Source organism: Delftia sp. WSY_16, from assembly GCF_043104415.1.
Classification (GTDB): Bacteria; Pseudomonadota; Gammaproteobacteria; order Burkholderiales; family Burkholderiaceae_C; genus Comamonas; species Comamonas tsuruhatensis.
In genome coordinates this window covers 112359-157449 of the sequence record NZ_JBICKS010000023.1, presented here as the reverse complement: position 1 = coordinate 157449, position 45091 = coordinate 112359, and the positions used below count along the sequence as shown (strand labels likewise).

Annotated in this window: 49 protein-coding genes (1 of these 49 running past the window's edge); 21 read left to right on the top strand and 28 right to left on the bottom strand. The window is 68.5% G+C overall.

From position 1 onward, the window contains the following. The first annotated feature begins 345 nt into the window (after positions 1 to 345). From ACF8O7_RS14400 to ACF8O7_RS14390, 3 genes are all read left to right on the top strand, one after another. Complete coding sequence (locus ACF8O7_RS14400; protein ID WP_074931722.1) at positions 346 to 621, top strand: hypothetical protein; 276 nt, start codon at positions 346 to 348, stop codon at positions 619 to 621. Positions 622 to 884: 263 nt separating this feature from the next. Further along, entirely contained in the window at positions 885 to 1232 is a 348-nt protein-coding gene (locus tag ACF8O7_RS14395; protein ID WP_013804511.1) for a type II toxin-antitoxin system RelE/ParE family toxin, read from the top strand. After that, positions 1229 to 1537 carry an XRE family transcriptional regulator gene (locus ACF8O7_RS14390; RefSeq protein ID WP_016449816.1) on the top strand — a complete coding sequence of 103 codons (309 nt, stop codon included), beginning with the start codon at positions 1229 to 1231 and terminating at the stop codon, positions 1535 to 1537. The genes ACF8O7_RS14395 and ACF8O7_RS14390 overlap by 4 nt, the downstream gene beginning before the upstream one ends. Before the next feature lie 12 nt (positions 1538 to 1549). Here ACF8O7_RS14390 and ACF8O7_RS14385 read toward each other — a convergent pair whose 3' ends face one another. The 9 genes from ACF8O7_RS14385 to ACF8O7_RS14345 form a co-directional block, all read right to left on the bottom strand. Next, positions 1550 to 2311, bottom strand: coding sequence for a 5'-methylthioadenosine/adenosylhomocysteine nucleosidase (locus tag ACF8O7_RS14385; RefSeq protein ID WP_392443587.1), 762 nt, complete (start codon positions 2309 to 2311; stop codon positions 1550 to 1552). A 103-nt stretch (positions 2312 to 2414) separates the two neighbouring features. Beyond that, entirely contained in the window at positions 2415 to 3212 is a 798-nt protein-coding gene (locus tag ACF8O7_RS14380) for an aspartate dehydrogenase (RefSeq protein WP_126311146.1), read from the bottom strand. 54 nt (positions 3213 to 3266) lie between these two features. After that, positions 3267 to 4073, bottom strand: coding sequence for an IclR family transcriptional regulator (locus ACF8O7_RS14375; RefSeq protein ID WP_126311145.1), 807 nt, complete (start codon positions 4071 to 4073; stop codon positions 3267 to 3269). Between the two features lie 22 nt (positions 4074 to 4095). Next, complete coding sequence (locus ACF8O7_RS14370) at positions 4096 to 4950, bottom strand: alpha/beta fold hydrolase (protein WP_126311144.1); 855 nt, start codon at positions 4948 to 4950, stop codon at positions 4096 to 4098. Between the two features lie 14 nt (positions 4951 to 4964). Continuing rightward, positions 4965 to 5495: a cupin domain-containing protein gene (locus ACF8O7_RS14365; RefSeq protein ID WP_016449821.1), complete on the bottom strand. Its 531-nt coding sequence runs from the start codon at positions 5493 to 5495 to the stop codon at positions 4965 to 4967. A 200-nt stretch (positions 5496 to 5695) separates the two neighbouring features. After that, positions 5696 to 6892 (bottom strand): MFS transporter, encoded by a 1197-nt coding sequence (locus ACF8O7_RS14360; RefSeq protein WP_126311143.1) that lies wholly within the window; start codon positions 6890 to 6892, stop codon positions 5696 to 5698. A gap of 22 nt (positions 6893 to 6914) precedes the next feature. Next, on the bottom strand, positions 6915 to 7799 hold the full coding sequence (locus ACF8O7_RS14355) for an NAD(P)-dependent oxidoreductase (RefSeq protein ID WP_016449823.1): 885 nt from the start codon (positions 7797 to 7799) through the stop codon (positions 6915 to 6917). A gap of 136 nt (positions 7800 to 7935) precedes the next feature. Continuing rightward, positions 7936 to 8526 carry a TetR/AcrR family transcriptional regulator gene (locus tag ACF8O7_RS14350; RefSeq protein ID WP_013804518.1) on the bottom strand — a complete coding sequence of 197 codons (591 nt, stop codon included), beginning with the start codon at positions 8524 to 8526 and terminating at the stop codon, positions 7936 to 7938. A gap of 81 nt (positions 8527 to 8607) precedes the next feature. After that, complete coding sequence (locus ACF8O7_RS14345; protein ID WP_016449824.1) at positions 8608 to 9099, bottom strand: Lrp/AsnC family transcriptional regulator; 492 nt, start codon at positions 9097 to 9099, stop codon at positions 8608 to 8610. 143 nt (positions 9100 to 9242) lie between these two features. On the opposite strand from ACF8O7_RS14345, the gene ACF8O7_RS14340 reads away from it, so the two are divergent. Beyond that, on the top strand, positions 9243 to 10688 hold the full coding sequence (locus ACF8O7_RS14340; RefSeq protein WP_392443583.1) for a transporter: 1446 nt from the start codon (positions 9243 to 9245) through the stop codon (positions 10686 to 10688). A gap of 68 nt (positions 10689 to 10756) precedes the next feature. On the opposite strand, the gene ACF8O7_RS14335 is transcribed toward ACF8O7_RS14340, so the two are convergent. Further along, positions 10757 to 12436, bottom strand: coding sequence for a long-chain-fatty-acid--CoA ligase (locus ACF8O7_RS14335; protein WP_277849291.1), 1680 nt, complete (start codon positions 12434 to 12436; stop codon positions 10757 to 10759). 158 nt (positions 12437 to 12594) lie between these two features. Then, on the bottom strand, positions 12595 to 13416 hold the full coding sequence (gene dkgB, locus ACF8O7_RS14330) for a 2,5-didehydrogluconate reductase DkgB (protein WP_203400097.1): 822 nt from the start codon (positions 13414 to 13416) through the stop codon (positions 12595 to 12597). On the opposite strand from dkgB, the gene ACF8O7_RS14325 reads away from it, so the two are divergent. The 4 genes from ACF8O7_RS14325 to ACF8O7_RS14310 all read left to right on the top strand — a co-directional run bounded on the left by ACF8O7_RS14325 (position 13415) and on the right by ACF8O7_RS14310 (position 16818). Next, entirely contained in the window at positions 13415 to 13561 is a 147-nt protein-coding gene (locus tag ACF8O7_RS14325) for a hypothetical protein (protein WP_156136162.1), read from the top strand. The two genes, dkgB and ACF8O7_RS14325, sit on opposite strands and share 2 nt — an antisense overlap. Continuing rightward, complete coding sequence (locus ACF8O7_RS14320; protein ID WP_016449828.1) at positions 13558 to 14451, top strand: LysR family transcriptional regulator; 894 nt, start codon at positions 13558 to 13560, stop codon at positions 14449 to 14451. Before ACF8O7_RS14325 ends, ACF8O7_RS14320 begins: the two co-directional genes overlap by 4 nt. 142 nt (positions 14452 to 14593) lie before the next feature. Further along, the gene (locus ACF8O7_RS14315; protein ID WP_280047577.1) at positions 14594 to 15847 is read left to right on the top strand and encodes a M20 family metallopeptidase; all 1254 of its coding nucleotides are present in this window, start codon (positions 14594 to 14596) and stop codon (positions 15845 to 15847) included. Continuing rightward, positions 15844 to 16818 (top strand): tripartite tricarboxylate transporter substrate binding protein, encoded by a 975-nt coding sequence (locus tag ACF8O7_RS14310; RefSeq protein WP_016449830.1) that lies wholly within the window; start codon positions 15844 to 15846, stop codon positions 16816 to 16818. Before ACF8O7_RS14315 ends, ACF8O7_RS14310 begins: the two co-directional genes overlap by 4 nt. Positions 16819 to 16846: 28 nt before the next feature. On the opposite strand, the gene ACF8O7_RS14305 is transcribed toward ACF8O7_RS14310, so the two are convergent. From ACF8O7_RS14305 to tkt, 4 genes are all read right to left on the bottom strand, one after another. After that, positions 16847 to 17206: a tRNA-binding protein gene (locus ACF8O7_RS14305; RefSeq protein ID WP_016449831.1), complete on the bottom strand. Its 360-nt coding sequence runs from the start codon at positions 17204 to 17206 to the stop codon at positions 16847 to 16849. 54 nt (positions 17207 to 17260) lie between these two features. Next, positions 17261 to 17797: a hypothetical protein gene (locus ACF8O7_RS14300; RefSeq protein ID WP_016449832.1), complete on the bottom strand. Its 537-nt coding sequence runs from the start codon at positions 17795 to 17797 to the stop codon at positions 17261 to 17263. 124 nt (positions 17798 to 17921) lie between these two features. Then, on the bottom strand, positions 17922 to 18923 hold the full coding sequence (gap, locus tag ACF8O7_RS14295; protein WP_012202871.1) for a type I glyceraldehyde-3-phosphate dehydrogenase: 1002 nt from the start codon (positions 18921 to 18923) through the stop codon (positions 17922 to 17924). Positions 18924 to 19032: 109 nt separating this feature from the next. Further along, entirely contained in the window at positions 19033 to 21078 is a 2046-nt protein-coding gene (gene tkt / locus ACF8O7_RS14290) for a transketolase (protein ID WP_047475237.1), read from the bottom strand. Positions 21079 to 21195: 117 nt separating this feature from the next. Between tkt and ACF8O7_RS14285 the strand changes: the two genes are divergently transcribed. Together ACF8O7_RS14285 and ACF8O7_RS14280 are read left to right on the top strand one after the other, a co-directional pair. After that, positions 21196 to 21984 (top strand): nucleotidyltransferase family protein, encoded by a 789-nt coding sequence (locus ACF8O7_RS14285; RefSeq protein ID WP_126311135.1) that lies wholly within the window; start codon positions 21196 to 21198, stop codon positions 21982 to 21984. 132 nt (positions 21985 to 22116) lie between these two features. Continuing rightward, a complete protein-coding gene (locus tag ACF8O7_RS14280; RefSeq protein WP_034363409.1) occupies positions 22117 to 22953 on the top strand; it encodes a sulfite exporter TauE/SafE family protein in 837 nt (278 codons plus the stop codon). Between the two features lie 55 nt (positions 22954 to 23008). Here the strand turns inward: ACF8O7_RS14280 and fba are convergent, their stop codons facing one another. From fba to ACF8O7_RS14265, 3 genes are all read right to left on the bottom strand, one after another. Further along, on the bottom strand, positions 23009 to 24073 hold the full coding sequence (fba, locus tag ACF8O7_RS14275) for a class II fructose-bisphosphate aldolase (protein ID WP_013804528.1): 1065 nt from the start codon (positions 24071 to 24073) through the stop codon (positions 23009 to 23011). Positions 24074 to 24202: 129 nt separating this feature from the next. After that, positions 24203 to 25573, bottom strand: a complete 1371-nt coding sequence (locus ACF8O7_RS14270) for a two-component sensor histidine kinase (protein ID WP_043791552.1) — start codon at positions 25571 to 25573, stop codon at positions 24203 to 24205. Then, a complete protein-coding gene (locus tag ACF8O7_RS14265) occupies positions 25570 to 26268 on the bottom strand; it encodes a response regulator transcription factor (RefSeq protein ID WP_026062623.1) in 699 nt (232 codons plus the stop codon). Before ACF8O7_RS14265 ends, ACF8O7_RS14270 begins: the two co-directional genes overlap by 4 nt. A gap of 93 nt (positions 26269 to 26361) precedes the next feature. Here ACF8O7_RS14265 and ACF8O7_RS14260 point away from each other — a divergent pair, with 93 nt between their 5' ends. Both ACF8O7_RS14260 and ACF8O7_RS14255 read left to right on the top strand, forming a co-directional pair. Further along, the gene (locus ACF8O7_RS14260; RefSeq protein WP_074920863.1) at positions 26362 to 27138 is read left to right on the top strand and encodes a phosphatase PAP2 family protein; all 777 of its coding nucleotides are present in this window, start codon (positions 26362 to 26364) and stop codon (positions 27136 to 27138) included. A 12-nt stretch (positions 27139 to 27150) separates the two neighbouring features. Next, positions 27151 to 27735 carry a phosphatase PAP2 family protein gene (locus ACF8O7_RS14255; protein ID WP_126311134.1) on the top strand — a complete coding sequence of 195 codons (585 nt, stop codon included), beginning with the start codon at positions 27151 to 27153 and terminating at the stop codon, positions 27733 to 27735. Between the two features lie 139 nt (positions 27736 to 27874). Here ACF8O7_RS14255 and pyk read toward each other — a convergent pair whose 3' ends face one another. Further along, positions 27875 to 29311 (bottom strand): pyruvate kinase, encoded by a 1437-nt coding sequence (pyk, locus tag ACF8O7_RS14250; protein ID WP_016449840.1) that lies wholly within the window; start codon positions 29309 to 29311, stop codon positions 27875 to 27877. A gap of 486 nt (positions 29312 to 29797) precedes the next feature. On the opposite strand from pyk, the gene ACF8O7_RS14245 reads away from it, so the two are divergent. Further along, complete coding sequence (locus ACF8O7_RS14245) at positions 29798 to 31069, top strand: TIGR03118 family protein (protein WP_074920865.1); 1272 nt, start codon at positions 29798 to 29800, stop codon at positions 31067 to 31069. 39 nt (positions 31070 to 31108) lie between these two features. Here ACF8O7_RS14245 and ACF8O7_RS14240 read toward each other — a convergent pair whose 3' ends face one another. The 4 genes from ACF8O7_RS14240 to ACF8O7_RS14225 form a co-directional block, all read right to left on the bottom strand. Continuing rightward, positions 31109 to 31927 carry a hypothetical protein gene (locus ACF8O7_RS14240; RefSeq protein ID WP_016449842.1) on the bottom strand — a complete coding sequence of 273 codons (819 nt, stop codon included), beginning with the start codon at positions 31925 to 31927 and terminating at the stop codon, positions 31109 to 31111. Further along, positions 31920 to 33302 (bottom strand): aminopeptidase P N-terminal domain-containing protein, encoded by a 1383-nt coding sequence (locus tag ACF8O7_RS14235; RefSeq protein WP_016452064.1) that lies wholly within the window; start codon positions 33300 to 33302, stop codon positions 31920 to 31922. Before ACF8O7_RS14235 ends, ACF8O7_RS14240 begins: the two co-directional genes overlap by 8 nt. A gap of 100 nt (positions 33303 to 33402) precedes the next feature. Further along, positions 33403 to 33933 carry a rhodanese family protein gene (locus ACF8O7_RS14230; protein ID WP_016449844.1) on the bottom strand — a complete coding sequence of 177 codons (531 nt, stop codon included), beginning with the start codon at positions 33931 to 33933 and terminating at the stop codon, positions 33403 to 33405. A gap of 25 nt (positions 33934 to 33958) precedes the next feature. Then, positions 33959 to 34276 carry a helix-turn-helix transcriptional regulator gene (locus tag ACF8O7_RS14225; RefSeq protein ID WP_016449845.1) on the bottom strand — a complete coding sequence of 106 codons (318 nt, stop codon included), beginning with the start codon at positions 34274 to 34276 and terminating at the stop codon, positions 33959 to 33961. 81 nt (positions 34277 to 34357) lie between these two features. On the opposite strand from ACF8O7_RS14225, the gene ACF8O7_RS14220 reads away from it, so the two are divergent. Both ACF8O7_RS14220 and ACF8O7_RS14215 read left to right on the top strand, forming a co-directional pair. Continuing rightward, complete coding sequence (locus ACF8O7_RS14220; protein WP_126311133.1) at positions 34358 to 35254, top strand: MBL fold metallo-hydrolase; 897 nt, start codon at positions 34358 to 34360, stop codon at positions 35252 to 35254. 57 nt (positions 35255 to 35311) lie between these two features. After that, complete coding sequence (locus ACF8O7_RS14215; RefSeq protein ID WP_126311132.1) at positions 35312 to 35722, top strand: OsmC family protein; 411 nt, start codon at positions 35312 to 35314, stop codon at positions 35720 to 35722. Between the two features lie 81 nt (positions 35723 to 35803). On the opposite strand, the gene ACF8O7_RS14210 is transcribed toward ACF8O7_RS14215, so the two are convergent. Further along, on the bottom strand, positions 35804 to 36100 hold the full coding sequence (locus tag ACF8O7_RS14210) for a hypothetical protein (RefSeq protein ID WP_016449848.1): 297 nt from the start codon (positions 36098 to 36100) through the stop codon (positions 35804 to 35806). Between the two features lie 191 nt (positions 36101 to 36291). On the opposite strand from ACF8O7_RS14210, the gene ACF8O7_RS14205 reads away from it, so the two are divergent. Next, positions 36292 to 37230 carry a pirin family protein gene (locus tag ACF8O7_RS14205; protein WP_016452068.1) on the top strand — a complete coding sequence of 313 codons (939 nt, stop codon included), beginning with the start codon at positions 36292 to 36294 and terminating at the stop codon, positions 37228 to 37230. Between the two features lie 97 nt (positions 37231 to 37327). Here the strand turns inward: ACF8O7_RS14205 and ACF8O7_RS14200 are convergent, their stop codons facing one another. Further along, positions 37328 to 37708: an HPF/RaiA family ribosome-associated protein gene (locus ACF8O7_RS14200; RefSeq protein ID WP_016449850.1), complete on the bottom strand. Its 381-nt coding sequence runs from the start codon at positions 37706 to 37708 to the stop codon at positions 37328 to 37330. 371 nt (positions 37709 to 38079) lie between these two features. Between ACF8O7_RS14200 and ACF8O7_RS14195 the strand changes: the two genes are divergently transcribed. Further along, positions 38080 to 38961: a gamma-glutamyl-gamma-aminobutyrate hydrolase family protein gene (locus ACF8O7_RS14195; protein WP_012202849.1), complete on the top strand. Its 882-nt coding sequence runs from the start codon at positions 38080 to 38082 to the stop codon at positions 38959 to 38961. On the opposite strand, the gene ACF8O7_RS14190 is transcribed toward ACF8O7_RS14195, so the two are convergent. Beyond that, positions 38863 to 39882, bottom strand: coding sequence for a LysR family transcriptional regulator (locus ACF8O7_RS14190; RefSeq protein WP_312840819.1), 1020 nt, complete (start codon positions 39880 to 39882; stop codon positions 38863 to 38865). The two genes, ACF8O7_RS14195 and ACF8O7_RS14190, sit on opposite strands and share 99 nt — an antisense overlap. 76 nt (positions 39883 to 39958) lie before the next feature. On the opposite strand from ACF8O7_RS14190, the gene ACF8O7_RS14185 reads away from it, so the two are divergent. Both ACF8O7_RS14185 and ACF8O7_RS14180 read left to right on the top strand, forming a co-directional pair. Beyond that, the gene (locus ACF8O7_RS14185; RefSeq protein WP_016449852.1) at positions 39959 to 40300 is read left to right on the top strand and encodes a protocatechuate 4,5-dioxygenase subunit alpha; all 342 of its coding nucleotides are present in this window, start codon (positions 39959 to 39961) and stop codon (positions 40298 to 40300) included. 47 nt (positions 40301 to 40347) lie between these two features. Beyond that, positions 40348 to 41193, top strand: a complete 846-nt coding sequence (locus ACF8O7_RS14180) for a class III extradiol dioxygenase family protein (RefSeq protein WP_016449853.1) — start codon at positions 40348 to 40350, stop codon at positions 41191 to 41193. An 85-nt stretch (positions 41194 to 41278) separates the two neighbouring features. On the opposite strand, the gene ACF8O7_RS14175 is transcribed toward ACF8O7_RS14180, so the two are convergent. Together ACF8O7_RS14175 and ACF8O7_RS14170 are read right to left on the bottom strand one after the other, a co-directional pair. Next, complete coding sequence (locus tag ACF8O7_RS14175) at positions 41279 to 41749, bottom strand: peptidylprolyl isomerase (RefSeq protein ID WP_026062580.1); 471 nt, start codon at positions 41747 to 41749, stop codon at positions 41279 to 41281. A 111-nt stretch (positions 41750 to 41860) separates the two neighbouring features. After that, a complete protein-coding gene (locus ACF8O7_RS14170) occupies positions 41861 to 42754 on the bottom strand; it encodes a LysR family transcriptional regulator (RefSeq protein ID WP_126311129.1) in 894 nt (297 codons plus the stop codon). A 101-nt stretch (positions 42755 to 42855) separates the two neighbouring features. On the opposite strand from ACF8O7_RS14170, the gene ACF8O7_RS14165 reads away from it, so the two are divergent. Together ACF8O7_RS14165 and ACF8O7_RS14160 are read left to right on the top strand one after the other, a co-directional pair. Beyond that, complete coding sequence (locus ACF8O7_RS14165; RefSeq protein ID WP_126311128.1) at positions 42856 to 43872, top strand: tripartite tricarboxylate transporter substrate binding protein; 1017 nt, start codon at positions 42856 to 42858, stop codon at positions 43870 to 43872. Positions 43873 to 43888: 16 nt separating this feature from the next. Further along, positions 43889 to 45091: the 5' portion of a lyase family protein gene (locus tag ACF8O7_RS14160; RefSeq protein WP_126311127.1), read on the top strand. Its footprint extends 174 nt past the window's final position; the window shows 1203 of its 1377 coding nt (coding positions 1-1203); its start codon is at positions 43889 to 43891; its stop codon lies off the right edge, out of view.

The following is a 45091-nucleotide window of genomic DNA, read 5'->3' as shown; positions in this document are numbered from 1 at the left end:
CGCGCTCATACGGGGAATGGGTGCGCGCCGTCGCTTCGCTCGGCCTGGGGTTTGAGGCGGGGTTGTGGAATGCCTCTATGATTTCGGTGGCCCCCTGTTCCGGGGCTGGTGCTTGAAAACACCATCAACACACAGCGGCAGAGCCTCCCCGAAAGTGAGGCCTCGTCACGTCTGAACACTTGGACAGTGGGCATCGCACCCGCACGTCCACACGGTTTTGGATGGGATGGGGCTACCCGCAAGGCTGCCCGCACGTCTGTGTGCGTGTTTTCAACATCCCATCCACCCTTTCTGCGCTTGAAAACGCAGGTCGGGTGTTTCCGTCTCGCACAGGAGTACGAAAACATGAACGATCAGCGCACCGCTCTTCCCACGCGCGCCAGCTTCGAGCAACTGGCTCGCACCATCACCGACACCAATGGATGGGTACAGGAAGGCTGCAACGAAATACGGGCCCTGGCCCAACTTGCATTGGCCAGCCTCCATGCCCCAGAAGACTTGCGACGTCCGCAAGCCATGGCTCACGCACTGCGCGCCATCCGCGATGGCGCTGAGTCACTGGCCGACTATGTGCAAGGCGAAGCCAGAAGCGTAGGTTGCGACCCCACTCAAAGCCCATAGCCGCGAGGGCGGCCACATCCGGCCGAGCACAGCGAAGGGGTCGCGGGCATTCGGGTTGCCGTCTTTGACCTGACCTTTATTGGCGCATCAAGATGGGCCATCGGCTGCCAGGCCAGGAACCAGGCATCGAAACCAAGCAATCGCAGTGGCAGGAATTCCCCTCGCGTCCAGCGTCAAGGCTTTGGCCTCCGATGACACACGGGCTACACGGTCATCAGTAACGACACGCAGCAAAATAGTACTTTTTTAGATACACTTTTCCGATGGAAGAGCCCATTCTTTCCGTTGTCTTCTACCGATCCGATGCCGGCAAGGAGCCTGTGCGTGACTGGCTTCGTGAACTTACGGTGGAAGACCGCAAAGCCATCGGCGCCGATATCAAGACCGTCCAATACAACTGGCCTCTGGGCATGCCGGTAGTACGCAAGATGGAGCCAGGACTGTGGGAGGTGCGGTGCAGCATTGCCGATGGCATCGCACGTGTCCTATTCACGGCCCAGAATGGAAAAATGGTTCTGCTGCATGGCTTCATCAAGAAGTCGGCCAAGACCCCCGCGCCGGATCTGACAACTGCCAGAAACCGGCTCAAGAAGCTGAGGAATACCCCATGAACAAACATCTAGGCAGCAATTTCGATGACTTCCTCGAAGAAGAAGGCCTGCTTGAGGAGGCCACAGCTATCGCAGTGAAGCGGGTGATTTCCTCGCAATTCGCACAGGCGATGAAAGCCCAGAAAGTCAGCAAGACCGAGATGGCGACACGCATGCGCACCAGCCGCATGGTGGTGAACCGCCTGCTGGACGAAAACGACACCGGCGTCACCCTGGCCACGTTGGCCCGCGCCAGCGTGGCGCTTGGCACGGCTTTGCACTTTGAACTGGACGATGCGACGGTTCTCCAGGCATCAGCGGCATAAAAGCACGACCGCTCAGCGCTGCGCTGACAGCCGCCGCAAAAACCCATCCACCACCCGCAACGCATACCGACTCGCCACCACCCTCACAAACTCCGCAAAGTCCACATGCGCACTGTCATCCGCCCGATCGGAAACAGTCCGCATGGCCGCAAACGGCACGCCATAGTCCAGGCAGGCCTGCGCCACGGCGGCGCCTTCCATCTCCACCGCCAGCACCTCATGCCCTGCAGCACGCAGGCCCTGCGCCAGGGCGCAAGAAGCGCCCGCCGTGGCCACGAACTGGTCACCGCTGGCAATCAGCCCCTGGTGCGCGCGCGGCGCCGTGGTGGCGTGGGCAGCGCGCAGGTCTTCGCCCGCCTCGGCCACGCAGGCCTGGGCGGCCGCCAGCAGCGCGGCGGTCATTTCAGGGTCGCAGGGCAGGCGCGTGCGTCCGTAGCCGGGCATTTCCCAGCGCGGGAAGATGGGCGAGGCGTCCAGGTCGTGCTGCAGGTATTCGTCGGCCACGACCACATCGCCCACGCGCACGCCTTCGCCCAGGCCGCCGGCGACGCCGGTGAAGGCGATGCGGCGCGCGCCGAAGCGCTCGATCAGCGCCGTGGCCGTGGTGGCCGCCGCCACCTTGCCTATGCCCGACAGCGCGCAGACCACGTCATGCCCATGCAGGCGCCCGCGCCAGAACATGCGGCCGGCGTGGGCCGTGCCCTGGGCGTCGGACAGGGCATGGACCAGGCCTTCCTGTTCCTGCGGCAGGGCACTGAGGATGGCGATGGTCATGGTGGCTTCTCTTTCAACGGCACAGGCAAAAAGCAAAGGCGGCCCGGGGGCCGCCTGCGGGGCGAAAGCGCCCATTGTGCCGCGAGCCTGTGCCCGGTGCGGCTCAGATGGCGATGGCCGTGGCCTGGTTGAGCACGGCGCGCACCACGCTGTAGACGGTGAGGGCCGAGGTCTTGGGGTTGGCCGCCAGCGGCTTGCCGCGCATGGTCAATTCCATGGATCCGAAGGCGCCGCGCGCGGCCACATGGTGCACGTTCTCGTCCACGCCCGGGTCGGCGTACAGGCGCACCGTGGTGCGGTCCAGGCCCATGCCGGCCAGCGACAGGGTGGCGGCCACGTTGGCGTTCTTGGGGTAGAGCTGGGCGGCCTCGCGTGCGCTGCCTTCAAAGATGCAGAAGGCTTCCTGGAGGCTGGCGAGGTCGCAGCGCTGTTCTGCGGGCGTGCCGGTCCAGGCCAGGGGCGGCTTGCGGCCGGTGTAGACCACTTCGTCCAGGCCGCCGATGCGGGCTGCGGCCAGCGCATCCACGCCGCCGATGGCGCCCGACAGCAATTGCACCTGGGTGCCTCCGGCCTCGGCCGCCGCCTGCACGGCCTCGGCCATGCCCGGGGCGCTGAGTGCGCCGATGGAGGCCACGACGGCAGGAATGCCGCGCCGCAGGGCGGGCAGCACATGCTCCTCGATGGCGGCATGGCCCGCGCACTCCACGATGAGGTCGGGCCGGTCTTCGGCCGCCAGCGCAGGCACGGCACGCGCCTGGGGCGCATGCAGGGCCAGGGTGGCGCGCACGGCGTCGGTCACTTCCGGCACAAGCACCCAGCCCACCTGCACGGCGGCATGTCCCTTGAGCAGTTCGAGCACGCTGGCGCCAATCGCACCGCAGCCAATCACAGCAATCTTCATCGTCATATCTTTCTGGGAAGGAATGCGCTGGCGGCCGGTGTGCCCACCATCCGTTCAGCGCAGAAAACCGGGATGCTGGGTGCGCAGGTGGCCGGCCAGCTCATCGGCGGCGGCACGTACCTGCTCCACCCAGTCGGCCATGCGGCCGGGAGCGATTTCGGTGAAGGCCACGGCCATGCCCAGGCCCGCCACGATGCGCCCCTGCGCATCGCGCACGGGCGCGGCGATACTGGAGACGCCGGGCTCGTAGAAGCCCTCGCCCATGGCGTAGCCGCGTTCATGGTCCTGCTGCAGCAACTGCAGCAACTGCTCCACGCTGCGCGGCGTGCTTTCCGAGAACTGGGGCAGTTCGCTGCCACCGAACAGGGCGCGCAGCTGGTCCGCGTCCATGTCCTGCAGCAGTGCCCGGCCCAGCACGGTGGCATGGGCCGGCAGCCGCGAGCCCACGCGCACGGCGCCCTGGAAGGCGCCGGCCGGCGCGATGCGCGCCACGTAGACCACGGAGGTGCCGTCCAGCAGCGCCAGGTTGGTGGTGAAGCCCAGCCGGTCGCACAGCGACTGCAGCACGGGCTCGGCCAGCTGGGCCAGCGGCTGGGTGGACAGGTAGTCGTAGCCCAGGCGCAGCACGGCCAGGCCCAGCCGGTATTCGGTGCCCGAGCGTTGCAGATACCCCATGCCCTCCAGCGTCGTCAGCATCCGGAACACCGTGGACCGGGGCAGCGCCAGGGTGCGCGCCAGGTCGGGCGCGCTCCACACGGGCTGCGAAGGCGTGAAGCAGGCCAGCAGGCGCAGGCCGCGCTCCAGCGCGGGAACGGTGTAGCGGTCGTTGTCGGTGGAGAGGGTTTCGGAGGTATCGCTCATCGCAATTCGGGCCGGTAGGCCATCAGGTCAGCAGGGTGGCCAGCCTCTGTGCGACATCCGCAGGTTGTTCGACGACAGAGGCATGGCCGGCTGCCGCAAGCGTAACGTACCGCGCCCCCAGTCTTGCGGCCCAGGCCGCGCAGGCAGCCGGCGGCGTGACCACGTCGTGCTCTCCCACCCAGACCTCGACCGGCATGGCCAGTTGCCCTGCCGCCTGCCCCAGGTCGCTGCCGCACAGCAGCTCCACGGCCTGGGCGTAGCCTGCGGCATGCAGGCGCGCCGTGTTCCAGCGCACCCATTGGCGCACGGGCTCGGGCGCGGCGGGCGAGACCAGGCGCTGGTCGATGGCGGCGGCCAGGCCTTCGATGCCTTTTTCCTGCAGGGCCGCAAGACGGCCCTGGCGTACCTTGGCCTGCTGCTCGCCCATGCCGGGTGCGCCATAGCCGCCAGCGGGGCTGATCAGCACCAGTTGCTGCACGCGCGCGGCACCGGCCTGCACCGCCCAGGGCGTGCCCATGAGCGCACCCAGCGAGTGGCCCACCAGCAGGCAGCGGCGCACGCCCAGCGCCTGCAGCGACTGCTCCAGCACGCGGGCGTAGTCGGCGCCCGTGGGCGCGGCGGGTGTCAGCGGCGTGGAGCGGCCATAGCCGGGCGCGTCCCAGGCCAGCACACGCGTGCGCGGCGCCAGCGCCAGGGCCACGTCCATCCAGGACGCGGCGCCCGAGCTGATGCCGTGCAGCATCACCACGGCAAAGTCCGAGGCCGTGTCGCCGGCCTCGCGCCAGGCGGCCTGAGCGCCACCGGGCAGGGCGATGAGATGTTCGGGGAACTGCGCCTGAAGGCGCTGCTCCATGCGCTGCAGCGTCTGCGCGGTCATGGCAGGTCCGCTACTCAACGTTTGATTTTTGCCAGGGGGTGTTCTGGCGGATAGGTGGGCGTGATGGGCTTCTTGGCACCCAGCATCACGCACATCAGCGCGTCTTCGTCGCCGATGTTGATTTCCTCGCGGTACACGCCGGGCGGCACGGAGACCACGTCGCGGTCGGTCAGGATGGTCTCGAAGCGCTGGCCGTCCTTCTCCAGCACGAGCTTGAGCTTGCCGCGGATCAGGAAGAAGACTTCCTCCACATCGGTATGCAGGTGCGATGGGCCTTCATTGCCGGCCGGGATGACCATGGTGGAGAAGGTGAAGTGCTCGGCCGGAATGGTGTTGCTGTCCGCAGCCACGCCCGTGCCGCCCGTGCCGATGTAGCGCATCTGGCCACGGCGGTACTTGGGATCGAAGTCGGCCTGGAACTTCAGCGCGTCGAAGTCGTACTTGCGCGTGGAAAACCGCGCCACGCGCGATTCCATCCATTGTTCGAAGCTGGAGCCTTCGGGCTGGTCCCAGGTGCGGGGCGTGTTCTGAGCGGATTCGGACATGTGTCTCTCCATCAACGTCGGTGGATCATGGCGGGGAAGGCGCCATTTGTTTTATCCATGAATCACAGTTCATGGGGTAAAACAATTATAGGAAGATTGATCGCACGCAACAAGGGCCACATGCGCAGCGGCATGTGGCCCCTTTTGCTGCCCCGTCTGTTAGGGAACAGCGATGCGGGTGCAACAGCGATGGCCGTGCCTCAGGCAGCCATGCTGCGCCGCCCAGGCCGAAAGCCCGCATGGCTGGCCGGCCAGACCACGAACAGGCAGGCCAGCGCCAACACCCCCAGCGCCCAGGGCAAGGCGCGGGCACCCAGCCAGCCCAGCAGCAGTCCGCCGGCCACTCCGCCGCTCGCCACGGCCAAGTTGAAGACCGTCACCAGCATGGACTGGGCCACGTCGGCGCCCTCACCTGCCGCGTCGGCCAGCGCGGTCTGCAGCAGCGTGGGCGCGCCGCCAAAGCTCAGGCCCCAGGCCGCAACGCCGATCAGAACGGCCACGGCCGACTGCCCGGCCAGGCCCAGCACCAACGCAGACACGGCGAACAAGGCCAGGCTCAGCACGGTGAGTGCGCGCAGCCAGCGGTCCACCAGCAGGCCCGTGAGCCAGATGCCGGCAATGGCCGCAAGGCCGAACAGCAGCAGCACCCCATCCACCCTTTGCCCCAGACCCGCCGAAGCCAGGAAGGGCGCGATGAAGGTGTAGAGCATGTTGTGGGCCAGCATCCAGCCGAACAGCGCCAGCAGCACGGGGCGCACGCCGGGCATGAGCAGGATGCGCGCCACGGGCAGGCGCTGCTGCGCCGTCTGCCCGGCGTAATCCGGCACACCCAGCCGCACCCAGGCCAGCAGCAGCAGGCATAGCGCCGACAGCGCCCAGAACACGCCGCGCCAGTCGAACAGGCTGCCCAGCCAGGCGCCCAGCGGCACGCCGGCCGCCAGGGCCAACGGCTGGCCCACGCCCGCCACGGCCAGTGCGCGCCCCTGCAGATGCGGCGGCACCATGCGCCGCGCATAGCCGGCCACCAGCCCCCAGATCACGCCCGCAGCCATGCCTGCGGCAAAGCGCGCGGCCAGGGTCAGGCCGTAGTGGCCGGACAGCGCGGTGAGGCTGTTGAACAGCAGCAGCCCGCCCACCGCCGCCATGAACAGCGGCCGGCGCCTGAGGCCGCGCGTGGCGGCCACGACGGGAATGGCGGCCAGTACCGAACCCAGCGCGTACAGCGTGACCATCTGGCCGGCCATGGCTTCGGACACTGCCAGTCCCGTGCCGATCTGGGGCAGCAGGCCGGCCGGCAGGGCCTCGGTCATGATGGCCAGAAAGCCTGCCATCGCCAGGGCCAGCAGCCTGCCCAGTGGCAGGCCTGTGTCGAAGGAGGTGTCCATGGGCGAATTCATTGCCTTGTCCTTGCTGCGCATCTCAGGCATGGGAGGCTGGATGGGATGCCAGGTGGGATGCCGCCATGTCCTTGTCGCCATGCCCGGCGGCCAGCGCGCGCTCGAAGCGGCGCAGCCCGGCCTGGGCGCCATCCAGCAGCAGGCCTGCGCCGGCGGCGGCATCGGCCACCAGCTGCGCGTCCTTGACGGCATTGGCCACGGTGAAGCTGGCGTCGTAGCGGCCTGACAGCATGGCAGCGGCCTTGGCCTGGAAGAAGCCGCTGTCCATGGGCCCGCCCGTGACGGCATCGACCACCAGGGCCGGTTCTATGTCCAGCCCCTTGGCCAGCGCCAGGCTTTCGGCCAGGCCATGCGTGAGTGCGAAGGCCCAGTGGTTGAGCGCCAGCTTGAGCCGGCTGGCGGCGCCTGCCTGCTGCGCAATCCACAGGCTGCGTTTGCCAATGGCATCGAACACCGGCTGCACCTGGCCGCGCTGCGCCAGCGGGCCTGCGGCCAGGATGACCAGCTGGCCCTGCTCGGCCGGCTGGCGCGTGCCCTGCACGGGGCAGTCGTAGAACACCAGGCCATGCCGATCGGCGAATTGCGCCAGCGGCGCGATGGCGTCCACACCCACCGTGCTCAGTTGCAGCCACAGTGTGCCCGGCTGCAATGCGGGCGCTGCGGCCTGCATGGCCTGCAGCACGGCCGGCCCGTCCTTGAGCACAGTGACGACGATGCGGGCGCCACGCACGGCGTCGGCCGCGTCGCCACAGGCCTGAACGCCGTCGGCCGCAAGGGCCTGGGCCTTGGCGGCCGTCCGGTTCCAGGCCCGGACGGTGAAGCCCTTGCGTTGCAGGTTGCGCGCGACGGGCGCACCGATCAGGCCCGTGCCGAGCACCGCAATGGTGGTTTGAAGGTTTGAATGCATGGGAACTCCAGGGTGATGAGAGAGTGAAACAGACAAGGAAAACTGAAATCCGGATTACTGGAACGATCATTCCAATTCAAGGAAAATAAAAACCCGCAACGGCACGACATGCGCGCGGCGGGTGGCGGGTGGCCGGCTATTGCGCCTGCAGCGCCATGTCGACCACGTCGACCACATCCATCAGGCACTGGCGGCGCTGCGGCGCGCTGCTGCCCTTGCCCAGCACGCGCAGGCCCTGCACGGTGTTCAGGACGAAGCGCGCCAGGGCGCGCGGCTTTTTGCTGTCGGTGATATCGCCTTCCTGCTGGCCGCGCAGGATGAGCTTTTCCAGCGCCTTTTGCAGGCGCTGGAAGTTGCCGGCCACCCTCTCGGCCACGGCCTCGTCATGGCCGGCCAGCTCCAGCGCGGCATTGGCGACCAGGCAGCCCCGGCGCCCGGCATCGCTCAATTCGTCCTGCACGATGCGCAGCAGCAGTTGCCGCACCAGGTCCCGGGCGCGTCCCGGGCCGGACAGCAGTTCCACGTTGGAGGTGGTCACGGCCTCATAGCGGCGCAGCGCATGCTGGAACAGCCCCTGCTTGTTCTCGAAGGTGCCGTACAGGCTGCTGCGCGACAGGCCCGTGCCGTCCACCAGGTCCTGCACCGAGGTGGCCGCGTAGCCGCGCTGCCAGAACACCTGCATGGCGGCGTCTGCAATGTCATCGGGGTCGAAGTCCTTGGTGCGCATGGTGGCTCATTGAATTGGAACGATCATTCCACTCAATGTAGGCGGCCGTTTAGCGGCTGTCAAGATTGCGCCAAAGGGCCTTCACTCGCAGGGAATTTCCAGCCCGACCTTCACGCGGTCCAGCGCCACGATGGTCTTGAACCATTTGACGTTGGGGTTCTCGGCGAACAGGCGCCGCGCCAGGGCCTCGTACTCCTGCATGGTGGCCACGGTGAGGACGAGCACGAAGTCCACCTCGCCCGTGACGTAGTAGCACTGCTGGACCTCGGGCACGGCGAAGTGCGATTTCATGGCGTTGAGCGCGTCGATGCTGGTGCGCTCGGTCATGACCTCCACGATGATGGTGATGGGCCGGCCCACGCGCGTGGGGTCCACGGTGGCGGCCTGGCCGGTGATCACGCCTTCGGCCTGCATGCGCTTGAGGCGGCGCTGCACGGCGGCCGTGGACAGGTTGACCTGCTCGGCCAGCAGGCGCAGCGGCACCGTGCTGTCGCGCTGGACGATGGCCAGGATGGCGCGGTCGAAGCCGTCCAGATCGGCCAGGTGTGCAGGGTGGGCGGTGTGCTTGGTCATGGGAAGCGAGGACTTTTGGAGGGTGAGAAATTTTCTCGCAAACACCCTCAATTCAGAGACCAAAAAACAGTTACCGCGAAATAGTATTTCGTCGTTTTCCGCATCCAACGCATGCGGACCTGCCTGCCGAGAAAGCCCATCCCATGGCCACCCTGCTCCACCTGTCTCCCGTGTTTCTTGTGATGTCCATGCTCATGGTTTTGCGCCGCCCGCCTGTGCAGGCGGCCATGGCAGGGGCGGCGCTGGTCGCCCTGCTGTGGCTGGTCGATGCCTGGATGGCGAAGGGCACCGCCGCTTCCGGCGCCGCCCTGGCCGCAGCGCGCGACACGGGCGTGCTGTTCCTGAGCACGGCCTTCGTAATCGTGCCGGGCCTGGGTTTCGTGATCCTCATCGAACGCATGGGCGTCAACCAGGCGCTGAGCCAGTGGGTGCGCTCGCTGGGCCTGGGGCCGGCCGATCAGGTGGTGTTCATCGTGCTGGGCCTGGCGCCGCTGCTGGAGGCGATGACGGGCTTTGGCGTGTCGCTGATCGCCACCGTGCCGCTGCTGCTGAGCCTGTTCGAGCGGCGCGCCGCACTGCGCATGGCGCTGGCGGGCATGGCCATCATGCCCTGGGGCACGCTGGGCCTGGCCACGGTGATCGGAGCCTCGCTGGCCCATGTGGATGCGGCGGCGCTGGCCGCTGTGTCCTCGCTGACCAGCGCGCCGGTGTTCCTGGTGCTGGGCGCCCTGTCCCTGCACCTGGCAGGCGAGCGCGGTGCGCGGGCCTGGCTGCTGCTGGGCGGCTTTGGCCTGCTGTTCGTGGGCGTGCTGCATGGCATCAGCCGCTGGCTGGGCCCCGAGGTGGCGGGCGTGGGCGCAGGCTTTGCGGTGGCGCTGGGCATGCTGGTACGCGCACTGCTGCTGCGCGGCACGGCCCAGGCGGCACCCGGCTGGCCGCGACAGGCCTGGCCGTATCTGGCGCTGGCCCTTGCCATCGTGCTGCTCAAGCTTCTGGCCCTGGCCACGCAGTGGGACCAGCGCTGGATCGTGCAGGGCGCTCAGGTGGCCTGGAAGCCGCTGGCCTCGCCGGGCGTGGCGCTGACCCTGGTGCTGGCCCTGCTGCTGGCGCGCGGGGCCGGCCGTGGCGTTGCCCTGGCTGGTGCACTGGCCGCCCGCGCCAAGCGCTCGCTGCTGACCATCTTCTTCTTTCTGGCCATGTCCCAGATGATGGTCAAGGCCGGTTTCCTGTCCGGCCTGGTGCAGATGCTGGCCGAGCTGGCGCCTGCGGCCCTGGCGCCGATCGTGGCCGCCTTCGGTGCGCTGGCCGGCTACATGACGGGCTCCAACGTGGGCGGCAACGCGATCTTCATGCCCGCCATCGCCCTGCTGCCCGAGTCCTCCCGCCTGCTGCTGGCCGCCGTGCACAACAGCGCCGCCGGGCATGCGGCCCTGGGCTCGCTGTCCATCGTCATGCTGGTGCTGGGCCTGGCACGGACCAATGCCCAGGAAGAGGGAGAACTCGTGCGCTTCGGCTTTGCGCTGGCCTGCGTCAATGCGGCAGCCGTGGCGCTGGCGGCGCTGGTCCTGGCGGGTCCGGGCGTGTTCTGAAGACGTGTTCCCTCCCAATGAAAAGAGGCGCCGCAGCGCCTCTTTGCAAACACGGCAAGCCGCCTGCGTTACTTGCTGTCGCGCAGCTCCCGGCGCAGGATCTTGCCGACCGGGGTCTTGGGCAGTTCGGTGCGGAACTCGATCACGCGCGGCCGCTTGTAGCCCGTGAGGTTTTCGTGGCAGAAATCGCGCACGGCCTGCTCGGTGAGGCTGTCGTCCCTGCGCACGATGACCAGCTTGACGGCCTCGCCGGTCTTCTCGTCGGGCACGCCGACCACGGCGCATTCGAGCACGCCGGGGCAGTTGGAGACCACGTCTTCCACTTCATTGGGATAGACGTTGAAGCCGCTGACCAGGACCATGTCCTTCTTGCGGTCCACGATCTTGAAGTAGCCGCGCTCGTCCATGGTGCCGATGTCGCCGGTGCGAAAGTAGCCGTCGGCGGTGAACACCTTGGCGGTTTCGTCGGGGCGCTGCCAGTAGGCGGCCATGACCTGCGGGCCCTTGATGGCGACCTCGCCGCGCTCGCCGATGGTGGTCACGTCGTTTCCTTCGTCATCGACGAGCTTCATCCAGGTGCTGGGCAGGGGCACGCCGATGGTGCCCGAGAACTCGGTGGAGGTGACGGGGTTGCAGCTGACCGAGGGACTGGTCTCCGACAGGCCGTAGCCCTCGCAGATGGGACAGCCGGTCTTTTGCAGCCACAGCTGGGCCACGGCGCTTTGCACCGCCATGCCGCCGCCGACCGAGACCTTCAGGTGCGACCAGTCCACGGTGTTGAAGTCCGGGTGGTTGGCCAGGCCGTTGAACAGCGTGCTCACGGCCGGGAAGCTGTGAAAGCGCTGCGTGGACAGTTCCTTGAGCGTGGCCTTGAGGTCGCGCGGATTGGGAATCAGGATGGTTTTGCCGCCCGTGCGCATGGACAGCATCATGTTCACCGTGAAGGCGAAGATGTGGTACAGCGGCAGCGCGCAGATGCTGGTGGGCTGCTCGCCGGCCGGCACCTTGCCCATGGCGGGCTGGTTCCAGGCCTCGGACTGCAGCACGTTGGCGATGATGTTGCTGTGCAGCAGCACCGCGCCCTTGCTCACGCCCGTGGTGCCGCCCGTGTACTGCAGCAGGGCCATGTCGGAGGCCTGCAGCTGCGGCGCCTGGAAGGGCGAGCGCATGCCCTTGGCCAGCGCGTCGTTGAAGCGCACGGCCCCCGGCAGCGAGAACGGCGGCACCAGCTTCTTGACCTTGCGCACCACGTAATTGACGATGGCGCCCTTGAGCATGCCCAGCTGGTCGCCCATGGTGCACAGCACCATGTGCTGCACGGGCGTGGCGGCCTTGCAGGCCTGCAGCGTGTGGGCGAAGTTCTCGATGATGACGATGGCCTTGGCGCCCGAGTCCTTGAGCTGGTGCTCCAGCTCGCGCGCCGTGTACAGCGGGTTGACGTTGACCACCACGAAACCGGCGCGCAGCACGGCGGCCACGGCCACGGGGTACTGGGGCACGTTGGGCATCATCAGCGCCACGCGGTCGCCGCGGGCCAGGCCCAGGCTCTGCAGATAGGCAGCGAAGGCGCGGCTTTGCGCATCGACCTGGGAGTAGGTCAGCTCCTTGCCCATGAAGGAATAGGCCACACGGTCCGCGTAGCGGCTGAAGGCCTCCTCCATCAGGGCCACCAGCGAAGGGTATTGGGAGGGATCGATGTCGGCGGGCACACCTGCCGGATAGGCACCCAGCCATGGGCGGTCACTCATGCTGCTTGTCTCCTGGTTGTCTCGACTAATCGTGCATTCTCATAAAAAGCACGGTCGTTCGATACTGTGATAACCCTAGTACTACCCCTAGGGTCCGCATTGCGTTGCTCCAGGTCAAAGCTCGCCGGGCCGCCCAGGCCCTCCGTCACGACCGCGGTTCAATCCCAGGCCGGAGCCAGCCCGTCTGGGCTGACCTGGCGGTCGCCGCGCTCCAACGCGGCGATGCGCTGCATGTCTTCGGCGCCCAGCACCAGCTGGCAGCTGTCCAGGTTGGCCTGCAGGTGGGCGCGCCGGGTGGACGAGGGGATGACGGCATAGCCCATGGCCATGGCCCAGGCCAGCGCCACCTGGGCGGGCGTGGCGCCGCGGGCGGCGGCGATGTCGGCCAGCACGGGATCGGCCAGCAGCTTGCCGTAGCCCAGCGTCATGTACGAGGTGGTGTGGATACCCTGCTGGCGTGCGAAGTCGGTGACGGCGCGGTTTTGCAGATAGGGGCTGAGCTCGATCTGGTTGGTGGCGATGTTCGCGGCGCCCACGGCGGCGATGGACTGCTGCAGCAGCGCGATGTTGAAGTTGGACACGCCGATGTGGCGCGTCAGCCCCTGCTCCCTGGCGCGCATGAGGGCGCCCAGGCTGTCCTCCAGCGGCACGCTGCGCGAAGGCCAGTGGATCAGCGTCAGCTCCACATGGTCGGTGCGCAGGGCTTCAAGGCTGCGCTCCAGGCTGGGGATCAGCGCGTCGGCGGACAGGTTCTCGGTCCAGATCTTGGTGGTGAGGAACAGCTGATCGCGCGGCACGGCGCTGGCGGCGATGGCGGCCCCCACATCGGCCTCGTTGCCGTAGATCTGGGCGGTGTCGATGGCGCGGTAGCCCACTTCCAGGGCCTGGCCCACGGAGTGGCGCACCACCTCATCCTTGAGGCGGAAGGTGCCCAGGCCGAAGGCGGGCACCACGGAAGCGAGAGAGGCAGTCGATGTCATGCAGGTCTTTCAAAAAGGCAAAAAAGGCGCGGAACAACGCCTCGAAGACTGCAGTCTGGCGCGTTCACGCTTGCAGATAAAGCCTGGTATCGGCAGAAAATATTTGACGCTGCAGCAACAATTGCGCCAAGCTGGCATCCCATGAAAACCACGCTGGACGAGTTGCAGGCCTTTCGCGCCGTGATCGACTGCGGCAGCATCACGGCGGCGGCCGAGCAGTTGGGACAGACCACCTCTGGCATCAGCCGCAGCCTGTCGCGCCTGGAGAAAAAGCTGGCCACCACCTTGGTGCGGCGCACCACGCGCAGCCTGGAGCTGACCGAGGAAGGCGCGCGCTTCCTGGCCCGCACGCGCGAGGTGCTGCAGGCCCTGGACGCGGCCGAGGAGGAACTGGCCGCGCGCCGTGAGGCGCCGGCCGGGCTGCTGCGCGTCAACGCGGCCTCGCCCTTCATGCTGCATGCCATCGTGCCGCTGGTGGGTGAGTTCCGCGCGCTCTATCCGCTGATCACGCTGGAGCTGAACACCGATGACCTGCACATCGACCTGCTGGCCCAGCGCACCGACATCGCCATCCGCATCGGCGAGCTGCGCGACTCCACGCTGCATGCGCGGCTGCTGTGCCACAGCCTGCTGCGCGTGCTGGCCAGCCCCGCCTACCTGCAGGCCCATGGCCCCGTGGCGAGCGTGGCCGCGCTGGCGCGCCACCAGCGCATTGGCAACAGCCAGGTGCCCGGCCTGAACCACTGGCCGCTGCGCACGCCCGAGGGCGGCGACCGCTGGGATGCCGCGCCCCAGCTCACGGCCTCCAGCGGCGAGACCATGCGCCAGCTGGCCCTGGCCGGCCAGGGCGTGGTCTGCCTGGCCGACTTCATGACCGTGCGAGACCGCGCCCAGGGCGAGCTGGTGCAGGTGCTGGCGCGCGAGACCGTGCAGCAGCGCCAGCCCATCCACGCCGTCTACTACCGCAACACGGCGCTGGCCGCGCGCATCACGGCCTTCCTGGACTTTCTCGCGCAGCGCATGGCGCAGTCCTGAGGGCCCTGTGACGTCCGCCTGAACGGCCTGAACGGCTTGATCGGCCCGTTCGGCTTGTGCATGCAGGGCGCATGCATATGCGTTTTGCTTCGTTGCCGCAGGGCTGGCGGCTTTACAGAATCCGGGATTCGCCGCAGCAGGCATGGGCCGGCTGCGGCCGGAGACCGTCTTGCCCCACCTGATCGAAAGCTTTGCCGACATGGCGCCCTTCGTGGCCCTGCGGCGCGACCTGCATGCCCACCCCGAGCTGGGCTTCGAGGAACACCGCACCGCGGCCATCGTGGCCGAACGCCTGGCCGCCTGGGGCGTGGAGGTGCACACCGGCCTGGCCGGCACGGGCGTGGTGGGCGTGGTGCACGGCAGGCATACGGACGCACGCCATGGCACGCGCACCATCGGCCTGCGCGCCGACCTGGATGCGCTGCCGCTGCAGGAAGAAAACCGGTTCGCCCACCGCTCGCAGCACGCAGGCCGCATGCATGCCTGCGGCCATGACGGCCACACCACCATGCTGCTGGCCGCGGCCTGGCATCTGGCGCGCACGCGCGACTTCGCGGGCACGGTGCACCTGATCTTTCAGCCGGCCGAAGAGATGGGCAAGGCCGGCGCACGCAGGATGATCGACGAAGGCCTGTTCGAGCGCTTTCCCTGCGATGCGGTCTTCGCACTGCACAACTTCGCGCTGGACCGCGTGGGCAGCTTCGCGCTCAACCCGGGCGCGCTCATGGCCTCCAGCAACACCTTCCGCATCGTGCTGCATGGGCAGGGCACGCATGCCTCGCTGCCGCACACGGGCATCGATCCGGTGGCCGCCACCATTGACCTGGCCCAGCAGCTGCAGACCCTGGTCGCGCGCCATGTGGATTCGCGCGAACGCGCGCTGCTGGCGGTCACGCAGATCCAGGGCTCGGACGCGCCCAACGTGATTCCCGACAGCGCCTGGGTGGGCGGCACGGTGCGCACCTTCTCCGTGGCGGCGCTGGACATCCTCGAAGCCGCCCTGCGCCGCCAGGCCGAGCACACGGCCTTGGCCCATGGCTGCAGGGCCGAGATCCATTTCCGGCGCGCCTCGCCGCCCCTGGTCAACCACGCGGCCGAGGCCGCCTTCGCCGCCGCCGTGATGCGCGAGATCGCGGGCGACGACGCCGTGGACACGCAGTTCCCCGGCGTGCTGGCGGCCGAGGACTTCGCCCACATGCTGCAGGCGCGCCCCGGCTGCTACGCCTTCATCGGCAACGGCCAGGGCGATCACCGACTGCCCGGCCATGGCGACGGCCCCTGCCTGATCCACAACCGCTCCTACGACTTCAACGACGACATCCTTGCCATCGGCGCCAGCTACTTCGTGCGGCTGGTGGAGCGGTGGCTTGCCGTCACCCAGGAAACTTCCCCATGAAAACCTCTCACCCTTCTCCCGTCACCCGCCGCGTTCTGCTGGCAGCAGCCCTGGCCCTGGGACTGGCACCGGCCGTGCATGCCGAACGCGTGATCCGCATCGTCGTGCCCTTCGGCGCGGGCGCCACGCAGGACACGGTGGCACGCACCTTCAGCAATGAACTGGGCCAGGCCCTGGGCGCCACCGTGGTGGTGGAAAACCGGGCGGGCGCGGGTGGCAGCGTGGGCACGGCCCAGGTGGCCAAGTCCGCGCCGGACGGCAACACCCTGGTGCTGGCTGCGGCCAGCCACAACCTGGCCGGCCATCTGTACGCGAAGCTGCCCTATGACCCGCTCAAGGACTTCGTGGGCGTGTCTTTCCTGGGCCGCACGGGCTATGTGGTGGGCGTGCCGGCCGCCTCGGGCGTGCAGACCCTGGGCGAGCTGCTGCAGCGCGCCAGGGCCCAGCCCGGCCAGCTCAACTATGCGTCGGCCGGCAATGGCAGCGCCTCGCACCTGGCCTCGGCCTCGCTGGCCGCTCAGGCGGGCGTCAAGCTGCAGCACATCCCCATGAAATCCACGGGCGACGCCACGACCGAACTGCTGGCCGGCCGCGTGCAGCTGGTCACGGGCGCCACCATCGGCATGCTGGCCTTCCAGAAGGACCCGCGCGTCAAACTGCTGGCCTACTCGGGCCAGCAACGGTCGCGCTTCCTGCCCGATCTGCCCACGGTGGCCGAGTCCGGCGTGCCCGGCTATGCCTTCGACTCCTGGCTGGGCCTGCTGGCACCGGCCGGCACGCCGCCCGCCGAAGTGGAGCGCATCAACGCCGCCGTGCGCAAGGTGCTGGCCGAGCCCGTGGTCCAGGAGCGCCTGGCCCGCGTGGGCGTGGAAGCCGCCACCCTGCCGGCCGCCGAATTCCAGCGCCTGCTCAAGGACGACTGGGAAGCGTCCGGGCGCATCGTCAAGGCGGCCGACGTGCGCATCGAATAGTCACCCAGGCCAACAGTCACCCAGGCCGTCACAGCAGCTTGGTACCCAGCGGCACCTCGCGGTCGGGCACGCACAGCGCCACCTCGCCGTTCTCGTTGTGGAATCCCGTGACCAGGCATTCCGAGCGCATGGGCCCGATCTGCTTGCTGGGAAAGTTCAGCACAGCCACCACCTGGCGGCCTATCAGTTCCTCGGGCCGGTACAGCGCCGTGATCTGGGCGCTGGACTTGCGCAGGCCCAGCGCCGGGCCGAAGTCGACCTGCAGCACATAGGCGGGGCGGCGCGCCTCCTTGAACACCTGGGCGTCCACGATGCGGCCCACGCGCAGCTCCACCTTGAGGAAGTCGTCAAAGCCAATGGTCTCGTGCAATGCGGATGAAGTAGTCATGCGGCCATGATGCCGCGCCGCCGGTGCCGGCTTTGTCGAGCAACGCTTGCAGTGCTAGACCTGGGCCGCCTCGCGCGCCCGCTTGGCGGCCAGCACGCGCTGGCGCCAGCGATACAGCGCAATCGCATAGCCCGTGCTGTGCCCCGCCATGAGCCCGAACACCGACAGTGTGAGCGGACTGGCAATGAACCCATGCAGGCCGGTATCGGCGCCCGGCGACAGCCAGGCCAGTTGCACCACGCGCCAGGCGATGCGCGCCAGGAACAGCAGGGACAGGGCAATGCCCAGATGGGTATGAGGCGTGTAGTACAGGCCCTGTGGAGTCGGTTCGAGCTGCGTGCGCGACCAGGCCCAGCGCGACAGCAGCCCGCCGCAGACCAGCCCGCCGCCCAGCGCCGCCAGCGCAGGCCAGTGGCCCCAGGCGACCCAGCTCACCAGGCCCAGCAGCACGGTGTAGATGCCCAGCGTGATCCAGGGCCGGTACTTGTTCGTGCGCTGGCGCCCCACGAGCCGCCGGTAACGCGCGTGCAGGCGCCAGACCAGCAGGGGCAGCAGCACGATCAGCGTGGTGGAACTCGCGTGGACAGCCATGGGAACCTCCGGTGTGGCGCACAAGCCGCCAGTGTCGCAGCTTCCATGAAAAAGGCCGGCATCGCGTCCGATGCCGGCCTGGTGCAGGGCCCGTCGACAGGCCCCGCAGCGGTTCGCGCCAGGATTACTTGGCGGCGACCACGCGCACCATTTCCAGGCACTTGTTCGAGTAGCCCCACTCGTTGTCGTACCAGGACACGACCTTCACGAAGGTCTTGTCCAGGGCGATGCCGGCTTCGGCATCGAACACCGAGGTGCAGGACTCGCCGCGGAAGTCCGTGGCCACGACCTTGTCTTCGGTGTAGCCCAGCACGCCCTTGAGCGCGCCTTGCGACTGGGCCTTCATTTCGGCGCAGATCTCTTCGTAGCTGGCTTCGCTGTTCAGTTCCACCGTCAGGTCCACCACCGACACGTCGGAGGTGGGCACGCGGAAGGACATGCCGGTCAGCTTCTTGTTGAGCTCGGGAATCACCACGCCCACGGCCTTGGCTGCGCCCGTGCTGGAGGGAATGATGTTTTCCAGGATGCCGCGGCCGCCGCGCCAGTCCTTGTTGCTGGGGCCGTCCACGGTCTTTTGGGTGGCGGTGGCAGCGTGCACGGTGGTCATCAGGCCGCGCTTGATGCCCCACTTGTCGTTGAGCACCTTGGCCACGGGAGCCAGGCAGTTGGTGGTGCAGGAGGCGTTGGAGATCACGTCCTGGCCAGCGTAGGTCTTGCAGTTCACGCCGAAGACGAACATCGGGGTGCTGTCCTTGGAAGGCGCGGACATGATGACCTTCTTGGCGCCGGCAGCCAGGTGCTTGCGTGCGGTCTCGTCGGTCAGGAACAGGCCGGTGGCCTCGATCACGATGTCGGCGCCGACTTCGTTCCACTTCAGGTTGGCGGGGTCGCGCTCCTGCGTCAGGCGGATGGTCTTGCCGTTGACGATCAGGTTGGAGCCCTCCACCGAGACCTCGCCCTTGAAACGGCCGTGCACGCTGTCGTACTTGAGCATGTAGGCCAGGTAGTCGGGCTCGAGCAGGTCGTTGATGCCCACGACTTCGATGTCGCTGAAGTTCTGCACGGCAGCGCGGAACACCATGCGGCCGATGCGGCCGAAGCCGTTGATACCGATCTTGATCGTCATATTTGCCTCTTGGATTGACGGATTGCGAAAAACGGAAAAACTGAAACGGTGAGGGCCAGGCCGGGCCTGGCGGGCGGCAAAAAGGGGCCACAGGCCCCTTCTCGCAGCTTTACTTGCCGGCGCGCTGCAGCGCAGCCTGCACGGTGTCGGCCACGTTCTCGGCCGTGAAGCCGAAGTGCTTGAACAGCACGGGCGCTGGGGCCGATTCGCCGTAGGTGTCGATGCCGACGACGGCGGCGCAGCCGTACTTCCACCAGAAGTCGGTCACGCCCATTTCCACGGCGATGCGCGGCAGGTTGGCCGGCAGCACCTGGCTCTTGTACTTGGCGTCCTGCTTGTCGAAGGTGGTGGTGCTGGGCATGGAGACCACGCGCACGGCGACCTTGCGCTCGGCCAGCAGCTTCTGGGCGGCCAGGGCCAGCTGCACTTCGGAGCCGGTGGCGATGATGACGGCCTGGGCCTTCTTGTTCAGGCCGACGGCCTTGGGCTCGGACAGCACGTAGGCGCCGCAGGCGATGTCGTCCAGCGCGTCTTCGGTCTTGGCTGCGTAGGCCAGGTTCTGGCGCGACAGCAGCAGGGCCGTGGGCTTGTTCTTCTGGCTCAGGGCCACGGTCCAGGCGACGGCGGTTTCCGTGGTGTCTGCAGGGCGCCAGACATCCAGGCCCGGGATCAGGCGCAGAGAGGCGGCGTGCTCGATGGACTGGTGGGTGGGGCCGTCTTCGCCCAGGCCGATGGAGTCGTGCGTGAAGACGTGGACCACGCGCTGCTTCATCAGCGCGGCCATGCGGATGGCGTTGCGGCTGTAGTCGCTGAAGGTCAGGAAGGTGCCTGCGTAGGGGATGTAGCCGCCATGCAGGGCGATGCCGTTCATGATGGCAGCCATGCCGAACTCGCGCACACCGTAGTTGATGTGGCGGCCGATCTTGCCGTCTTCGGTCAGGACCACGGCACCCTTGTCGTCCACGCGCAGCGAAGGCGTGCTCTTGGTGTTGGTCAGGTTGGAGCCGGTCAGGTCGGCCGAGCCGCCCAGCAGTTCGGGCAGGGCTGCGGTCAGGCCTTCCAGGGCCAGCTGGCTGGCCTTGCGGCTGGCCACGGTGGCGCCTGCGTCATGCGCGTCGGAGGCGATCTGCGCGGCGATCTCGCCGAAGTTGGCGGGCAGGTCACCGGCCATGCGGCGCTTGAATTCGGCAGCCAGTTCGGGGAAGGCCTTGGCATAGGCGGCGAACTTCTTGTTCCAGGCCGCTTCGGCCTTGGCGCCGGCGGCCTTGGCATCCCAGTCGCCGTAGACGCTGGCGGGGATGTCGAAGGGGCCGTGCTCCCAGCCCAGGGCTGCGCGGGTCAGTGCGATTTCCTCGGCGCCCAGGGGCTCGCCGTGGGCCTTGGCCGTGTCCTGGCGGTTGGGCGAGCCCTTGCCGATGCTGGTCTTGCAGCAGATCAGCGTGGGCTTGTCGCTGCTCTTCTTGGCGGCGGCGATGGCGGCATCGATGGCCTGCACGTTGTGGCCGTCCACGTCGCGCACCACGTTCCAGCCATAGGCTTCGAAGCGGGCGGGCGTGTTGTCGATGAACCAGGGAGCGACCTTGCCGTCGATGGAGATGCCGTTGTCGTCGTACAGCGCCACCAGCTTGCCCAGCTTCCAGGCGCCGGCCAGGGCCGCGGCCTCGTGGCTGATGCCTTCCATCAGGCAGCCGTCACCCAGGAACACGTAGGTGTGGTGGTCGACGATGGCGTGGCCGGGACGGTTGAATTCGGCAGCCAGCAGCTTTTCTGCCAGCGCGAAGCCCACGGCATTGGTGATGCCCTGGCCCAGCGGGCCGGTGGTGGTTTCCACGCCGGGGGTGATGCCCACTTCGGGGTGGCCGGCCGTCTTGCTGTGCAGCTGGCGGAAGTTCTTGAGCTCGTCGATCGGCAGCGCATAGCCCGTGAGGTGCAGCAGCGCGTAGATCAGCATGGAGCCGTGGCCGTTGGACAGGATGAAGCGGTCACGGTCAGCCCATTGCGGGTTGACGGGGTTGTGCTTGAGGTGACGGCTCCACAGTGCCACGGCCATGTCGGCCATGCCCATGGGGGCGCCGGGGTGGCCGGAGTTGGCTTGTTGAACGGCATCCATTGCGAGTGCGCGGATCGCATTCGCCATTTGTTGAGTGTTGGCCATCAGGGCGCTCCGTGAAGGAGGGGGTAATCAGAGTAAGCCGGCTATTTTAAAGGACGCGGGTTTTCGGCTCCCGCGCGCGGGGCAATGGCCGCTGGCAATGGTCTACAGTTGCGCTCCATGACCGCCTCGCCCATCCAGCCGTTCCCCGCCGCCAAGGCGCTTTTCCTCACCGAGCAGCCACCGGCCATGCTGCTGGCCGCAGGCCGTGGCGAGCGCATGCGGCCGCTGACCGACACCTGCCCCAAGCCGCTGCTGCAGGTGCAGGGCCGGCCACTGCTGCAGCACCACCTGCAGGCCCTTGCGCAGGCCGGCGTGCGCCGCGCCGTGGTCAACACGGGCTGGCTGGGCGAGCAGATTCCCGCGCGCTTCGGGGCGCGCTTCGCGCCCGACACAGGTGGCGAGCCGCTGCATATGGCCTATTCCCCCGAGCCCGAGCAGGCGCTGGAGACCGCAGGAGGCATTGCGCGCGCGCTGCCGCTTCTGGACACGGTGTTCTGGCTGGCGGCCGGCGATGTCTACGCGCCCGACTTTGATTTCCCGTTCGAGGCGGCCCGCGAATTTGCCGCCAGCGGACGGCTGGCCCATCTGTGGCTGGTGCCCAACCCCGAGCACCATCCGCGTGGCGACTTCGGCGTGGACGAACTGGGCCTGGCCTGCGACTGGCCCGAGGGCGATGCCCGCCCGCGCCAGACCTACGGCACCATTGCGCTGCTGCGCGCCGAGCTGTTTGCCGCGCCCTGGTGCGACATCCCGCCCGGCAACCCCGACGGTTGGCGCGTGCCGCTGGTGGCGCTGCTGCGCCGGGCGATGGCCGCCGGCCAGGTGAGCGCCAGCCTGTATGCCGGGCGCTGGACCGACGTGGGCACGCCCGAGCGGCTGCAGCGGCTCAACACGCCGGCCGCCTGAGACGTCGGACTGACACGCCGGCCTGGCACGTTGGCCTGGGGCGCCCGCTGGTGACTTCGGCGCCCGGGCAGGCGAAGGCGCTCCGTGTTAGCGTCGCCGGTTCGGCGCAGCGGCGCGCCAGAAAGCGTTTCGATGAGTGTGATCCAGTATGTGATGTTCCTGGCCCTGGTGGGCCTGGCCACGTTTTGCCAGAACCTGACGGGCTTTGCCTTCGGGCTGATCTTCGTGGGCGTGGCCGGTGCCACGCACCTGATGGGCATTGGCGATGCGGCCAACGTGGCCTGCCTGCTGTCCGTGGTCAACGGCGTGGCCTACCTGCGCGCCCACCGCCAGGTGCCGCAGTGGTCCCTGCTCAAGCCCATGCTGATCAGCAGCGTCATCGGCGTGATCGGCGGCGTGCTGCTGCTGCAGTGGCTCAGCGGCAATGCGCTGAGCGGGCTGCGCATGCTGCTGGGCCTGGCCATCGTGGCCTGCGCGCTGTTGCTGTTGCTGCAAAAGCAGGTCAACGCGCAGGTGTCGGGGCCGGTGTCGCTGTGGGTGGCCGGTGTGGCCTCGGGGCTGCTGGGCGGGCTGTTTGCCACGCCAGGCCCGCCCATGGTCTACCACCTGTACCGCCAGCCGCTGGACCGTCTGGTGGTGCGCCAGTGCCTGTTTGCCATGTTCCTCACCTGCGCGCTGCTGCGCCTGGTGATGGTGGCCTGGGAGGGCGAGATCACCGCCAGCGTGCTGCTGGCGGCGGCCCTGGCCTTTCCCGTGGTGACGGTGGTGACCTGGCTGCACATGCGCCATCCGCCCGCCCTGCCCAAGCGGCTGGTCGAATGGATGGTCTGCCTGCTGCTGGTGCTGTCGGGCACCAGCCTGCTGGTGTCGGGCTGGAACGCCAGCCACCCCCAGCCCGTGGTGCCCGATGACGAGATGGCCATGGCCGTGCCCCAGCGGTCCCAGGCTGCGGCCCCCGCGCCGCGCTGACAACAAAAAAGCCCGCAGGCGGACCGGCGGGCTTTTTTGAAGGGGAAGGAACCGATCAGTTCACGACCTGCTGCAGCGAACCGGCAGCGTACTTGGCTGCCATCTGCTCCAGCGTGTAGCCCTTGATCTTGGCGCCCTGGCCTTCGCAGCCGAACTCGATGTAGCGGGCCTTGCAGATCTGCTTGGCGGCTTCGCGGGCGGGCTTGAGCCATTCGCGGGCGTCGAACTTCTCGGGGTTCTCGGCCAGGAACTTGCGCACGGCGCCGGTCATCGCCAGGCGGATGTCGGTGTCGATGTTGATCTTGCGCACGCCGTGCTTGATGGCTTCCTGGATTTCCTCGACGGGCACGCCGTAGGTTTCCTTCATGGCGCCGCCGTACTGGCGGATGATTTCCAGCAGTTCCTGGGGCACGGAGGAGGAGCCGTGCATGACCAGGTGGGTGTTGGGCAGGCGCGCGTGGATTTCCTTGACGCGCTGGATGGACAGGATGTCGCCCGTGGGCTTGCGCGTGAACTTGTAGGCGCCGTGGCTGGTGCCGATGGCAATGGCCAGCGCGTCCAGCTGCGTGGCCTTGACGAACTGGGCCGCTTCCTCGGGGTCGGTCAGCAGGGCCGAGTGGTCGAGCACGCCTTCGGCGCCCACGCCGTCTTCCTCGCCGGCCATGCCGGTTTCCAGCGAGCCCAGGCAGCCGAGTTCACCTTCGACGGTGGCGCCCAGCTTGTGGGCCATTTCCACGACCTTGCGGGTCACGTCCACGTTGTATTCGAAGGAGGAAGGCGTCTTGCCGTCTTCCATCAGCGAGCCGTCCATCATCACCGAGCCGAAGCCCAGGTTCAGCGCGCCCTGGCAGATGGCGGGCGAGGTGCCGTGGTCCTGGTGCATGACCAGGGGGATGTGGGGATACTGCTCGGCGGCGGCCTGGATCAGGTGCTTGATGAAGGGCTCGCCGGCGTACTTGCGGGCGCCTGCGCTGGCCTGCAGGATGACGGGCGCGCCCACTTCGTCGGCGGCCGACATCACGGCTTGCACCTGCTCCAGGTTGTTGACGTTGAAGGCGGGAAGACCGTAGCCGTTTTCGGCAGCGTGGTCCAGCAGTTCGCGCATCGAAACGAGAGGCATGTGTAGGGTCCGTATCAAGTTGTTGAGAGGGGGATGCCCCTGCCGCATGGCGGCCGCCGCTGCGTCATGGGTTCGCTGCGGGGCTGCGGCCGGGGGATCGCGGCAGTAACCGCTTGGTAACTGGCGATTTTAACCAGCTGCCGCCAACCCTGTCCCGGGCATTCCCATGCGGTAGCAGGTCGTGAAGCCTTCGGGCGGCGCGGCCTCGCCAAAGCTTCCCTGGTGGGCGCGCAGCACGCGCGCCACGATCTCGTGGCCCAGGTGCAGGCTGTCCACGGGCGCTGCCGCGCGCTCTGCGCCATCGCGGCGGCCGTCGTCGCAAACCTGCAACCAGACCTCGCCGTCGGGCCCCTGCCCGGCCTGCACCTCGATCTGCGTGCCGTGCGGTGTGTGCTTGAGGGCGTTTTCCACCAGGTTGCGCAGCGCCAGCTCCAGCAGCACGGCATTGCCCATCACGCCCAGTGCCTCAGGCGCCTGCACGGACAGGCTGCAGCCGCGCTGCCAGGCCGCCTGCGCATGGGCGGCCACCACCTGGCGGGCCAGCGCGGCCAGGTCCACGGGCACGGGCGGGTCGGCCAGCATGGCGCGTCCTGCGCGCGCCAGTGCCAGCAGCTGGCTGAGCACATGGCCGGCGTGCAGCGCGTCCTGGCCTATGCGCGCCAGCGCGGCGCGCTGGGCCGGGGCATCCATGGCGCCGGCCGGCGCATCGCCCAGGGCACGCGCCTGCAAGGCGATGGAGGCCAGCGGCGTGCGCAGTTCATGGGCCACTTCGTTGGCCAGGCTGCGCTCGCGCTCCAGCGCCTCCTGCTGGCGGTCCAGCAAGGTGTTGATGGAGTTCACCACGGGCATGAATTCCCGCAGCGCGTGGCGGTGCGAAACGCGCTCGGCCTGGGCCAGGTCCAGGCGCTCGACCTCGCGCGAGAGTTCGTTGAGCGGCCGCATGCCGCGTCGAATGGCCAGCCCCAGCGCCAGCGCGACCACAGGCAAAAGCCACAGGCCCGGCTCGATCATCTGGCCCGCGATGTCGTCGGCCAGTTCGTCGCGCTCCTGCAGCTCGATCATCACGCTGACCTTGCGTGCATGGTCGCGGCTCCATTGGGTGAAGCTGCGCCAGGCCCGATGCTCGGGACCCAGGCGCAGGGTGGCAAAGCCCTGCTCGGTGTCGAAGGCGGGCTCGGGCGCATCGCCCGTGCGCGAGATCAGCCGCCCCGCGCCATCCCACAGGGCCACGCTCAGCGACTGCTGGTAGTCGTGGGCCATCAGGCCGGGGGGCTCATGCACGGGCGTGGCTGCTCCCTGGCCTACGGCGCCTGCGACTTCCAGGTTGAGCACCAGCGCAGCGACGCCGGCCAGGTGGCCGTCGGTGAGCTCGTCGGCCTCGTGCACGCCGGTCTGGTAGCCCAGCGCCACGAAGCTGGCCCAGACCACGACCAGCGCGCCCAGCATCCAGGCCATCAGATGCCAGATCAGCGAGGGGCGGCGCTGCTGCGCGGTGCTCATGGGTTCTCCGCAGGAAGAAAGTAGCCCACGCCGCGCATGGTGACGATGCTGGCATTGCCCAGCTTCTTGCGCAGGTGGTGGATATGGACTTCGACGGCATTGCTTTCCACGGCCGTGCCCCAGCTGTAGAGATGTTCCTCGATCTGCTGGCGCGAGAGCACGCGCCCGCGCGCCTGCAGCAGCACCCAGAGCACGGAGAACTCGCGCGGCGACATTTCCACCAGCTTTCCGTCGCGGCGCACGGTGCGCGCGGCCGGGTCGACCTCCAGCTCGCCATGGCGGATCACGGGTGCCGCCTGCCCGCCTGCGCGGCGCAGCATGGCGCGCAGCCGCGCCTCCAGCTCGTCGATGTCGAAGGGCTTGACCAGGTAGTCATCGGCACCCAGGTCCAGCCCGGCGATGCGCTCGCGCACCTGGTCGCGCGCGGTGAGGATGAGCACGGGCGTGTTGGGGTCCGGCAGGGCGTGGCTGTCGCCACCCGGGCGGCGCGGGCTCCGCAGGCGGCGCAGGATTTCGCTGCCATCGCCATCGGGCAGGCCCAGGTCCAGCAGCACGGCGTCGAAGCGCTCCATCTCCAGCGCATGCCAGGCATCGGCCACGGTGGAGCAGACGTCGACCGCATAGCGGCGCTGTTGCAGATTGGCCTGCAGGCCTGCGGCAATGCCCGCGTTGTCTTCGACGACCAGTATTCGCATGCGCGCATTGTGCAATGGCCGCTGCCGGCTGCGGCGCCAGACGATGGCCGCACGCCGGGGCATGCGTTAAGACGGGTTTAAGCCGCGCTTCTCATGCTGCCGGCCATGCCGACACCTGAACCCCGAGATTTTTCCGCCGCCCCTGCGCAGGGCCCCTCCTTCAAAAGCACCCTGCTGTGGACCCTGGCGGCGCTGGCCGTGGTCCTGGCCTGGGATGCCGGCGCCCTGGACCTGGCCATGGCCCGCTGGTTTGGCGACGCCGATGGCTTTGCGCTGCGTTCGGACTGGTTCTTCGTGAACATCGCCCACGAAAGCGCACGCCGCCTGGCCTGGCTGGTGGTGCTGGGCCTGACGCTGTGCGTCTGGCGGCCCATCGGCCCGCTGCGCCTGCTGCCTCACGGGCGGCGCGTGCAGCTGGTGGCGGGCATCTTGCTGTCGCTGGCCCTGATCTCGCTGCTCAAGTACACCAGCGCGACCAGCTGCCCCTGGGACCTGGCCGAGTTCGGCGGCGTGGCGCGCCATGTCTCGCACTGGTCGCTGGGCCTGGCCGACGGCGGGCCGGGCCGCTGCTTTCCCGCAGGCCACGCCTCGGCAGGCTTTGCCTTTCTGGCCGGCTATTTCGCGCTGCGCCGCCATGCACCCCGCGCAGCCTGGATCTGGCTGGCCGTCTCGCTGGCCGCAGGCCTGTCGATGGGCCTGGCCCAGCAGATGCGCGGCGCCCATTTCATGAGCCACACGCTGTGGACCGGCTGGCTGTGCTGGACGGCGGGCTGGCTTTTCGACCTGGCGGTCACGCGTGCGCTGCGCACCCGGGACAGCGCGCCTGACTCCCTGTGGCCCGCCGCCAGCCTTCCGCCTTCCACTCCCTGATCAAGCGTTGCCATGCTGCCCCTGGACCCCGCCCTGTTCACGCTGCTGAACGCCAACGCGCAAACGCCCGCCATCTCGATCGAGGCGGCGCGCGCCATCTCCTCCTGGCTTCCCTCGCTGTGCGCCCTTCCCGTGATGGCCGGGCTGCTGCGCGGCTCGCCCGCCCTGCGCCGCACCCTGGTGCTGGCCCTGCTGTCCATGCTGGCCGCCTGGGCCGTGGCACGGCTGGTCCGCTGGGGCTTCCCGGCGCCGCGTCCTGCCCAGCTGGGCATGGGCGTGCAATGGGTGGAACACGCGCTGCGGTCCAGTTTTCCGAGCATGCACGCCACGGGCGCCTTTGCCCTGGCCCAGGCGCTGACCCTGGGCTGCACGCGCCACCGCCGCTGGGTCATGGTGTCCGCCTGGTCGCTGGCCCTGGGCATGGGCTGGAGCCGCGTGCACCTGGGCGTGCACTTCCCGTCCGATGTGGTCGGCGGTGCCATCGTGGGCATCTGCAGCGCCACCCTGGTCTGGCATGCTGCGCTGTGGCGCCGCCTTGCCGTCATGCCCAACCTGCTGCCCTACAACGCACGAACCCACTCAGGCAGGCCCCGATAGACCATGGCGAAGGCATAGCGCACGGCACATAAAACTGGCGCCCCCCAGAACGAGGGACACCGAGCAAGGGCCGCCCCGCCGCGAGGGTGTCGTCCCCCCCGCGTAGCGAGAGGGGGAAGGCGCGAAGCGCCTCAGGGGGTTAGTTCACACGACATATCTTCAGCATGTTCGTGCCACCGGGCTGGCCCATGGGCTCGCCGCAGGTGATGGCGTAGACATCGCCGCTTTGCACGATGTTGCGCGCGCGCAGATGGCCTTCGGCCTGGTCCAGCGCGGTGTCGCGGTCGGCGCTGGTGTCCATGAGCAGGGGGCGCACGTTGCGGTACATGGCCATCTTGCGCTGCGTGGAGATCTTGGGCGTGAGCGCGTAGATGGGGATGTGGATGCGGTGGCGGCTCATCCACAGCGCGGTGGAGCCGCTGTCCGTCATGGCGACGATGGCCTTGGCGCCCAGGTGGTGGGCCGTGAACAGCGCGCCGATGGCGATCGACTGGTCGATACGCGAGAACTGGCGGCCGGTGAACTCGGCATCGCTGTCCGGGTCTTCGGCGGCTTCCGCGGCGGCGCAGATCTTGGCCATTTCCTGCACGGTCTCCAGCGGGTACCTGCCGGCGGCGGTCTCGGCGCTGAGCATGACGGCGTCCGTGCCGTCCAGCACGGCGTTGGCCACGTCGCTGACCTCGGCGCGCGTGGGCACGGGGTTGGTGATCATGCTCTCCATCATCTGCGTGGCGGTGATCACGAACTTGTCCATGTCGCGCGCCATGCGGATCATCTTCTTTTGCAGCGCGGGCACGGCAGCGTTGCCCACTTCCACGGCCAGGTCGCCGCGCGCCACCATGATGCCGTCGGAGACATGCAGTATCTCTTCCAGGCGCGGAATGGCCTCGGCGCGCTCGATCTTGGCGATCAGGCCGGGCTTGTGGCCGTACTGGGCCGCAGCCACGTTGCACAGCTGGCGCGCCATCTCCATGTCGGTGGCGTTCTTGGGAAAGCTCACGGCCACGTAGTCGGCCTGGAAGCTCATGGCGGTCTTGATGTCCTCCATGTCCTTGGCCGTCAGCGCCGGGGCCGTCAGGCCGCCGCCCTGCTTGTTGATGCCCTTGTTGTTGGACAGCTCGCCGCCGAGCTTGACGGTGGTGTGCACCTCGTCGCCACGCACATGGTCCACGGTGAGCACGATCAGGCCGTCGTTGAGCAGCAGCACGTCGCCGGGCTTCACGTCGCGCGGCAGTTCCTTGTAGTCCAGGCCCACGCCGTTGATGTCGCCGGGCTCGGTGCGCGACGCGTCGAGCACGAAGCGCGCGCCGGGCTCCAGCATGACCTTGCCTTCGGCGAACTTGCCGACGCGGATCTTGGGGCCCTGCAGGTCGGCCATGATGGCCACCTCGCGGCCTGCGCGCTGGGCCGCCTCGCGCACCATGGTGGCGCGGTCGATGTGGTCCTGCGCCTTGCCGTGGCTGAAATTCAGGCGCACCACGTTGACGCCTTCGCGCACCATCTGTTCCAGCAGTTGCGGGTCGCTGGAAGCGGGGCCCAGGGTGGCGACGATCTTGGTGGCACGGCTCACTTGCATGGAATGTCTCTCGCTCAGGGTTTGTAATCGGGTTTCAATTCTCACACGAATGCGGTTACATGAAGGCAACATTCCGGCATGCGGTGCGGGCCTGAAGACCCCGCGTCCTGAGCCTGCGCAAGGGGGCGGCCGGATGCCGTTGCCATCGCCGAACACTGCGGTGCACTGCCTTTGCCGCTATTGCTTTTGATGCTGCACGGCAGCATTCCCGGCAAAGGCGCTGTGCCATGCCGGTCTCCTGTGAAAGCAGTTTTGCCCGCCGCGTTCGCAATGCCTGCTGCACCGCACCGCACCGCACCGCACCGCAGGACACCACAGAATCAGACTGGTCCACATTGACGCGGCCCGCCCCTGCTTCCTAGCATCGCCTTCATATTCCTGTGGTCCACCCGGCCCGCAGGCCGCAGCCAGAACATACGGTTCCCCTTGGTTTCGCATGCTCAGCCAGCCCATCCACAGCTTTGCCATGCCACCAGGAAATCCACCATGCTTGACCGCAGACGCTTTGTTCTGACCACCCTGGCCTCCCCGGCGCTGACCGCCTGCGGCGCGGGTAGCGATGTTGCTGCCAACCGCTATGTCCAGACTCCCCTGCTCGCCAGCCATGCGCGCTACGGCGCGCGCTTCACGCAGCCCGGCTTCGTCAACGGCTGGGGCATCGCCATCCGCCCGGCCGGCGCGGGAGGCCATTTCTGGATTGGCGGCGGGGGCACGTCCTGGCAGTTCATCGGTGACGTGGCTCGCTCGGCCGATCCCGGGATGCGCGCCCTGCACCAGGACGGCCTGCGCGAAGTGGCCGTTCCGCGCTCCGATGCCCTGACCGGCGATGACAGTGCCGGCAAAGTCACCGGCGTGGTCTACAACGGTGCGCCCCTGGACTCGCAGCTGCTGCGGGTCCGGCAGCAGCCTGCCGCCGGACGACTGCTCGAGGGCTCGGCCCGCTTCGTCTTCGTGACCGACAGCGGCAGCGTCAGCGCCTGGACGGAGCGCGATGCGCAGACGGGCGCCATCGTCCGGGTGGACGGCCCTGCGGTGGAAATGTTCAATGGTGCCGACCAGGGCATGGCTTTCTTCGGGGCCGCCATCCACACGGGCCGATGGGACCGCGTGTGGATGGCCGACTTCGGCGCCCGGCCCCAGATCCGCACGCTGGACGCGCAGTGGCAACTGGTGCCCACCCAGGGCTTCGCCAACCCGTTCGCATCAGGCGCGGCAGGCGAGGCCCGGCCCGGTGATCCGGTGCCCTTCAACATCCAGGTCGTCAACGACGGCCGCCGCGACCGCGTGTTCGTGCTCTATGCGATCAGCCAGCCCGACCCGGACGATCCCCTGGCGTTCCATGCCGGCGAGGAGGATGCTCTGGACGCAGCCGCAGAAGCGGCCAGCGGCAACCGGCCTGCGCGCGGCAGGCTGGCCGAGTTCGACCTCGACGGCCGCCTGCTGCGCATGTATGAGGACGATGGACGCCTGAATGCGCCCTGGGGCGTGGCCATCGCTCCTGACGGCTTCGGCGCAATGGCGGGGCACCTGCTGGTCGGCAACTTCGGGGGAGCAGGCCGCATCTGTGCCTTCGACCTGTCCACGGGCCGCTATGTGGACGATCTGCGCGACGCGCAGGACCGCCCCGTGGCCATCCCCGGCCTGTGGGCCCTGCAGTTCGGCAACGGCGTGGCCCTGGGCGACAGCGACGCGCTCTACTTCGCCGCCGGCCCCGAGGACGAAACCGAGGGCCTGTTCGGCTCGCTGAGGCTTCTGTGACGCTTCATCCTGGCGGTGTCATTGCGCAGACGCCAGGCCTCACACCAGCCCGTGCGAGAGCAGGTAGGTGATGGCATGGGCCACCATGGCCGCCTCCAGGCCATAGCGCCAGAACAGGAAGCCGCCCACGGCGCCGTGGACGACCTCGAACAGCAGCAACTGCAGCACCAGCGCGTCCGACAGGCCGCCCCAGGTGCTCCAGGCCAGGGCCAGCTGCAGCATGCCCCACAGCAGGGCCGACAGCATGACGGACCACCAGCCCAGCGTCCATCCCGGGCGGCGGTCTGTGCGTCCGCTCAGCCGCCACAGCAGCCACATCACCAGCGTCATGCCGCCCAGCCGCATCACCAGCTCGGCCGTGATGCCCGCGTACAGCATCTTGGCGCCCAGCGGCATGGCGTAGACGGGGTCGATCAGGGTCAGGTCGTCGGGCCAGGCCAGGGCCAGGGTCACCAGCCAGGCCGCGCCGACCACGCCACCGGCCAGCCCCGGCAGCGTGAGGTAGCGCACGGCGCGCTGGGGCGAACGCCCGGCCACCCAGGTGGTCAGCAGCGGTGCGGACAGGCCCAGCCGCGGCCCCAGCCACACGCCCACGCCCACGGGCAGGGCCAGCAGCGCGGCCATCACGCCAATGCCGGTGAGCGGCGTGACCAGCGGCTCCACGGGCAGGCCCAGCATGCGCATCCAGTCGGGCAGCACGAACCAGGCCATGGCCGCCACGCCGGGCAGCCCCAGCAGCCAGAGCACCGTGAAGATGCGCCAGCTCAGCCGGGGCAGTGCGGGTGCGGCATAGGCCGATGGGGCGGGCATGAGAGTGGACACGGGGCCGGTGGTGGGCAGGCTGGCGTTGTCAGTCACGCATCAAGGCTTCTATCTCGTCGGGCTCCACGGGCACGCCGCGCGTGATCAGCTCGCAGCCGGTCTCGGTGACGATGGCATCGTCCTCGATGCGGATGCCGATGTTGTGGAACTGCTCGGGCACGCCGGCCGCAGGGCGCACGTAGATGCCCGGCTCGATGGTGGTGCACATTCCCGGACGCAGGATGCGGCTGGGGCGGTTGGTGATGGTCTCGCCCGACAGCGGGTCCTTGCGCTCGTGCGACTGGCCCAGCTCCGAAGGCTCCACATAGCTGCCGCAGTCATGCACGTCCATGCCCAGCCAGTGGCCGGTGCGGTGCATGTAGAACTGGAAGAAGGCGCGCTGCTCGATCACGTCCTGGGCATTGCCATAGACCTTTTTGTCCAGCAGGCCCAGATCCAGCATGCCCTGCGCCAGCACGGCCACGGTGGCGTCGTGCGGATCGTTGAAGCGCGCGCCGGCCCGCGTGGCCGCCACGGCAGCCTTCTGGCTTTCCAGCACCAGCTCGTAGAGCGCGCGCTGCGGGCCGGTGAAGCGGCCATCGGCGGGGAAGGTGCGCGTGATGTCGCTGGCGTAGCCGTCGAGCTCGCAGCCGGCGTCGATGAGCACCAGTTCGCCCGCGCGCACGGGGGCCTTGTCGGCCTGGTAGTGCAGCACGCAGGCATTGGCGCCGGCGGCCACGATGGAGCCGTAGGCCACGTACTGCGAGCCCTGCTGGCGGAATTCATGCAGCAGCTCGGCATCCAGGTGGTATTCACGCACTTCCTGGCCTGCGCGCAGCATGCGCGCCGAGCGCTGCATGGCGCGGATATGGGCCTGGGCGCTGATGGCGGCGGCGCGGCGCATGATGTCCTGCTCGTGGGCGTCCTTGACCAGGCGCATCTCGTCAAGCAGCGTGCACAGATCGCCCTGCTCGGACGGGCACAGCGCGCCAAAGCGCACGCGTGCGCGCACCTGGCCCAGCCAGCCTTCCACGCGCACGGCCAGCCCTTCATGCGTGGCGAACGGATACCAGAGGCGGCCCCGGTTCTCCAGCAGGCGCGGCAGGCGCGTATCGATCTCGGCGCTGGAGAACGCCTGGCTCACGCCCAGCGTGGCCACGGCAGCCTCGGGGCCCAGGCGGATGCCGTCCCAGATTTCGCGCTCCAGGTCCTTGGGCTGGCAAAACAGCACGCTGGTGCCATCGGCGGCCAGTACCAGGCAGGCATTGGGCTCGGCAAAGCCGGTCAGGTAATAGAAATAGCTGTCGTGGCGGTACAGATAGCCGGTGTCCCGGTTGCGCTGGCGCTCGGGAGCGGTGGGAATGATGGCGATGCCGCCGGCGCCCAACTGGGCGGCCAAGCGTGCGCGGCGTTGGGCATAAACAGATGTCATGCAGCTATCGTACTGCCGTCCGGGGTTCTCCACAGTCCCCGGAACAGGGGAAGGAGGGGGGCAGCCGGCCGGCGTCAGGTGGACTTCAGCGCAGACACCGTCACTGCCCCAGGGCGCGCCGATTCCAGGGCGCCTTCATCAGCATGCGCGCCAGTCCGCAAAAGCCGGTGGCACCCGCCACGATCAGACCGCAGCCCACGAAGGCCGAAAGCAGGTGCCACCACGGTGAAACCGTGGCACCGAGCACGGCGCCCAGCAGAGCCAGCCCGCCCGCACCCAGTTGCACCTGGCGCTGCAGCTCCAGCGGCTGGCGGCTGTCTTGCAGCACGGGCAGGCCTTCGGCCTTCCAGGCGTCCAGGCCGCCGTCGAGCACATGGCCGACACAGCCGGGCGGCAAGGCAGCCGCCAGGGCCTGGGCGTTGAGCCGCGTGCGGTTGCCGGAGCGGCAGTGAAAGACCACGGCGGCCGGCGCATCGCCCCAGGCCTGGGCGCCCAGGCGCTCCATGGGCATGCTGCGGGCGCCTGCCATGCGTTCGCGCGCATGTTCGTCGGGCGCGCGGATGTCGATGAGCCAGGCGCCTTGCGCCTGCAACTGGCGGGCGGCCTGGGCCGAGATGAGGGGAAGGGACATGGGACGACTCCTGGGGTGGGGGTTTTCAGGGACAGAAGATGCTCTTGAGTGCCGCCACCAGCTTTTGCGCATCGGGATCGGCGATGCGGTAGTACAGGGTCTGCGACTCGCGGCGGTAGGCGACCAGGCCCTCCTCGCGCATGCGCGCCAGATGCTGGGACAGGGCCGACTGGCTCAGCGGGATACGCTCCAGCAGCCCGCCCACCGACAGCTCGCCATGCTCGATCAGCAGGCACAGCACCAGCAGGCGCCTCTCGTTGCCCACGGCGCGCAGCAGGGCGGCGGCGCGCGCCGCACCCTGCTGCAGGAAAGCCTGTTCGGAGGAGAGGATGGGTTGGCTCATGATTAAGAAAAATCTAATTTAGCAAATTCTAATATACTTGCCGGCAGGCTGCACTGGAGCCATCGACAAAGGAGTGCTTTCATGACCTCGCCGCTGCGCATCGCGCCATTCTTCGACGAAGCCACCCATACCGTGACCTACCTGGTCTGGGATGCGAACACGGGCGAGGCCGCCGCCATCGACCCCGTGCTCGACTACGCCCATGCCAGCGGCCAGGCCCACACCGGCTCGGCCGATGCCGTGCTGGCCGCCGCGCAGGCCCAGGGCCTGCGCCTGCGCTGGATCCTGGAAACCCATGCGCATGCCGACCACCTCAGCGCGGCCCCGTACCTGCGCGAGCGCACGGGCGCCCCGATCGCCGTGGGCGAGCACATCCGCGAGGTGCAGCGCATCTTCCGCCCCGTCTTCAACCTGCCCGCGCCCGCCGGGGAGCCGCCTTTCGACCGACTGCTGGCAGACAGCGACAGCCTGCCCTTGGGCGGGCTGCGCATCGAGGTGCTGCACACGCCCGGCCATACGCCCGCCTGCGTGTCCTACCGCATCGAGGATGCGGTCTTCGTGGGCGATACGCTGTTCATGCCCGACTACGGCACGGCGCGCGCCGACTTTCCGGGCGGCGATGCGCGCACGCTGTTCCGCTCCATCCAGCGCCTGCTGGCCCTGCCGCCCGCAACACGCCTGTTCATGTGCCATGACTACAAGGCGCCGGGCCGCGACCGCCACGCCTGGGAAACCACCGTGGCCGACCAACGTGCCGGCAACGTGCATGTGCACGCGGGCGTGGACGAGGCCAGCTTCGTGGCCATGCGCAACCGGCGCGACGCCACGCTGTCGGCGCCAGCCCTGCTGCTGCCCGCCATCCAGGTCAACATGCACGCAGGCCATTGGCCCGAGGCCGAGGCCAACGGCGTGCACTACCTCAAAATTCCGCTGCGCATGAAGCATCGGCCCCAGGCAGCGGACGCGAAGCAGGCGTAGAGTCGTCCGTTGGCTCCCCCACCCCTCTTGCGACACCCCCAGGACAAAGGACCTTCCATGATCCACAGCGCCCATGCCACCAGCACGGACACCCCCTATCGCGTCACGCTTGGCGACCCCCAAGGCCACAACTGGCATGTGGACGAGCCCGCGGACAAGGGCGGCGGCGACACGGCGCCCAACCCCCTGCAGCTGCTGCTCTCGGCCCTGGGCGCCTGCACCACGGTCACGCTGCAGATGTATGCGGCGCGCAAGCAGTGGAAGCTGGAGCAGGTGGATGTGCAATTGCGCCTGAACCCCGAAGGCACGCCAGCCAGCGGCAATCTGATCGAACGCCAGATCACCCTGCAAGGCGACCTGGACGACGAACAGCGCCAGCGCCTGCTGCAGGTGGCCGAGGCCTGCCCCGTGCACAAGCTGCTGGCCGGCGAAGTGCGCATCCAGACCGCGCTGCAGCTGCCCGCCTGAGCGAAGGACTGGCCACCATGCAAAAGGCCCTGCGGCAGGTATGCCGCAGGGCCTTCGGAGTGGACGGGGACATGGCCGGCGTCAGGCTTCGCTGACCTCGATCTCCCCCGTATCGACATAGAGTTCGAACTCCCGCTTGGCCAGCGACACGGTGATCGGCTGATCCTCCTGGGTCCAGGACAGCACATAGCTTCCGATGGCCGTGGCCACCTGCACACGGGTGCCACGCGGAATGTCTTCCAGTTGGCCATCGCCTACCCGGTGCTGCACATTGCCGGTGACCGTGGCTTCGAATTTCTCGGGGAATCGCTGGACTTCCACGGCGCTCTGGACCGCCTCTTCAGCGGCTTCGGCGTGCGTCTGTACGGATGTATTCATGGCGTTTTCTCCTGTAAGAGTGAGGCCGGCGCCCGCCAAAAGGACGGGCGCCGGGCCGTTCCTCGAATGTAAACAATGTTCCTGAGAATGCGCTGTCAGCGAACAGGCCCAATATCTGCGATCCTGGTTTGCCTGCTGCGCCGAGCTGCACGACACTGGTGGCCTCCCCCACGAACCAGGCCGATCCGCCCATGTCCGACACGTCCCCACCCAACTCCCAGCCCCAGCACCTTCCCACCCGCACCGCCGACGTGGGCGGCATTCCCATCCAGCGCGCCATTCCGCAGCGCGCCCTGCGCAAGGTCGGTGCCTGGTGCTTTCTCGACCATGCCGGCCCCGCCGATCCCGCGCCGCCCGGCATGCAGGTCGGCCCGCATCCCCATATCGGCCTGCAGACCTTCACCTGGATGATCCGCGGCGAAGTGCTGCACCGCGACAGCCTGGGCAACACCCAGATCATCCGGCCCGGACAGGTCAATCTGATGACGGCAGGCCACGGCATCGCCCATTCCGAGGAAAGCCAGACGCCCTCGCACATCCACGCCGCCCAGCTGTGGATTGCGCTGCCCGAATCGCACCGCAACGGTCCGCCCCGCTTCCAGCACTACCCCGAGCTGCCCAGGACCACGGTGGGGGACTTCACGGCCACGGTGCTGGCCGGCGAGGCGCTGGGCCTGACGTCGCCCGCCGAGGTGCACACGCCCCTGATGAGCGTGGACCTGCATGCGGACAGCGCACGCAGCGCCAATGCCGTCGCCACGTTGCCGCTGCGCGCCGATTTCGAGCATGCCGTGCTCAGCCTGGAAGGCGACGTGCGCGTGAACGGCCAGCCGCTGCCGGTGGAGGAATTGCTCTACCTGCCCCTGGGCACGCCCTCGGTCGCCATCGAAGCGGCGCCCGGCAGCCGCCTGCTGGTCATTGGCGGCGAGCCCATGGATGAAGCCATCTTGCTGTGGTGGAACTTCGTGGCGCGCACGGGAGAGGAAATCGCCGAGGCCCGCGCGCAGTGGGAGGCCGAGACCCGGCAGCCCGCCACTGCGGCGCGCCGCTTCGGACCGCCGCTGGCTTCGCCCCTGGCGCCGCTGCATGCGCCTTCGCTGGACGGCGTGGTGCTGCGCGCCTCGCGCTGAAACGCGCCGTACCGCAGTCTTCGCGGCGATGGCCGCCCCAGCAAAAAGGCGCCCCGAAAGGGGCGCCTTGCCGTTGATGTTGCGGGAGTCTCGAGGGTCAGGCCGGGCTGGCCGCATCCACCTCGGTGCCATCTTCCACGCCGCGCACGCTCTCGCGGCCATGCTTGTCCTTGAGCTTGCCCAGATCGGTTTCCACCGCCCGCTTCAGCTTATCGATGGCGGCGTTGAAGGCGTCCTTGACCTTCTCGGCCTCGGCGTTCACGGCGATCGGCGGGCGTCCATTGGCCCGGGTCTCCAGAACGCAGCGCTTGCCGGGAGCCCCCGAGGTCTTGAGCGCATCGACACCCGTGAGGAACACCTCCACGCGCACCACATAGTCCTTCAATCTCGCCAGCTTGGCGTTGATTTCTTCCTGCGCCCATTGCGCCAAGGACTCGCCACCCTGGATCGAATCGTCGGCATGAACCTGAACTTGCATGCATATCCTCCTAGTCGCCAAAAGCCGCACCACCGGCGCGGCGGGGTTGTCGGGGCCATTGATGAACTGGCGAAACCATCGTAACGCCATGCGGGCTGCCTGCACAGCAAGTCGCACCCTGCGTCGTCAGGTTTTTCGCACTGCAGCATCCGCAGTCCCCACCCTGCCTACAGGCTACACCCAGAGGGGCGACGCCGGGTTCAGCGCGCTGAAGAAGCTTGAGATGCCTCAAGACAACTCTTGCATTCACCTACACCTATTTGCGGTGATGGCCCTGCGCCGGTCGCGGGCGTTCAACCCCTTCCTACAGGTCGCAGGCACGATTGGGCTTACAACGTGACCATCAGGACTTTCCCCTTGCCCACCACCCCATGAGCCCACTTGCCTCACGCCGCCTCAAGATCGGCCTTTCGGCCTGTTTCTCCCATGCGGACCCGCAGCGTCCGCTTTTCACGGGCAAGACGCTGCAGTACGTGGAGCAATCGATAGCGCACTGGATCATGTCGGCCGGCGCCATGGTGGTGATGGTGCCCTGCCCCACAGGCGAGACCGCACGTGGCGACGTGACGCTGGAGCACTATGCCGAATGGCTGGATGGGGTGGTCATGCATGGCGGCGCCGACGTCTGGCCCGGCAGCTATGGCGAGGAACCCATGCGACCCGAATGGCTGGGCGACCGCGTGCGCGATCTCTACGACCTGGCCGTGGTCGAGGCGTTTTCCCAGGCCGGCAAGCCCATCTTCGGCGTCTGCCGCGGTCTGCAGCTGATCAACGTGGCCTTCGGCGGAACGCTCTACCAGGACATCGAGACCCAGGTGCCCGGCTCGCAGCTGCACCGCAATCCCACCGAGTACGACCGCCACTACCACGACATCGCCATCGTGCCCGGCAGCCGGCTGGAGGCGCTGTATCCCACGCTGGACCGCGCACGCGTCAACAGCATCCACCACCAGGGCATCAAGGACGTGGCGCCCGAGTTCGATGTGGAGGCCTGGAGCCTGCCCGACCGCATTCCCGAGGCCATCTTCCGCAAGCCCGGCACGCTCAAGAGCTATATCGCGGCCACGCAGTGGCACCCCGAATTCCAGTTCCGCAACCCCGACACCAGCACGCTGGATGACAGCGTGCTGCTGCGCGACTTCCTGGCCGCCTGCTCACGCGCCCGCGTGAGCCCGGCCGTGAGCCACAGCCCCTTCCAGATCCGCAACCGCGCAGCGCGCCTGCTGCGCCGCGCCTTGCTTCGCAGGCATTGACGGCCCGGCGCCGCCAAGCGCCTGCGCCACCACTTGCTGCAACTGCCCGCGCAGCCACGCATGGGCGGGATCGGCTTGGTGGCGCGCGTGCCAGATCATGAACATGGGCAGCGGCGGGCAGTCCACGGGCACCGCAACGCTGGCCAGCGATGACAGGGCCGTGCGGCCCAGCAGCGATGGCGCCGTCGCCAGCAGCGGCGTGCCGCGCACGAAGGCGGCCAGCGCCGCAAAGCCCGGCACGCGCACGGCAAAGCGGCGCTCCAGCCCGCGCGCCTGCAGTTGCAGGTCCAGGTCCAGCGCCTGGCGGTCGGCATAGGCCACGGTGGCGTGGTCGGCCTGCAGATAGTCGGCCAGGCTGGCCGGCGGCTGTCGCACGGCGCTGTCATAGAAGACGGCGTACTCATCGCTGAACAGGCGCTTTTGCACGATGTCCGTGGCATCGGGCGGGCGCGGGCTGATGGCCAGCAGGCAGGCGTCCGAGCGCAGCAGTTCGGCATCGGGCGCGCCGCTGTCGATCACGCGCAGCACCGTCCGGGGCGCGGCTGAGCGCAGGCGCCGGGCCAGTGCGGGCAGCAGCAGCTCGCGCTGCAGGTCGTTGGCGGCAATGGTGATCTCGGCACGCCAGTGCGCGGGGTCAAAGCTGGGCCCCTGGCCGAACTGCTGCATCTGCCGCAGCAGCTCGCGCGCAGGGCCCTGCAGCGCCAGTGCATGGGCCGTGGGCGCAATGCCCCGCCCCTGCCGCACGAACAATCGGTCGCCCGTGATGGCGCGCAGCTTGTCCAGCAGATGGCTGACGGCCGATTGCGTCACGCCCAGGCGCTGCGCCGCCGCCGTGACGCTGCCGGTCTCCAGCACGGCCAGCAGCAGTTGCAGCAGCCTGCCATCGAGCTGCGATCCATCGATTTGTCTCATGCATTCCATGATTGGCCGCCGCTTTATCTTTGGCAACGCGGGCCGGACACTGCCGCTGATCCAACGCAAATACCGGAGACAAAACATGGCCGATCAGCCGCAGATTCCCGGCACCACCCTGTTCGACGGCAGGCAGGCCCGCAAGGGCTATGCGCTCAACAGCATGTGCTTTTCCTTCAACGAGCTGGCCAACCGCCAGGCCTTCCTGGCCGACGAGGAGGCCTATATGCGCAGCTACGGGCTGAACCAGGAGCAGGCCGAGGCCGTGCGCGCGCGCAACGTGCTGCAGATGATCGCGGCCGGCGGCAACGCCTACTACCTGGCCAAGCTGGCCGGCATCTTCCACCTGGACATGCAGGACATAGGCGCCCAGCAGACCGGCATGACCAAGGCCGAGTTCCAGGCCCTGCTGCGCTCGCACGCCTGAGCCCCGCCGCAGACCACACGCAAGACACAGTACAGGAGACACCCACCATGGCACATCTCATCGGCGGCCTCGGCACCTCGCACATTCCCGCCATCGGCAACGCCATCCACAAGGGCCTGCAGAACGAGCCGTACTGGAAGCCCTTCTTCGACGGCTTTCCGCCCATCCGCGAATGGCTGGCCGCCCAGCGCCCCGACGTGGTGGTGGTGTTCTACAACGACCACGGCCTGAACTTCTTCCTCGACAAGATGCCCACCTTCGCCGTGGGCGCGGCCGAGCGCTACTGCAACGCCGACGAAGGCTGGGGCATTCCCACGCTGGCACCGCTGCGCGGCCACGCGGAGCTGTCATGGCACCTGATCGAGTCCCTGGTGGGCGAGGACTTCGATGTGGTCAGCTGCCAGGAGATGCTGGTGGACCATGCCTGCACGCTGCCGCTCAAGCTGTTCTGGCCCGAGGGCGACTGCCCGGTGGCCGTCGTGCCGGTGTGCATCAATACCGTGCAGTTCCCGCTGCCCTCGGCGCGCCGCTGCTATGCGCTGGGCCAGGCCGTGGGCCGGGCGATTGCGCGCTGGAACAGCGACCAGCGCGTGGCCGTCATTGCCTCAGGGGGCCTGTCGCACCAGCTCGATGGCGAGCGCGCGGGCTTCATCAACAAGGCCTTCGACCTGCAGTTCCTTGAAAGCATGGCCACCAATCCCGAATGGGCCACGCAGTTCAGCGTGCATGAACTCGTGGAAAAGACCGGCACCCAGGGCGTGGAACTGCTGATGTGGCTGGCCATGCGCGGCGCCCTGTCCGCGGCTGCGCCCGGCGTGCGCCGCGTGCACGGCAACTACCACATACCGATCTCCAACACCGCCACGGCGCTGCTGGCGCTGGAGGCGGTCTAGTCGGAAATACAAAGGCCGCCGGCATGCCAGGCGGCCTTTGTGCTCTGCGTAGCCGTGCGGACCGGGTGTATCCCGGCCCTGCCTCTCAATGGTGGTGGCCGTGGCCGCCGTGCACGTGGCGGTGCTCGATTTCCTCGGGCTTGGCCGCGCGCACTTCGGTGACCTTGCAGGCAAAGTGCAGCGCCATGCCGGCCAGCGGGTGGTTGCCGTCCAGCAGCACCACGGGGCCCTTGATCTTGACCACGTGGTAGATCTGGGGCTGGCCCTGGTCATCCGTGCCGCGCAGCTGGCCGCCGACCTTCACGCCGGGCGGGAACTCGCCCTTGGGGATGGTGCGGGTCAGGCTCTCGTCGCGCGCGCCGAAGGCGTCTTCCACGGCCAGGTCCACGGTCAGCGTGTCGCCCACGGTCTTGCCGTCCAGGGCGGCTTCCACCTTGGCGAAGATGTTGTCGTAGCCGCCATGCAGATAGGCCACATCGCCCTTGTCGAGCAGCTTGCCCAGCTTGTCGGTGATCTTGTAGTTGATGGTGACGGCGGTGTCTTTGGTGATGTTCATGGCAAAGGCCTTGGAAAACCGCAGCGCAAAAGGCGCGCCGCGCAAAGCCGCCATTGTCGGCGACCTGGGGCATTCCAGCGTCGGGACCGGGGGTTCACCGGCTGCCCAGCCTCAGCCCAGGCACTCGCGCGCGCATTCGAGCAGGCTGCGCGCCCAGCGCGCGCGGGCCGAGGTGTTCAGCCACAGCAGGCCGACCTTGCGCGCATCGGCAGGCCGGGGGCCCTCGCCGCCGGCCTGATCGGGCAGCGCCAGCACCCGCACGTCGCGGCCCTGGGAGAGCACGGGGCCGATGTCGGGCACCAAGCCCACGCCCAGCCCCTGGTCCACCATCATGGCCACCGCCAGCACCGAGTTCAGCTCCATGCGCTCCAGCGGCGCAATGCCCTGGGAGCGCAGATAGCGGTCGGCCAGCCGGCCACCGGCCAGGGAGCGGTCGTAGCGCACCAGGGGCCGGGTGCGCAGCAGGGCCAGCGGGTCCTGCTGCGCGTCGCGAGCGCGGCACAGCACGACCAATGGCTCCTGGCGCAGCTCGGCCCAGCACACGGTCTTGGGCAGGTCGAACGAGGGTTGCAGGCAAATCAGCACGTCCAGCTCGGACTGGACCAGGGCCGTGTACAGCTCGGGCGTGAGGCCGGCGCGCACGCTGATGCGCACCTCGGCGTGGCGCGCCACGAAGGCCCGCATCACGGCGGGCACAAAGCCGTGCAGCGCCGTGTTCACGGTGCCCAGCCGCAGCTCGCCGCCGTCCGCGTCCGAGGCCACCCATTCGCGCAGGCCCTCGAAGTCCTGCAGCAGCTGGCGGCCGCGCTCGAACAGCCGCTCGCCCGACTCGGTGGCGCGCACGCTGCGGCCATGGCGCACCAGCAGCGGCGCGCCCAGCTCGCCCTCCAGCACGCGCATCTGCTGGGCAATGGCCGAGGGGCTCAAATCCAGCTGGCGAGCGGCTTCGGACATGGAGCCGGTGTCCACCACTCTCAAGAAATTGTGTATGTATCTCACTTCCATTTCACACATTTTCTTGAATCACAACGCAGATGCAACTGCTGTTTTCCCAGGCTGCGCTGCACCACACTGCGTGACAACGACTATTTCCAGGAGACAGACGCATGGATTCCCGGCCCACCGCTCAAACCGCTCAAGCCTCTCAGACCTCTTTGCCGCGCCGGATGTGGCTGTCCACCGCCGCCGCCGCGCTGGCCGCCTGTGCGCTGCAGGCCTGGGCCCAAAAGCGCGGCAGCCGCCTGGTGGTGCCGTTTGCGCCAGGCGGCGGCAACGATGTGTTTGCACGGCAGATGGCGCATGGCCTCAACGAGTCCTTCGGCTACGGGATGATCGTGGAGAACAAGGCCGGCGCGGGCGGCAACCTGGGCACGGAAGCCGTGGTGCGTGCAGCCGGCGACGGCGGCACCTGGCTGCTGGGCCATACGGGCACGGTGTCCATCAATCCCTCGCTGTACCCGGGCCTCAAGTTCAATGCGGCCACCGATCTGCAGCCGGTGGCCATGTTCGCATCGTCGGCCCTCCTGATGGTGGTGCCGGCTTCCTCGCCCGTGCGCAGCGTGGCCGACCTGGCCGAGCAGATGCGCAAGCGCAGCGGCGAGATGAACTACGCCTCCAGCGGCTCGGGCACGGGCGGCCACCTGACGGGCGAGATGTTCGCCCACGCGCTGGGCGCCAAGGCCATCCATGTGCCGTACAAGGGCACGGCCCCGTCGCTGACCGACCTGGTGGGCGGCAATGTGGACTTCAGCTTTGGCGTGATTCCCGCGGCCATGGCCCTGGTGAAGGCCGGCAAGCTGCGCGCCCTGGCCGTGACTGGCGCCAAACGCCAGCCCCAGCTGCCCGACGTACCCACGGTGGCCGAGTCCGGCGTGCGTGCGCTGGCCGACTTCGAGAGCTCGCTGACCTACGGCATCCTCGCGCCCAAGGGCACGCCTGCCGAGACGGTGCGCGCGCTGGGGCGCGACGTCCTCAAGGTGGCGTCTGCCGAGTCCTTCCAGTCGCGCCTGGGCATCGAGGGCGCCGTGCCGCTGCTGGGCGATGGCGCGCAGTACGCGGCCCGCATCCAGGTGGAGAGCGCCAAGTGGGCCGCCGTGATCAAGGCCTCGGGCGCCACGGCCTGAGACCGGCAAGGACAGCATGTCATTGGTGAAGGACTATCTGGGCCCGGCCGACAGCGGCCACTGGTTTGCAGACGCGCGCTGGCTGGACGCGCTGCTGCGCTTCGAGAGCGCGCTGGCCCAGGCCCAGGCCGACTGCGGCCTGGTGCCGCGCCCGGCCGCCGAGGCCATTGCGCGCGCCTGCGCGCAGGCGCCGCTCACGTGCGAAGGCGTGGTGGAGCAGGCGCGCGCCAGCGGCGCGCTGGGCCTGGCTGTGGTGCGGCCGCTGCAGCAGTGGCTGCAGGCCCACGCCCCGGAAGGCCTGCCCTGGCTGCACTGGGGTGCGACCACGCAGGACGCCGTGGACACGGCGCAGGCCCTGCTCACGCAGCAGGCCCTGCAGGCGCTGCTGGCCGAGCTGGACGCGCTGCAGTCCGCACTGCAGGCCCTGGCCCGCACGCACGCGGCCACGCCCATGCTGGCGCGCAGCCTGCTGCAGCCCGCGCAGATCACCAGCTTCGGATTCAAGTGCGCGCAGTCGGCTGCCGCCGTGGGGCGCAGCATCGAACAGTTTGAAAGGCTTGCCACCGCTGCGCTGTGCGTGCAATTGGGTGGCGCCGTGGGCAATGGCGCCGTGCTGGGAAGCTACCGTGCCGAGGTGGAGCAGGCACTGGCCCGGCGCCTGGGCCTGTCGGCCTGCGGCCGCAGCTGGCATACGCAGCGCGACGACTGGATGCGCCTGGCCATGGAAGCGGCTGTGTGCGGCGGCAGCCTGGCCAAGCTGGCCCGGGACTGGGCGCTGATGGCGCAGTACGAGGTGGGCGAGATCGCCGAGGCGCCGCGCGGCAGCACCTCCAGCGCCATGCCGCACAAGCGCAATCCCGTGCACCTGATGCAGGCGGTGGCACAGGCCCAGGCCATCCCCCAACTCGCGGCCCTGCTGCTGGGCTGCATGGCCCAGGCCCATGAACGCGCGCTGGGCGAGTGGCAGGCCGAGGTCGCGCACTGGCCCGACCTGTGGCGCCATGTGCATGGCGCCGCCGCCGCATTGCGCCAGGCCGCGCAGTCGCTGCAGGTGCTTCCGCAGCGCATGCTGGGCCATGTGCGGGGCCTGCACGGACTGGTGTTTTCAGAGGCCTGTGTGCACGCCATGGCGCCCTGGACGGGCAAGCCCGAGGCCCTGGCCGCCGTGGAGCTGCTGGCCCCGCAGGCGCTGGAGCAGGGGCGCGAGCTGCGCCTGCTG

Coding starts and splice junctions, on each gene's coding strand:
- ACF8O7_RS14400 (WP_074931722.1), top strand. CDS start 346: ATGAACGATCAGCGCACCGCTCTTCCCACGCGCGCCAGCTTCGAGCAA.
- ACF8O7_RS14395 (WP_013804511.1), top strand. CDS start 885: ATGGAAGAGCCCATTCTTTCCGTTGTCTTCTACCGATCCGATGCCGGC.
- ACF8O7_RS14390 (WP_016449816.1), top strand. CDS start 1,229: ATGAACAAACATCTAGGCAGCAATTTCGATGACTTCCTCGAAGAAGAA.
- ACF8O7_RS14385 (WP_392443587.1), bottom strand. CDS start 2,311: ATGACCATCGCCATCCTCAGTGCCCTGCCGCAGGAACAGGAAGGCCTG.
- ACF8O7_RS14380 (WP_126311146.1), bottom strand. CDS start 3,212: ATGAAGATTGCTGTGATTGGCTGCGGTGCGATTGGCGCCAGCGTGCTC.
- ACF8O7_RS14375 (WP_126311145.1), bottom strand. CDS start 4,073: ATGAGCGATACCTCCGAAACCCTCTCCACCGACAACGACCGCTACACC.
- ACF8O7_RS14370 (WP_126311144.1), bottom strand. CDS start 4,950: ATGACCGCGCAGACGCTGCAGCGCATGGAGCAGCGCCTTCAGGCGCAG.
- ACF8O7_RS14365 (WP_016449821.1), bottom strand. CDS start 5,495: ATGTCCGAATCCGCTCAGAACACGCCCCGCACCTGGGACCAGCCCGAA.
- ACF8O7_RS14360 (WP_126311143.1), bottom strand. CDS start 6,892: ATGAATTCGCCCATGGACACCTCCTTCGACACAGGCCTGCCACTGGGC.
- ACF8O7_RS14355 (WP_016449823.1), bottom strand. CDS start 7,799: ATGCATTCAAACCTTCAAACCACCATTGCGGTGCTCGGCACGGGCCTG.
- ACF8O7_RS14350 (WP_013804518.1), bottom strand. CDS start 8,526: ATGCGCACCAAGGACTTCGACCCCGATGACATTGCAGACGCCGCCATG.
- ACF8O7_RS14345 (WP_016449824.1), bottom strand. CDS start 9,099: ATGACCAAGCACACCGCCCACCCTGCACACCTGGCCGATCTGGACGGC.
- ACF8O7_RS14340 (WP_392443583.1), top strand. CDS start 9,243: ATGGCCACCCTGCTCCACCTGTCTCCCGTGTTTCTTGTGATGTCCATG.
- ACF8O7_RS14335 (WP_277849291.1), bottom strand. CDS start 12,436: ATGAGTGACCGCCCATGGCTGGGTGCCTATCCGGCAGGTGTGCCCGCC.
- ACF8O7_RS14325 (WP_156136162.1), top strand. CDS start 13,415: ATGCAGGTCTTTCAAAAAGGCAAAAAAGGCGCGGAACAACGCCTCGAA.
- dkgB (WP_203400097.1), bottom strand. CDS start 13,416: ATGACATCGACTGCCTCTCTCGCTTCCGTGGTGCCCGCCTTCGGCCTG.
- ACF8O7_RS14320 (WP_016449828.1), top strand. CDS start 13,558: ATGAAAACCACGCTGGACGAGTTGCAGGCCTTTCGCGCCGTGATCGAC.
- ACF8O7_RS14315 (WP_280047577.1), top strand. CDS start 14,594: ATGGGCCGGCTGCGGCCGGAGACCGTCTTGCCCCACCTGATCGAAAGC.
- ACF8O7_RS14310 (WP_016449830.1), top strand. CDS start 15,844: ATGAAAACCTCTCACCCTTCTCCCGTCACCCGCCGCGTTCTGCTGGCA.
- ACF8O7_RS14305 (WP_016449831.1), bottom strand. CDS start 17,206: ATGACTACTTCATCCGCATTGCACGAGACCATTGGCTTTGACGACTTC.
- ACF8O7_RS14300 (WP_016449832.1), bottom strand. CDS start 17,797: ATGGCTGTCCACGCGAGTTCCACCACGCTGATCGTGCTGCTGCCCCTG.
- gap (WP_012202871.1), bottom strand. CDS start 18,923: ATGACGATCAAGATCGGTATCAACGGCTTCGGCCGCATCGGCCGCATG.
- tkt (WP_047475237.1), bottom strand. CDS start 21,078: ATGGCCAACACTCAACAAATGGCGAATGCGATCCGCGCACTCGCAATG.
- ACF8O7_RS14285 (WP_126311135.1), top strand. CDS start 21,196: ATGACCGCCTCGCCCATCCAGCCGTTCCCCGCCGCCAAGGCGCTTTTC.
- ACF8O7_RS14280 (WP_034363409.1), top strand. CDS start 22,117: ATGAGTGTGATCCAGTATGTGATGTTCCTGGCCCTGGTGGGCCTGGCC.
- fba (WP_013804528.1), bottom strand. CDS start 24,073: ATGCCTCTCGTTTCGATGCGCGAACTGCTGGACCACGCTGCCGAAAAC.
- ACF8O7_RS14270 (WP_043791552.1), bottom strand. CDS start 25,573: ATGAGCACCGCGCAGCAGCGCCGCCCCTCGCTGATCTGGCATCTGATG.
- ACF8O7_RS14265 (WP_026062623.1), bottom strand. CDS start 26,268: ATGCGAATACTGGTCGTCGAAGACAACGCGGGCATTGCCGCAGGCCTG.
- ACF8O7_RS14260 (WP_074920863.1), top strand. CDS start 26,362: ATGCTGCCGGCCATGCCGACACCTGAACCCCGAGATTTTTCCGCCGCC.
- ACF8O7_RS14255 (WP_126311134.1), top strand. CDS start 27,151: ATGCTGCCCCTGGACCCCGCCCTGTTCACGCTGCTGAACGCCAACGCG.
- pyk (WP_016449840.1), bottom strand. CDS start 29,311: ATGCAAGTGAGCCGTGCCACCAAGATCGTCGCCACCCTGGGCCCCGCT.
- ACF8O7_RS14245 (WP_074920865.1), top strand. CDS start 29,798: ATGCTTGACCGCAGACGCTTTGTTCTGACCACCCTGGCCTCCCCGGCG.
- ACF8O7_RS14235 (WP_016452064.1), bottom strand. CDS start 33,302: ATGACATCTGTTTATGCCCAACGCCGCGCACGCTTGGCCGCCCAGTTG.
- ACF8O7_RS14230 (WP_016449844.1), bottom strand. CDS start 33,933: ATGTCCCTTCCCCTCATCTCGGCCCAGGCCGCCCGCCAGTTGCAGGCG.
- ACF8O7_RS14225 (WP_016449845.1), bottom strand. CDS start 34,276: ATGAGCCAACCCATCCTCTCCTCCGAACAGGCTTTCCTGCAGCAGGGT.
- ACF8O7_RS14220 (WP_126311133.1), top strand. CDS start 34,358: ATGACCTCGCCGCTGCGCATCGCGCCATTCTTCGACGAAGCCACCCAT.
- ACF8O7_RS14215 (WP_126311132.1), top strand. CDS start 35,312: ATGATCCACAGCGCCCATGCCACCAGCACGGACACCCCCTATCGCGTC.
- ACF8O7_RS14210 (WP_016449848.1), bottom strand. CDS start 36,100: ATGAATACATCCGTACAGACGCACGCCGAAGCCGCTGAAGAGGCGGTC.
- ACF8O7_RS14205 (WP_016452068.1), top strand. CDS start 36,292: ATGTCCGACACGTCCCCACCCAACTCCCAGCCCCAGCACCTTCCCACC.
- ACF8O7_RS14200 (WP_016449850.1), bottom strand. CDS start 37,708: ATGCAAGTTCAGGTTCATGCCGACGATTCGATCCAGGGTGGCGAGTCC.
- ACF8O7_RS14195 (WP_012202849.1), top strand. CDS start 38,080: ATGAGCCCACTTGCCTCACGCCGCCTCAAGATCGGCCTTTCGGCCTGT.
- ACF8O7_RS14190 (WP_312840819.1), bottom strand. CDS start 39,882: ATGGAATGCATGAGACAAATCGATGGATCGCAGCTCGATGGCAGGCTG.
- ACF8O7_RS14185 (WP_016449852.1), top strand. CDS start 39,959: ATGGCCGATCAGCCGCAGATTCCCGGCACCACCCTGTTCGACGGCAGG.
- ACF8O7_RS14180 (WP_016449853.1), top strand. CDS start 40,348: ATGGCACATCTCATCGGCGGCCTCGGCACCTCGCACATTCCCGCCATC.
- ACF8O7_RS14175 (WP_026062580.1), bottom strand. CDS start 41,749: ATGAACATCACCAAAGACACCGCCGTCACCATCAACTACAAGATCACC.
- ACF8O7_RS14170 (WP_126311129.1), bottom strand. CDS start 42,754: ATGGAAGTGAGATACATACACAATTTCTTGAGAGTGGTGGACACCGGC.
- ACF8O7_RS14165 (WP_126311128.1), top strand. CDS start 42,856: ATGGATTCCCGGCCCACCGCTCAAACCGCTCAAGCCTCTCAGACCTCT.